The sequence below is a fragment of the Spirulina subsalsa CS-330 genome (genome assembly GCF_028330765.1).
In the GTDB taxonomy this organism is placed as follows: domain Bacteria; phylum Cyanobacteriota; class Cyanobacteriia; order Cyanobacteriales; family Spirulinaceae; genus Spirulina; species Spirulina subsalsa_A.
This window is the reverse complement of record NZ_JAQMTY010000074.1, coordinates 1-57,671: the sequence shown is the minus strand read 5'-3', so window position 1 is coordinate 57,671 and position 57,671 is coordinate 1. Positions and strand designations below refer to the sequence as shown.

The 57,671-nt window shown below is 53.4% G+C and carries 46 protein-coding genes and 1 tRNA gene (1 of these 47 running past the window's edge); 19 read left to right on the top strand and 28 right to left on the bottom strand.

All coding sequences use genetic code 11. The features are described 5' to 3' along the window. Nucleotides 1-1,773: the 3' portion of an FAD-dependent oxidoreductase gene (locus tag PN477_RS05040; RefSeq protein WP_272119484.1), read on the top strand. It extends 153 nt beyond the left edge of the window; only the last 1,773 of its 1,926 coding nucleotides appear in the window; its start codon lies beyond the left edge, outside the window; it ends in the stop codon at nucleotides 1,771-1,773. A 5-nt stretch (nucleotides 1,774-1,778) separates the two neighbouring features. Here PN477_RS05040 and PN477_RS05035 read toward each other — a convergent pair whose 3' ends face one another. The 9 genes from PN477_RS05035 to PN477_RS04995 all read right to left on the bottom strand — a co-directional run bounded on the left by PN477_RS05035 (nucleotide 1,779) and on the right by PN477_RS04995 (nucleotide 11,179). Continuing rightward, nucleotides 1,779-2,384, bottom strand: a complete 606-nt coding sequence (locus PN477_RS05035; protein WP_272119482.1) for a Uma2 family endonuclease — start codon at nucleotides 2,382-2,384, stop codon at nucleotides 1,779-1,781. A 189-nt stretch (nucleotides 2,385-2,573) separates the two neighbouring features. Continuing rightward, nucleotides 2,574-3,152 carry a Uma2 family endonuclease gene (locus PN477_RS05030; RefSeq protein WP_272119481.1) on the bottom strand — a complete coding sequence of 193 codons (579 nt, stop codon included), beginning with the start codon at nucleotides 3,150-3,152 and terminating at the stop codon, nucleotides 2,574-2,576. A gap of 212 nt (nucleotides 3,153-3,364) precedes the next feature. After that, complete coding sequence (locus tag PN477_RS05025) at nucleotides 3,365-5,269, bottom strand: bifunctional serine/threonine-protein kinase/formylglycine-generating enzyme family protein (protein ID WP_417158753.1); 1,905 nt, start codon at nucleotides 5,267-5,269, stop codon at nucleotides 3,365-3,367. Between the two features lie 204 nt (nucleotides 5,270-5,473). Then, the gene (gene cysK, locus PN477_RS05020; protein WP_272119477.1) at nucleotides 5,474-6,415 is read right to left on the bottom strand and encodes a cysteine synthase A; all 942 of its coding nucleotides are present in this window, start codon (nucleotides 6,413-6,415) and stop codon (nucleotides 5,474-5,476) included. Between the two features lie 31 nt (nucleotides 6,416-6,446). Continuing rightward, the gene (locus PN477_RS05015; RefSeq protein ID WP_272119474.1) at nucleotides 6,447-9,152 is read right to left on the bottom strand and encodes a cyclic nucleotide-binding domain-containing protein; all 2,706 of its coding nucleotides are present in this window, start codon (nucleotides 9,150-9,152) and stop codon (nucleotides 6,447-6,449) included. 95 nt (nucleotides 9,153-9,247) lie between these two features. Then, nucleotides 9,248-9,637 carry a rhodanese-like domain-containing protein gene (locus PN477_RS05010; RefSeq protein ID WP_272119472.1) on the bottom strand — a complete coding sequence of 130 codons (390 nt, stop codon included), beginning with the start codon at nucleotides 9,635-9,637 and terminating at the stop codon, nucleotides 9,248-9,250. Nucleotides 9,638-9,771: 134 nt separating this feature from the next. Continuing rightward, nucleotides 9,772-10,311, bottom strand: coding sequence for a cytochrome b6-f complex iron-sulfur subunit (gene petC / locus PN477_RS05005; protein ID WP_272119470.1), 540 nt, complete (start codon nucleotides 10,309-10,311; stop codon nucleotides 9,772-9,774). Nucleotides 10,312-10,483: 172 nt separating this feature from the next. Continuing rightward, a complete protein-coding gene (locus tag PN477_RS05000) occupies nucleotides 10,484-10,693 on the bottom strand; it encodes a YgaP family membrane protein (RefSeq protein ID WP_272119468.1) in 210 nt (69 codons plus the stop codon). A gap of 225 nt (nucleotides 10,694-10,918) precedes the next feature. Continuing rightward, complete coding sequence (locus tag PN477_RS04995; protein WP_272119466.1) at nucleotides 10,919-11,179, bottom strand: hypothetical protein; 261 nt, start codon at nucleotides 11,177-11,179, stop codon at nucleotides 10,919-10,921. Nucleotides 11,180-11,195: 16 nt separating this feature from the next. Between PN477_RS04995 and PN477_RS04990 the strand changes: the two genes are divergently transcribed. Continuing rightward, complete coding sequence (locus PN477_RS04990) at nucleotides 11,196-12,638, top strand: cytochrome ubiquinol oxidase subunit I (RefSeq protein ID WP_272119464.1); 1,443 nt, start codon at nucleotides 11,196-11,198, stop codon at nucleotides 12,636-12,638. Nucleotides 12,639-12,724: 86 nt separating this feature from the next. After that, nucleotides 12,725-13,741: a cytochrome d ubiquinol oxidase subunit II gene (gene cydB, locus PN477_RS04985; protein ID WP_272119462.1), complete on the top strand. Its 1,017-nt coding sequence runs from the start codon at nucleotides 12,725-12,727 to the stop codon at nucleotides 13,739-13,741. A gap of 451 nt (nucleotides 13,742-14,192) precedes the next feature. On the opposite strand, the gene PN477_RS04980 is transcribed toward cydB, so the two are convergent. Continuing rightward, nucleotides 14,193-16,316, bottom strand: a complete 2,124-nt coding sequence (locus PN477_RS04980; RefSeq protein WP_272119460.1) for an NACHT domain-containing protein — start codon at nucleotides 16,314-16,316, stop codon at nucleotides 14,193-14,195. Nucleotides 16,317-16,405: 89 nt separating this feature from the next. After that, the gene (locus tag PN477_RS04975) at nucleotides 16,406-17,113 is read right to left on the bottom strand and encodes a Crp/Fnr family transcriptional regulator (protein WP_272119459.1); all 708 of its coding nucleotides are present in this window, start codon (nucleotides 17,111-17,113) and stop codon (nucleotides 16,406-16,408) included. Between the two features lie 197 nt (nucleotides 17,114-17,310). Here PN477_RS04975 and PN477_RS04970 point away from each other — a divergent pair, with 197 nt between their 5' ends. Continuing rightward, nucleotides 17,311-19,680: an AAA family ATPase gene (locus tag PN477_RS04970; protein WP_272119457.1), complete on the top strand. Its 2,370-nt coding sequence runs from the start codon at nucleotides 17,311-17,313 to the stop codon at nucleotides 19,678-19,680. Then, on the top strand, nucleotides 19,677-21,398 hold the full coding sequence (locus PN477_RS04965) for an acetate and sugar kinases/Hsc70/actin family protein (protein ID WP_272119454.1): 1,722 nt from the start codon (nucleotides 19,677-19,679) through the stop codon (nucleotides 21,396-21,398). Before PN477_RS04970 ends, PN477_RS04965 begins: the two co-directional genes overlap by 4 nt. Before the next feature lie 105 nt (nucleotides 21,399-21,503). On the opposite strand, the gene PN477_RS04960 is transcribed toward PN477_RS04965, so the two are convergent. Genes PN477_RS04960 through PN477_RS04950 form a run of 3 tightly spaced genes read right to left on the bottom strand, consistent with a single transcriptional unit; the run spans nucleotide 21,504 to nucleotide 22,934 of the window. Next, complete coding sequence (locus PN477_RS04960) at nucleotides 21,504-21,995, bottom strand: YajQ family cyclic di-GMP-binding protein (protein ID WP_072620175.1); 492 nt, start codon at nucleotides 21,993-21,995, stop codon at nucleotides 21,504-21,506. 14 nt (nucleotides 21,996-22,009) lie between these two features. Beyond that, nucleotides 22,010-22,426, bottom strand: coding sequence for an MAPEG family protein (locus PN477_RS04955; protein ID WP_272119451.1), 417 nt, complete (start codon nucleotides 22,424-22,426; stop codon nucleotides 22,010-22,012). Nucleotides 22,427-22,430: 4 nt separating this feature from the next. Continuing rightward, on the bottom strand, nucleotides 22,431-22,934 hold the full coding sequence (locus PN477_RS04950) for a DNA recombination-mediator protein A (RefSeq protein WP_272119449.1): 504 nt from the start codon (nucleotides 22,932-22,934) through the stop codon (nucleotides 22,431-22,433). Nucleotides 22,935-23,280: 346 nt separating this feature from the next. Between PN477_RS04950 and PN477_RS04945 the strand changes: the two genes are divergently transcribed. Next, complete coding sequence (locus PN477_RS04945; protein ID WP_272119447.1) at nucleotides 23,281-23,529, top strand: MoaD/ThiS family protein; 249 nt, start codon at nucleotides 23,281-23,283, stop codon at nucleotides 23,527-23,529. 55 nt (nucleotides 23,530-23,584) lie between these two features. On the opposite strand, the gene PN477_RS04940 is transcribed toward PN477_RS04945, so the two are convergent. Together PN477_RS04940 and smc are read right to left on the bottom strand one after the other, a co-directional pair. Next, complete coding sequence (locus PN477_RS04940) at nucleotides 23,585-24,517, bottom strand: PRC-barrel domain-containing protein (RefSeq protein ID WP_272119445.1); 933 nt, start codon at nucleotides 24,515-24,517, stop codon at nucleotides 23,585-23,587. Nucleotides 24,518-24,672: 155 nt separating this feature from the next. Beyond that, nucleotides 24,673-28,320: a chromosome segregation protein SMC gene (smc, locus tag PN477_RS04935; RefSeq protein ID WP_272119443.1), complete on the bottom strand. Its 3,648-nt coding sequence runs from the start codon at nucleotides 28,318-28,320 to the stop codon at nucleotides 24,673-24,675. 70 nt (nucleotides 28,321-28,390) lie between these two features. Between smc and PN477_RS04930 the strand changes: the two genes are divergently transcribed. Then, entirely contained in the window at nucleotides 28,391-29,029 is a 639-nt protein-coding gene (locus PN477_RS04930) for an alpha/beta hydrolase (RefSeq protein WP_272119441.1), read from the top strand. A gap of 249 nt (nucleotides 29,030-29,278) precedes the next feature. On the opposite strand, the gene PN477_RS04925 is transcribed toward PN477_RS04930, so the two are convergent. Beyond that, nucleotides 29,279-29,785 carry a DUF2752 domain-containing protein gene (locus PN477_RS04925; protein ID WP_272119439.1) on the bottom strand — a complete coding sequence of 169 codons (507 nt, stop codon included), beginning with the start codon at nucleotides 29,783-29,785 and terminating at the stop codon, nucleotides 29,279-29,281. Nucleotides 29,786-29,988: 203 nt separating this feature from the next. Next, nucleotides 29,989-30,075 (bottom strand) — tRNA-Ser (locus tag PN477_RS04920). Nucleotides 30,076-30,249: 174 nt separating this feature from the next. Between PN477_RS04920 and PN477_RS04915 the strand changes: the two genes are divergently transcribed. The 4 genes from PN477_RS04915 to PN477_RS04900 all read left to right on the top strand — a co-directional run bounded on the left by PN477_RS04915 (nucleotide 30,250) and on the right by PN477_RS04900 (nucleotide 38,837). Then, nucleotides 30,250-33,948: a PAS domain S-box protein gene (locus PN477_RS04915; RefSeq protein WP_272119437.1), complete on the top strand. Its 3,699-nt coding sequence runs from the start codon at nucleotides 30,250-30,252 to the stop codon at nucleotides 33,946-33,948. Between the two features lie 237 nt (nucleotides 33,949-34,185). After that, a complete protein-coding gene (locus PN477_RS04910) occupies nucleotides 34,186-35,607 on the top strand; it encodes a DUF2079 domain-containing protein (protein WP_272119435.1) in 1,422 nt (473 codons plus the stop codon). 24 nt (nucleotides 35,608-35,631) lie between these two features. After that, the gene (locus PN477_RS04905; RefSeq protein ID WP_272119433.1) at nucleotides 35,632-37,179 is read left to right on the top strand and encodes a glycosyltransferase; all 1,548 of its coding nucleotides are present in this window, start codon (nucleotides 35,632-35,634) and stop codon (nucleotides 37,177-37,179) included. A 71-nt stretch (nucleotides 37,180-37,250) separates the two neighbouring features. After that, nucleotides 37,251-38,837, top strand: coding sequence for a hypothetical protein (locus PN477_RS04900; protein WP_272119431.1), 1,587 nt, complete (start codon nucleotides 37,251-37,253; stop codon nucleotides 38,835-38,837). Nucleotides 38,838-39,078: 241 nt separating this feature from the next. Here PN477_RS04900 and rfbD read toward each other — a convergent pair whose 3' ends face one another. The 3 genes from rfbD to rfbA are packed head-to-tail and all read right to left on the bottom strand — an operon-like array spanning nucleotide 39,079 to nucleotide 41,407. Next, nucleotides 39,079-39,963 (bottom strand): dTDP-4-dehydrorhamnose reductase, encoded by an 885-nt coding sequence (gene rfbD, locus PN477_RS04895; protein WP_272119430.1) that lies wholly within the window; start codon nucleotides 39,961-39,963, stop codon nucleotides 39,079-39,081. Further along, the gene (rfbC, locus tag PN477_RS04890) at nucleotides 39,960-40,526 is read right to left on the bottom strand and encodes a dTDP-4-dehydrorhamnose 3,5-epimerase (protein ID WP_272119428.1); all 567 of its coding nucleotides are present in this window, start codon (nucleotides 40,524-40,526) and stop codon (nucleotides 39,960-39,962) included. Before rfbC ends, rfbD begins: the two co-directional genes overlap by 4 nt. Continuing rightward, on the bottom strand, nucleotides 40,517-41,407 hold the full coding sequence (gene rfbA, locus PN477_RS04885) for a glucose-1-phosphate thymidylyltransferase RfbA (protein ID WP_272119488.1): 891 nt from the start codon (nucleotides 41,405-41,407) through the stop codon (nucleotides 40,517-40,519). The genes rfbC and rfbA overlap by 10 nt, the downstream gene beginning before the upstream one ends. A gap of 177 nt (nucleotides 41,408-41,584) precedes the next feature. On the opposite strand from rfbA, the gene PN477_RS04880 reads away from it, so the two are divergent. The 4 genes from PN477_RS04880 to PN477_RS04865 all read left to right on the top strand — a co-directional run bounded on the left by PN477_RS04880 (nucleotide 41,585) and on the right by PN477_RS04865 (nucleotide 44,529). Next, the gene (locus tag PN477_RS04880; protein ID WP_272119426.1) at nucleotides 41,585-42,502 is read left to right on the top strand and encodes a hypothetical protein; all 918 of its coding nucleotides are present in this window, start codon (nucleotides 41,585-41,587) and stop codon (nucleotides 42,500-42,502) included. 319 nt (nucleotides 42,503-42,821) lie between these two features. Then, on the top strand, nucleotides 42,822-43,829 hold the full coding sequence (locus tag PN477_RS04875) for a pentapeptide repeat-containing protein (RefSeq protein ID WP_272119424.1): 1,008 nt from the start codon (nucleotides 42,822-42,824) through the stop codon (nucleotides 43,827-43,829). A 63-nt stretch (nucleotides 43,830-43,892) separates the two neighbouring features. After that, nucleotides 43,893-44,138, top strand: coding sequence for a hypothetical protein (locus PN477_RS04870; RefSeq protein ID WP_272119422.1), 246 nt, complete (start codon nucleotides 43,893-43,895; stop codon nucleotides 44,136-44,138). Nucleotides 44,139-44,193: 55 nt separating this feature from the next. Next, a complete protein-coding gene (locus PN477_RS04865) occupies nucleotides 44,194-44,529 on the top strand; it encodes a tRNA-binding protein (protein ID WP_272119420.1) in 336 nt (111 codons plus the stop codon). Between the two features lie 263 nt (nucleotides 44,530-44,792). Here the strand turns inward: PN477_RS04865 and PN477_RS04860 are convergent, their stop codons facing one another. From PN477_RS04860 to PN477_RS04840, 5 genes are all read right to left on the bottom strand, one after another. After that, nucleotides 44,793-45,314, bottom strand: a complete 522-nt coding sequence (locus PN477_RS04860) for an FHA domain-containing protein (RefSeq protein WP_272119418.1) — start codon at nucleotides 45,312-45,314, stop codon at nucleotides 44,793-44,795. 167 nt (nucleotides 45,315-45,481) lie between these two features. Continuing rightward, nucleotides 45,482-47,830 carry a heavy metal translocating P-type ATPase gene (locus PN477_RS04855; protein ID WP_272119416.1) on the bottom strand — a complete coding sequence of 783 codons (2,349 nt, stop codon included), beginning with the start codon at nucleotides 47,828-47,830 and terminating at the stop codon, nucleotides 45,482-45,484. Nucleotides 47,831-47,919: 89 nt separating this feature from the next. Continuing rightward, nucleotides 47,920-49,263: a TldD/PmbA family protein gene (locus tag PN477_RS04850; protein ID WP_272119414.1), complete on the bottom strand. Its 1,344-nt coding sequence runs from the start codon at nucleotides 49,261-49,263 to the stop codon at nucleotides 47,920-47,922. A 33-nt stretch (nucleotides 49,264-49,296) separates the two neighbouring features. Then, complete coding sequence (locus PN477_RS04845; protein ID WP_272119412.1) at nucleotides 49,297-49,686, bottom strand: Uma2 family endonuclease; 390 nt, start codon at nucleotides 49,684-49,686, stop codon at nucleotides 49,297-49,299. A 5-nt stretch (nucleotides 49,687-49,691) separates the two neighbouring features. Next, nucleotides 49,692-51,164, bottom strand: coding sequence for a TldD/PmbA family protein (locus PN477_RS04840; RefSeq protein WP_272119411.1), 1,473 nt, complete (start codon nucleotides 51,162-51,164; stop codon nucleotides 49,692-49,694). A 218-nt stretch (nucleotides 51,165-51,382) separates the two neighbouring features. Here PN477_RS04840 and psbU point away from each other — a divergent pair, with 218 nt between their 5' ends. Further along, complete coding sequence (gene psbU / locus PN477_RS04835) at nucleotides 51,383-51,766, top strand: photosystem II complex extrinsic protein PsbU (RefSeq protein ID WP_417158752.1); 384 nt, start codon at nucleotides 51,383-51,385, stop codon at nucleotides 51,764-51,766. Between the two features lie 210 nt (nucleotides 51,767-51,976). Next, nucleotides 51,977-53,662 (top strand): L-aspartate oxidase, encoded by a 1,686-nt coding sequence (gene nadB, locus PN477_RS04830; protein WP_272119407.1) that lies wholly within the window; start codon nucleotides 51,977-51,979, stop codon nucleotides 53,660-53,662. Between the two features lie 45 nt (nucleotides 53,663-53,707). Here the strand turns inward: nadB and PN477_RS04825 are convergent, their stop codons facing one another. Beyond that, nucleotides 53,708-54,172, bottom strand: coding sequence for a hypothetical protein (locus tag PN477_RS04825; protein WP_272147039.1), 465 nt, complete (start codon nucleotides 54,170-54,172; stop codon nucleotides 53,708-53,710). A gap of 147 nt (nucleotides 54,173-54,319) precedes the next feature. Between PN477_RS04825 and PN477_RS04820 the strand changes: the two genes are divergently transcribed. Both PN477_RS04820 and PN477_RS04815 read left to right on the top strand, forming a co-directional pair. Then, nucleotides 54,320-56,227 (top strand): caspase family protein, encoded by a 1,908-nt coding sequence (locus PN477_RS04820; RefSeq protein ID WP_272119403.1) that lies wholly within the window; start codon nucleotides 54,320-54,322, stop codon nucleotides 56,225-56,227. A 54-nt stretch (nucleotides 56,228-56,281) separates the two neighbouring features. Further along, on the top strand, nucleotides 56,282-56,977 hold the full coding sequence (locus PN477_RS04815; RefSeq protein ID WP_272119401.1) for a M48 family metallopeptidase: 696 nt from the start codon (nucleotides 56,282-56,284) through the stop codon (nucleotides 56,975-56,977). A 26-nt stretch (nucleotides 56,978-57,003) separates the two neighbouring features. Here PN477_RS04815 and PN477_RS04810 read toward each other — a convergent pair whose 3' ends face one another. Then, nucleotides 57,004-57,519 carry a hypothetical protein gene (locus tag PN477_RS04810; protein ID WP_272147037.1) on the bottom strand — a complete coding sequence of 172 codons (516 nt, stop codon included), beginning with the start codon at nucleotides 57,517-57,519 and terminating at the stop codon, nucleotides 57,004-57,006. Between the last annotated feature and the right edge of the window lie 152 nt (nucleotides 57,520-57,671).

Sequence of the window (57,671 nt, the reverse complement as noted above, 5' to 3'; positions counted from 1 at the left end):
CGAGTGAGCGATCGCAAATCGGTCTGCGTCATTGGGGCAGGGTTGGCGGGCTTGGCCTGTGCCTACGAACTGAGCCAGCGCGGTTTTGCCGTCACCCTGCTGGAAAAATCCCCCAACCTCGGCGGCAAAATCGCCAGTTGGGAGATCCAAGTGGGTGACGACACCTTCCGCATGGAGCACGGCTTTCACGGCTTTTTCCCTCAGTATTACAACCTCAAAAGCATCGTTGCAGAACTCAGCATCGAGGATCATTTCAAATCCCTCGATTACTATTCCCTCGTCTTTCGCGACGGCCACTATCAGCCCGAAGTCTTCCGCCCCAGCCATTCGGCCTTTCCCTGGAATATTGTTGACCTGGCGATCGCATCCCCGAACCGCCTCCGCTGGGGGATTAACCTCACCCATTGGAAACATTTACAGGTCTTTCACGCCATTACCGGCTTTCGGATTCCGCGCACCTTTCAAAATTTCGACGCGATCCCGGTGTCGGAATGGGCGGCGGCAGATTTTCCCCGTGGCCTGTATGATCTCTACTTTTTGCCCTTTGCTAAATCCAGTTTGAACGCCCCGGATCAACTGAGCACGGGGGAATTGTTGCAGTTTTTCCACTTCTACTTTTTCGGCAATCCGGAGGGGTTGGCGTTCAATGGCACGGTGGATGATATGGGGACGAGTTTGGTGCAGCCGATGGTGGCGGCGATCAAGGCCAATGGCGGCCAAGTGATCCCAGAAGCAACGGTGCAGAGTTGGGACTGTGCCAATGATCGCATCCAAACCCTCACCTATCAAACGGGCCAGAGTGAGCCGAATGTGCCGTTTTGGGTGGAACGGAATCCGCGTTTAACCGAGGGGGAATTTTACGGGGCGGGCGATCGCGTCTATCTCGCCACCAGTGCGAAAACAGCCCTCTCCCTCACCTGCACCCACCAAGGCTGCACCGTCCAACCCCAAGCCGATGGCTCCTTCCTCTGTCCCTGCCACGGCGCGAAATACGATGCCCAGGGGAAAGTGATGCGCGGCCCCGCCCAGCAGGATTTAACCCCGTTGCAGATTGCAGCAAAAGAGGGCGATCGCGCCCAACTAATCGCCACAAATCCCACCCCCAGCCCCACCACCACCCTCACCGCCGACTACTACGTCCTCGCCACCGATGTCCCCGGTGCGCGGCATCTCTTCGATGTGATGGCGGGAGATGTTGATCCGACATTGCGCGATCAGGTGCAAACTCTCGCCGTAGCTGACCCTTTCGCCGTCGGTCGCTTCTGGCTCGATCGGGATTTCGATTGGGAACACAGCAACTTCACCTCCCTATCCGGCTACGACCTCACCGACAGCATCACCCTCTACCACCGCATCCAAACCCAGTTCATCGACTGGTCAGAGCGCACCGGCAACAGCGTGATCGAACTCCACGCCTACTGTTACAAAGAAGACCAATTCCCCACCCAACAAGACCTCCTCGACACCTTCGAGCGCGAACTGTATGAAATCGTCCCCGCCCTCCAAGGCGCAACGGTGTTACACCGCGAACTCGTCAACCAAAAGAACTTTTCCGGCTATCCCCCCAACAGCTACGACTCCCGCCCCAGCACCGAAACCCCGATCCAAAACCTAATGCTCGCCGGGGATTGGGTCAAAATGCCGTTCCCCTGCGGCCTGATGGAACGGGCGATCACCAGTGGCCTCTTAGCCGCCAATGGGGTACTGCACCGCGAAGGAGTACAACAGCGATCGCTCCTCTCCGTCAACCCCGAAGGCCTCTTTCGGATTTAGTGTCCTCATCCAGCGGAACTCACGCCGCTCAATTCCACTTCTTCATAAATCAACCCCAACGCACAGGAAAACCCTAGGCTACTGAATTCGACTTGGCAATGTTCGACATCTTCCCCATCGTCAGGATATGAGGTTAACTCCCACTTGTTCGCCGTGTTTTTGGTGTAGCGATCGCATCTAATTTGGGTGGCATCCATTAAGACATATTCTTCAAGGGTGGGAATCTGGCGATAATACTGAAATTTGCGCCCATAGTCGAAGGTTCCGGTACTGGGGGAGAGCACTTCGATAATTAATTGAGGGTAAAGAATTGCGTCGATTGCGGTGCGATCGCGCTGATCACAACTCACCACCACATCCGGATAAAAATACGGCCCCTGTTCAGACAGGCGTACCTTCACGTCGGACACATTCACGCGGCAACCCTTGCCCCGCAGATGCGATCGTAAGACACTATACACATTTAATGCAATGTCATTATGGGGCAACGTTGATCCGGCCATGGCGTAAACTTCCCCATCCATATACTCATGCTTAATCGGTTGCTCGGCCTCCCACGCGAGATATTCCGCCACCGTCATCCGAGACGCTTGAATCTGTGCAACCATCATCAACCTCCATACCTCACCAGTTTTGCTCTCTCCCCTATGGTATCGCGAGGAATTGAGGGGGTTAAGCGCCGTAGACTTGGAAATATTAAAGAAGCCAGAAACCCGGTTTCTGGCATTACCTCGTTTTCCCGCTGCAACCTCACAGAAACCCGGTTTCTTCTCCCGGCGTGGTGTGAGCGTTGTTGGCGATTATGGGAACGGATGCCCCAAAACTTCAGCAGCGGTTAAATTGAATTCTGGAAAGTTGGGAGATGGGAGGCGGTCATTTTGGCTAAATGTGCCGACTTCTTGATAGAAACTATTCTGCAATTCTAGAATCAAAATCCTTTGGGTTTGAGGATCAACAATCCAATATTCAGGAATGCCACAATCCTGATATTGTTGTCTTTTGGCAATATAATCGCGATGGCGTTGAATGTCTCCGGGGCTAACAACTTCAACGACCAAAACAGGGGGGAGCATATCGAGGCGGAGGGTATTGCGGCGGGTGAGTTGTTGAATATGTTCTTCGCGAATAATGGTCAAATCAGGATAGCGGTTTCTTGGTTCGCCACGTACTTCTAATTCAAGTCCCTGGCCTCGGACGCGATCTGTACCCAGAAGGGAGGCGAAGATAAAGAGGAGGCGGGTTGCAATTTGGACATTGAAGCCAGATTCTGGCGGCATTGCAATCAGTTCTCCATTGAACAGTTCATAAAGTTGCTCAGAATCATCCTCATATTCTAGGTATTCTTCAAAGGTATTAAACCGAGGTTTGGTGATTAACATAGGGAAGATTTTACCGGGTGGCAGAGTGGCGATCGCGACTCATCAATTCAGCGATAGTATAACCCGATTTTCCCCAGCCCACCAAAAACCGGGTTGTTGATTGCCTCTTGTTTTTGGCGGACATTTTGAGAAAAACCCGGTTTCTGAATCCTCAAAAATAAAAAAAGGCGCTTCGCGCCAGGAAGAGGGAAAGAGGGAAAAAGGGTAGAGGGTCAAAGAGTTCTGGGGGCGACAACACGAAAACCGATGCAGTCGTACTTGCTGTCGCGGGCGTTGCTGACGCGATTGGCAGAACGGCAGCTCTTCGGGGAGTCGTACCAGCAACCACCACGCAGCAGCTTGTTTGATGTTGATTTATTGTTCAATAACCCTTTTAACCACTCTCTATCATTTTGAGAATGATTATCATTGTCTATCCATGCCCTTCCATCTGTTGGCGCATCCTGATAACTTCCGTGCCAATCATCTAAACACCACTCGTACACATTCCCGTGCATATCATGGAGTCCCCAAGCATTGGGGGCGTTTAAACTCCCCACCGGAATCGTTTTCCTGCGATATTCCCCTTTCTTCCCCTGGCCATAGGTGTAGTTGCCGTCATAGTTGGCGACTTGGGGGGAGAGGGTGGGGCCGAAGTGAAACGGGGTCGTTGTTCCCGCTCGACAGGCATATTCCCATTCCGCCTCACTGGGGAGACGGTAGAGCTTGCCACTGGCTTGGCTTAACCTTAGACAGAACTCGATACCGTCTTCCCAACTTACCGTTTCCACAGGATTGTTTATGCCTTTGAACTTAGCGGGATCAGGGGTTAGCGAGCGCACCACTTGGGGCAGTTGGGCGACAATTTGCCATTGTGCCTGGGTAATCGCGGTGCGACCCATGGCAAATTCCGGCACAATCACCCGATGTTGGGGGCCTTCCGTATCTAATCGCTCTGCTTCATTTTGCGGTGCGCCCATTATAAATTCCCCCGCCGGAATCACCACCATTTCTAGGTTTAACCCCTTGGTATTTTCCACATAACCCTGATTTTGTCCCTTTTGCCGTTGGGCAATTCCCCCCTGCTCATTCACCGTGATGATCTCGTACTGGTAGATTTGAATATTTTTTGTTGAGATAGGTGCAGGAGAGTAAGAGATAGAAGGTACTTGTTTAGAAGGTTGAAATACGGGAGATTGAGCAGTAAACAAGGATTGTGTCAAAGAGAATAGTCCAGGGGTAGATGATGGTTGTGTAGAAGAGGACGGTTTAGGCTGAAGATCTGCTAAAACCTCCGCTGTCGATTGATAACGCTTTTTTGAAGCGGTCTCAACCAGTCGATCTAAAATTTTGCCCAAATCATCACTAACCCGATTGCCATTCAAATAATCTCGCCAAACCCATTCCCCATCATGGACGGCATATAAATCAAACGGACTCACCTGCGTTAATAAATGTAAACAAGTCACCCCTAAACTGTAGAGATCACTATTAAATCGCGCTTTTCCCATCCCTTGCTCTGGGGCGCAATATTCCGCCGAACCGATTTGTGTCCCTGTCACGGTGCGCTGTACCTGCTGCAATACCTTCGCCGCCCCAAAATCCACCAAGACTAATTTTTGATCAGCCTGACGACGAATAATATTATCCGGTTTGATATCCCGGTGAATCACATTTTTACCATGAACAAATTCCAGAATATTCAGCAAGTCTGCCAATAACGCCCGAATCTGTTGCTCTGAAAATACCCCATCATCTGCCAGTTCTTTCGTGAGCGTGATCCCATTGATAAACTCCTGAATCAAATAGGACTGATTATTTTCAATGAAATACGCAAATAACTCCGGAATTTGGGGATGCTTACCCAGAATTTCCAATTGCTGCGCCTCTTGCTCAAACAGTTCCATCCCCTTGGTCAGGGACTTAGGATCTTCGGGTAAAAATTGCTTAATCACACAAAAGGGTTTCGAGGGCTTATCCTCATCCACTGCCAAAAACGTCCGCCCAAACCCCCCTTTACCAATCACCTCCTTGGCCCAATACCGCCCCCGCAATAGCAACGGATTTCCGCATTTCTGGCAAAACTGGGAACCGTCGGGGTTCGGCTGACAACAGGCGGGATTCAGACAGTGGCGCATGGTGACGAGGAAACGCAATATTTCCATTGTAGTGAAGAGGGATACTCAGGATCGCCCCCCGTCTCAACCTTCCGTTAGTGTTGCGGCGCGAGGGGGGACAACAGCGATCGCTCCTCTCCGTCAACCCCGAAGGCCTCTTTCGGATTTAATCCGGTAGGCGGTGCTGCGATCGCATAAGCACCGTAATATCCATGGCGAACCCGTTTATGCTTCCAAATTTGCCCACAATGGCGTGCTGAGGTAGCGTTCCCCGGCACTGGGTTGAATAATCACCATCCGTTGGCCCTGGGTTTCGGGGCGTTGACCCCACTGCAACCCCGCCGCCACCGCTGCTCCCGTGGAAATGCCGCTCATAATCCCCTCCTCACGGGCCAAGCGTCGCCCCCAGTCATAGGCTTCCGCCTCAGTCACCGTCACAACCTGATCAATCAAATCCGTGCGGAGCACGTCGGGGATAAAGCCCGCGCCGATGCCTTGGAGGTTGTGCAGTCCGGCGGGTTTGTGGCTGAGGACGGCACTGTTAGCGGGTTCCACGGCGATGATGGTCAAGTGAGGATTCTGGCGTTTGAGATACCGACCCGCCCCGGTCAGTGTGCCCCCGGTTCCCACACCCACGACGAGGATATCAATCTGGCCCTCGGTGTCGCGCCAAATTTCGGGGCCGGTGGTGGTGTAGTGGATTTGGGGATTGGCGGGGTTGCTGAATTGTTGGGGGGAAAAGCTGTGGGGGATCGTGGCGAGGAGTTCGTTGGCGTGGGCGATCGCGCCTTCCATATCCGCCTGAGCCGGGGTGAGTTGCACCTCTGCCCCGTAGGCCCGCACGATTTGCTGTCGTTCGTGGCTCATGTTTTCCGGCATTGTCAAGATCAGGCGATAGCCTTTCGCGGCGCAGACCATGGCCAAGCCAATCCCCGTATTCCCAGAGGTGGCCTCGATGATCGTCGATTGACCCGGTTGAATCAGTCCCGCTGTTTCCGCCGCCTGGATCATACTCACCGCGATCCGGTCTTTAACGGATTTGGCCGGGTTCATGCCTTCGAGCTTAAGGATCACATCGGCGTGACAGCCGCAGGCGTGGGGCAGCCGTTGGAGACGGACTAAGGGCGTATTGCGGATCGTGGTGGTGATGTTGGGGTGAATGGGCATCGGAGCAACTCCAAACGAGGATCAGGACGGCTTAAACAATCAGGAGCCAAAAATATGCAGCGGTAAAACTAACGATCAGCAGGATATGGGGCAGGGTGCTGAGGTGCGATCGCCCACTGATCCGATAGAGCGGATAAAGGCTAAACACGACCCCTAAGATCAGCGTCACCCCCTGGAGGAAAGCCGCCACATCACTGCTCCAGGTCACGCTCGGCCAACCCGCGCCACTGTAGCCCAAGGTGCGGGCCAAGACGGGCAAAATCTGGCCCGCTTCCATCAGGCCAGCGGGGATGTAGTGGGCGAGATTGGCCGCGAGGGTGAGGGGTAAGTAGGCGTAGAGGATGGTTTGGGTGTTGGGGAGGACGGGGTCGAGGCGACGGGCGATCGCATGGGTGAGGGCGATCGCCACCGTGGGGATCGCAAGAATAGCCAGGGTGATCGGTAACGATAGGGCCAGATGTTCTGAGGAAAGATGCAGACCGGGAAAACCGAGGGTGGTGAGGATGCGATCGCTATGGTGCATTCCCACCCCGCCCAACAACAGCAACAACAGCGCCCCCTCTGCCCAAAAGCCCCGATGGGACTCTAACAAATCCGTCGCCGGAAACCGCACATTTAACTGCACTGACCGATGGGGACAGGCTTTTAAACAGGTCATACAAAGCACACAATCGCGATTATCCTGCAACTGGGCCGGATGGGAATAGAGCGGACAGCCCCCCGTCGCCTGGCCTTCCGTCGGCAGGGCATCGGCGAAGTCCACCGGGGTCACATCGCCGCCCTTATAACAGCCAAAGGTGTCGCACTCACTGCCGCACACCGGCTGCGACGATCGCAATTCCGTAATCGCCAACTTCGCAAACATCCCATTCATTCCCCCAATCGGGCAAAGATAGCGACACCACAAGCGCCGCTCATAGATCACGCTACAGATCACCGCCCCCGCCGTAATGATGATCAACAGCCACGCCGACAACGCAGCCTGGTGGGGCAAATCCCAGAGTTTTTCCCAGAGATAAATCGCCACGAACCCCAGCCACAGGAACCACGCCCCCCAGCGGTTGAGCCATTTCGTCGGCCAGGTGAGTTGCTGCCGAGGGAATAACCACAGGGAGAAGCGCCGCACCCATTCCCCGACAATCATAAACGGACAGACCGCACACCAAAGCCGCCCAACGATCGCAAAGAAAAATAAATACCCCGGCCACCACCAGGCCCAAAACAGATTTAGGGTGATGCTATCGCCGCGCCCTTGGGGGCCAATCAAGCCCGCCACCGTGACCGGCACAAACACCGCCATCATCACCGCCCAGATCGCGCCGGGATACCACCGACTGAGGAGAAACCGCCGCAGCCAGGGGTATTGATTGAGCAGGTCAATCCGGAAGCGATTGCGATCGGACTGCACCGACCAGAGCACCTCTTCGGGGATGAGGGTTTGTTCCGGGGGGGTCATGGCGATCGCCCGCTGCAAAATGGCCGCCAGTTCCGCCACATTGCCCGGATAGTGGTAACTGATTAAACGACGTAGATCGGCCTGGTTGAGGGTGAGGCGGGGACGGTTTTGGGCTTGGCAGAATTTGGCGAGGAAATGCTCGGCCAACACGGGAATATCGGCTTTGCGTTGGGGGAGGGTGAAGAGTTTGATTCGGTGGCCGGTGAAGCGGGGAAAATCGAGGGCGACGGGACTAGAGAGGATCACCCGTACCCAGGTTTGGATCGGGGCGGGCGGGGTCTTGGCTTGGGGGTCGGGGTTGGGGAGGACAGAACCGCTGTTGAAATACTGTTGAAGTTGATCGCGATCGCCCCGACTCAATAACTGGGCATTACTAATCAGCAGCGTCCCCCGTTCGAGCAGCGTCAACACCCCCGCCTCGGCAGTCCCCCGCCCAAACAGCCCATCGGTATCCCGATCCCCCCCCGATCGCACCGGCAGATCCACACAATCGACTTCGGCAAAGGGCCGACTCCCTAACCCCGATTGGGCATGAATCCGCCCCGCTAAAAAGGTTTTGCCGGTTCCCGGTGCGCCCTGAAAGATCACGGGCTTGAGGTCTTGGGCTGCGGCGGCACATTGCTCGCGGAGTTTTTGGGTGGCCTTGCTGGTGCCGAGGAGGGGCTGATCGTGGGGGATGGGGTGAAGGTAGGGTTGGAGGGCGGCGAATCGGGCTTGATCTTGAGCGGCATGGTGGGCCAGTTCCGCCAAATCTCGCGCCAGGATCGTATTGAGCAGCCGTTGCAGGTCGGGACATTGGGCGCAGAGGTGGGCAAAGTCGGCGCGGGGGATGAACCAGAGTTCGCTTTTACTGAGGGCGATCGCACTCGTGGCATACCGATCATCCCCCTCACTCAACAGCGGCACGTACCCAAACAAATCCCCCGCCCCATGATACCGAATCGGCGATCGCCCCGTCGGCATCGGTTGATAGAGTTCCACCGATCCCCATTTGAGGAGGTATAACCCAACCGGGGTTTGGTGGACATGGTAAATGGGCTGATGGGGTTCTGCGATCACCGTGACGCAGCGCTGGGCGATCGCGCCCAAGGTCGCCTCGCTCAATTGCCCCCAAAGGCGGTGAAAACTGAGCCAATCCAGATGTTCTGCCACCGTAGCCGCATCGGGGGGAGAGGTGGCCCCGTCGGGCTGGAGGGGATGCGATCGCACCGGTTCAACACCACTGTTTAGGGTGGTGGGTGGATCGCTTGTGGTGGGGATAGATTGGGATTGATTCGGCATCAGGGTTGAATGTCTCCTGGAAAATTACAGTGCATGACCCGCCCGTTTTCACCCTAGACCACTGGATGCCTCCTTGCGGCCAACGCTTCATAAGATTAAGGATTTGCCGCCCCCTTCACCGTTGGCAACCCTGCTTTTTGCCAGGACATCATCCCCCCGGCAATGTTGATCACCTGTTGAAACCCAGCCCGCTGTAACTGTTGAGCCGCGATCGGACTACGGTGGGCGGTGAGGCAAATGAGGGCGATCGCCTCCTCTCGTTTCTGCACCTTAAACCAATCCGGCAACAGCCACCGCCACCCAAACCCTACCCCCATCACAATCCGAAGGAGGCTCAAATTCCGCGCCCCTGGTGCATGGCCGGAGCGAAATTCCACGGCACTGCGCACATCCACCAACAGCGGAGCCGGATCGCACTCGCTCAATTCACGGGGGGTCAAGGATGCGATCGCTTCGTTGGGCATTGTTTCGGTCACAGTCATCATGAAAACCTCTAATCTGTTCAACGTTAGTCTAGAGAACAAGGCAAGGGGCTGAAGCCCCTTGCTGCAAATCACAAAACTCGTGCCATAGCTCTGCCATGGCACGAAGCTCCAGCGGCTCTGCCGCATCGAACAAACTAAACCCACCAGGGAGCCTCACCCGTGCGCGGGTCAAGTTCCGTCCAAGGTGAAATCCAAATCTGATCATCCCGTACCGCCACCTGCACCAACTTCAGAGGCAAGGGAGCCGGGCCGCGCACCACAGAACCATCCGGGGCATAGCGTGACCCATGGCAGGGACATTGAAACTCTTGATCCCGTCCATTCCAGGGGAACGTACAACCGAGATGGGTACAATTGTCCACAATTCCCATCCGGTCAAGACTGTGATCCTCATTCACAATTAAATAGGTCGGTTCGCCGGCCAAGCCCGCCACCAAGGCGCGGGAACCGGGAGCCTCGGCCAAAATTTGCGAGGCCGGAATCGGTTGCCCCAGCACATCTTTCGCTAACATCGCCCCCCCGTCACCCGTTTCCGACGGGGGCACAAAAAAGCGAGCTACAGGATAGAGGGATGCGCCAGCGGTGACGGCAATCACGGAACCAGTCAAAAAGTTGAGCAGTTGTCGTCGCGAAACAGACGGGCTGTCGCCCGGTAATGCATTAATATTGTCCATGGTTAAAAATCCTGAGTGTGAAGCGAATTAAAAATGGGAGCGGCGATCGCCGCATGAGGTGCGATCGCATCATCAGCGGTTGTTCAAGGGCGGTGCATCAGAAGAGTAAAGATGAATGCACCGCGTATCTAGGTCGTTGAGAACCGCCTGTCGATTTGTCAGACGGTGAGGCTTATTCGTGAGATTTTTGGGTATTGATGCCCAACAGACGATAGAGACCACAGAAGCCAAACAGGGCAGTAGCCAGCATCACTGCACTGCCAAGCAGCAACAGAGTACCGACCCATGAGCCGCTATAGATCATTAAGCCCAAGGACAATAGCGTTGCCGCAATCATGAAGCGGATCAAGCGATCCAGAGAACCAACATTAGCATTCATCATTCAAATTCTCCGCGAGTAACGGTGAGCCGATCGATTCAGAGGGTATCTCCTGAATTGCACGGCTGGGGAAGAAAACCGACAAACAAGGGTAAACCTATCCTTGTTTGCGGGGTGAAGAGTCAAGACGATGCTCTTACCCGTGGAATCGGTATAGTGCTTTATGTTTCTTAACCTATCATATAACTAATTGGTTGTAAAGTGAGTTAGTGAACCACGCCGTCGGATTCAGTCGTTAAACATCAAGATTGCGATCGCACGATCCCGGCTCTCTATCGCCAAAACCAGCATTGTGCTGTGGGACGCAAATCTTAAAATTTTTAGAGCTGACCCTGCGATCGCACGTTTCACCGCGCTACCGTAGGCATAGATACTTACCCCCTTGGGGTTTAGCTGGATACGAATGCCGATCCGAATGTTTCCACAGAGTCCAGTCGGGTTGCCGTTCACATCCGGCCCGTATCCCAATGCTTCGGCAGACTCTGTCATCCTGCTCCCAACTACTATGGACTTTTTTCACAATACCGTTGCATTATCCCGTAGCCAATTTGCGCTCACGGCGATCTTTCATATGCTCTGGCCCGTACTCACCACGGGCATGGGCGTTTATCTGGTGGTGATTGAAGGGTTATGGCTGCGCACCCGCAAGCTGGACTACTACCATCACGCCCGTTTCTGGTCAAAACTCTACGTCCTCAACTTTGGTATTGGCGTAGCCTCCGGGCTGCCGATGGAATTTCAATTTGGTACGAACTGGGCTCCCTTTTCTGAAGCGGTGGGGGACTTTTTCGGCAGTATTCTCGGCTTTGAAGGGGCGATGGCGTTCATGCTCGAAGCCGGGTTTTTGGGGATCATGCTCTTTGGCTGGGGGCGTGTCCATCCGGTGATTCACTATTTCGCCACGATTATGGTGGCGTTTGGGGCGAACCTTTCCACCTTTTGGATTTTGGTGGCCAATTCATGGCTGCAATCCCCGGCCGGGGGCGAAATGGTGGCGGGTAAGTTTATCGTCAGTGACTATTTTCAGGCCATTCTCAATCCGTTTATGGTGCGATCGGTGGCCCATATGTTTTTAGCGACCCTGGAAACGTCGCTGTTTGTGATTGGCGGGATTAGTGCTTGGTATATGCTGCGCGATCGCCACACCGCTTTTTTTAGCCTCTCGTTAAAAATCGTCCTTACGATCGCGATCGCCGTCACCCCCCTGCAAATCTACGTTGGCCACCTCAGCGCCGAACAAGTAGCCGAACGCCAACCCACCAAACTGGCCGCGATCGAAGCGAAATGGGACACCACCCCCGCCGGGGACACCGCCCCCTGGAGCGTCCTCGCCATCCCCGACCCTGACCACGGCCGCAACCGCTGGGAACTCAACATTCCCCAAGGCCTCGGCTATATTCTCGAATTCAAACCCGAACTCAGCCACACGATCCAAGGCTTAAACGAGTGGGATGCTGGCGATCGCCCCAAAATGATCAGCCTCATCTTCTACTCCTTCCGAATCATGAGCGGCATCGGCTTTTTCCTGGCGGGTTTGATGCTCATCAGTGTGGTGCAATGGCTGCGGGGTAAACTCAGCCCCGGCACCATTACCGCCCAAAAATGGCTGCTCCGGGCCTGGCTTTTTTCCGCCCCCCTGGGCTATCTTGCGGTCGAAACCGGTTGGATCGTGCGCTGTGTCGGGCGGCAACCCTGGACAATGTACGGCGAAATTCGCACCGCCGACGCGGCCACCAACCTCCCCCCCAGCACCGTCCTAGGCTCCCTGATCGCCTTTAGCGTTGTCTATACCCTGCTACTGTTGGCGACCCTCTACTTCGGGCGGCGAATCATTCGCACCGGGCCCAACCTCACCCTACCCGCCCCCGATTTCGACACCCATCCCGCCGTTGATCCCACCCCCACGGAATTCATCCCCGATCAGCGGGCGGTGGAACTGCGACGCTAAGCGATCGCACCGGATCAACCCATTGATTTCACCTGCTCCTCCTCCTAGGAGCAGGACTTATCCCCATACTGGAACTGCAAGACCCAATGGATGCCCTTTTACATTTTTTACCCCAAGTTTGGTTTGTCATTCTGGCCCTCTTTCTCTTCCTCTACATCATGCTCGACGGCTTTGATCTCGGCGTGGGCATTCTCTCCCTCACCAGTTCCGACGAAGAACGGCGGGGCATTTTAATGACCAGCTTAGGCAATGTCTGGGATGCCAACGAAACTTGGCTCGTCTTAATGGGCGGGGCCCTGTTTGGCGCGTTTCCCCTCGCCTACGGCACGATTTTAAATGCCCTCTATATCCCCATTTTCATCATGATTTTTGGGTTGATTTTTCGAGCGGTGGCCTTTGAATTTCGGGAGCATTCGAGCCGGAAAGTGTTTTGGAATTTAGCCTTTGGGATCGGGAGTTTTCTCGCCGCTTTGGGCCAAGGTTTCGCCCTCGGTGCCGTGATTGAAGGGATTCCGGTGGATGCGGCGGGGCATTTTGTCGGCTCGATGTGGGGCTGGTTGGATTGGCGATCGCTCCTCGTCGCCCTCACCCTGATTCAAGGCTATGTCCTGATTGGCTCAACCTATCTCATCCTCAAAACCGAAGGCGAACTCCAAAAAACCCACTTCCGCACCGCCAAACTCGCCACCTACACCACCTTAATCGGGGCATTAACGATCACCATCGCCACCCCGATCGTCTACGACACCATCCGCGATCGCCTCTTCTCCCCTCCCTTAAGCTACATTTTCGCCGCCATTCCATTAGTAGGAATTATCTTAGTGTGGCAACTCTTAAAAGGGCTGAGCGCCAAAAACGATCGCACCCCCTTCATCTGGACGGTGTTAATCTTTTTGCTCACCTTCATCGGTCTAGGGCTGATTATTTTCCCCTACATCATCCCCAACCAAATCACCATCTATCAAGCCGCCGCCGCACCCAGCGCCCTCGTATTTATGATTATTTTCATCGGCTTCCTCATCCCGGTAATGTTGTTCTACAACACCTATCAATACATCGTCTTTCGCGGCAAAGTAGTCGAATCTGCCTACGGCGAAGACTAAACCCCTTATCTATAGCGATCCTAAATCAATCGGAGATCTCATCTCCTCATCAACAAGGGGCTTAAGCCCCTTGCCTGTTCATGAATCAAATAGGATTGCTATTCCCGCAATGGTGCGTTAAAAGCCCTCTCCTGAGGGCTATCATCACATAATCATCAAAGATGCAATCTAAGCCACCGCAACCCCCACTACACATAACATAGCTAAAATAGCCTTTATTGTGGCTTGATCGTAGGGTGGGTTAGGCGGATTAAACTCCCGCTATCACTGCAATTCAGCAATCCGCCGTAACCCACCGATTCAAGTGTGCCGTGACACTAGTGCAGCGTCAAGACTTAATATTCGGATTGTCTTGAATGTCCAACACTCAACGTGACGGTGCGTTACGCTTCGCTAACAGCACCCTACAAACATCCTAATTCTTGGCATTGACGCTGCACTAGTATGATGCTCAATCTGCATCAGGACGAAGCGCCGCCGGAACCCGCAACATCCGCTCTTCAATGGCTGCCCAGGCTGCCGGGGAGACCCGCACAGCCGTTTCTTTGCATTGAATCAGCAGATAGGTTGCGTAGTAATAATCAATGATTATCTTCACCTCTTCTTTAGTTAGTTCAATGAATTCTCTGGGAAGATGGTGAGCATTCAAGATTGTTTGAATAAGTGTACGAGCAAGAGATTGTGAGGGTTTTGAATCTATGAATTCCTTATTAGAAACCCTTTGTTTTAAAATATTTAATTTTTCGAGCAAAGTGAAAATATCGAGGCTCATAAAAACAGGCTCTTTTTCTATTAGATCTTGATAATACTGAATAAATTTTCTGATAATTTCAGAATAGAATTCAGTCTCAGTTATATTGTCAGGCTCGGCAATAAATTCAGTTTCGATAATAGCATTTGCATAAGTGTAAGTATAGACGTAGGCGTTAGCAATAGAGCGTCGTTCAAATAATGATAATGTTCCTTCTGTAATTTGAGTTTCTGTATCTGACCACAACAAAATTGGAATTAGCCGCTCATGATAGATGGTTTTTTCTAAAAGCTTTTCAATTGTCTCAATGATTTTTCTTAAAAATCGATCTGCACCCTTTCCTCCCATCGAGCTGGCAATCAGAAGAAATACCTCTCTCCATTTTTTATCAAGCAAATATTGCTCGACAGTTAAATTGATACAACTATCATCTACAACATATTGAGCCGTCAGATATTCTTGTAAAGTTAAGTGTGAAAATGAATAAATATTCTCTGCTCGTTCAACAAGAATTCCTTGCTGAATAGAGATGGCATCTAAAATCTGCTCTCCATTGAGATGCCTTGATGCATTTAAATTGCCTGCCAGAAATACACGAATTTGATTTACCAAGTCATCTTTTTCAAAAAAAAGACGATCTTCAATAAAATTTTTGTAGGCAATTTCCGACAATAATAATTCTTCTAGATCTGTATGTAGTCCGTCATAAATTGATCCATGATTAATTCGTTTTTCTGCTGCCCATTCTTCCAGCAAAATTCGCATAGCTTTGCCATACAATGCACTACGATTACTCGAAAAACTTTGAGAGCGGTCATACACCAAACACAAAAATGTTAAGAGCAGTGGAGTTTGAGCAAGTTCTTGTGCTCCTTCTTGACCTTTGCTTCGCAATAGCTCCCAACAGTATTCCGCAGTGTTTGCAGTTTGATCGACTTCGCCTCGAAACCAGTTCTGGATAAATTTTTTAATCTGCGCATCGTCAAAATCTGCCATGATGACATCTTTAAACCGCCGGAACCCAGAACGATAGGCCGCCGTTCGACAACTGGCAATGAAGCGATTTTGATCGTGGCGGTCTACAAAATCTTGAATTTTATCAATGATTCCGTTGACATATTGCCCCGGCACTTCATCCAACCCATCAAACAGAATTAATAATTTTCCCTGCTCCAGAGCTTTCGTGACAAATTGCTCAGACTTCGGAAAACCACAGGTATCAAACTCCGCCGTGATCTGCTCCTGAATATCAATCTCTGCACTGTCAAAGCGTTTCAATTCCAAAAAGACCGGAATACACGCCTGCTTGAGTTCTCCTTTCTGACCCTTAAACGCTTCTAACCCCATCCGTCGTAGAAACGTCGATTTCCCGGCTCCGGGTTGCCCCAACACCATCAAATATTGCGTTTCACTGGCAACCTCAACCCCTACCCTCGTTTCACAATCTTCATTCTGAAACCGTCGCGATCCCCTTGCCCGAAATGCCGATTCCAGCGCATCCGTTGAAGCAAAAGTCCGGATTGTAGACTCATTCAAAAACCGTACATTGGTATACACATCATCCAAGCGCATCGGCTCGCGCATACCCAAAACCTTGAGCAGACAATGCCGTTTTTCATATTTTGCGGTGTATTGCTCAATTGCCCGCGTCAGGTGCAGCGATAGCGAATCAACTTGATCTGAAACTGAACGTTTAACCTGCTCTAAGCGACCCGTCGCCGCTTGCCCTAATTCGCTTTTTGCAACCTCTTCTAAAACAGCTTGCGCAATGGGCAAAAGCGTTTCCTTTGCCAACGTGGTCAGAGCCAATCCCGTCAAACTCATGGACAAATCCTCAGGGCGTGAAATATATCCCCTAGGATAGCCAATCTCAAAACGTTCCCTCAGCAGCGCGATGTACTGCTCAGCACGAGCTAATTGATCGTCCGTTCTAATGCCGACAGGTTAGGGATAATTAGCAAATCATGTTCCCGGCGGATTAGGTTTTTCTTCTCTAGTTTTGTTAATACACGGGTGACGGTTTCCCGCGCTAAACCGCTGAGGCTGCTCAGTTCACGGTGGGGTAGGTTGGGAATCGCGAGGCCTTCTTTATTCTCTTGGCCTTGACCTTCGGCTAAAAACAGGATCGTGTCCGCCACCCGTGACACACTATCCGCTTCCCGGAGACGGAGGCGGCGGTTGACTTGGCGGAGGCGGGTGGCCATTAATTGGGCGAGTCTTACCCCGGCCATGGGTTCTGATTGGATGAGGTCAACAAAATCTTGAGCGGGAACGCTGCTGATCGTGGTGGAGGTGAGGGTGATCACATCGGTGGAACGGGGTACTTCTTCGAGGGCGGCCATTTCTCCGAAGAGTTCTCCTTTGCCGATGATGTTGAGGGTGACTTCTTTGCCGTCGAGGTTGTAGGTTCTGATTTTGACCCAGCCATCAACGATGAAATAGACCGAACCGCCCCAGTCATTTTCGAGCAGGATGACTTGGTTGGAGGGGTGAGTGCGTGTGACTACATGACAGGTGGCTTTACTTAAGGCATCCTCTGGGAGACCCGCAAAAAACGGCACTGTTTTGATCAGCGTTGTAATGTCGGCATCTTGTTCGCGGGGATTGAATCGATCATCCATGAGGCAAGGGGAAGGTCTAAATGTCGGTTCGGCAGGGCAATGATACTCGATTCTAGCCAAAGACCACACAAGTTCAGTGTCTTGTGTGGGAAACGGGGATGATTCTGGCTATTTTTGTGGCAATGTAGCTGTATTAGTATGAGGAAAGGGTAGCATGGAAGGCGACCCGTTGCACTGACGGAATTGAGGGGCTGACCGTGACCATTTCCCAACGCGAAATCCAAGCTCTGATTGCTGAGATTGACGATGTGCTGACTGTAACGGAGGCGGCATCGACGGGGGCAGGGGCGGCAGCCGTGACCCAGCGGGATCTTTTGGAAAAAATTCGCTGGATTTTGGGGGATTGGGGGCGAACGGTGGAGGTGACACCGTTGGCAAATCCGCCGCTCCCGCCGCAGGATCAGACGACGGCGGATGCGATCGCTCAATCGGTGATCGCTCAGATGAATATTCAGCGATCGCAATGGTTCCAACCGCTGCAATTGGAATTGGAAACCTTGCGCCAGCAGCGGGAATCCTTGGTGCAAGAGATTCGCCACCTGGAGACTCACCAACGCCAACTCACCACGGATTTTCTCAATGCGCTCCTGAACCGTTGTAGTGATGGGCTGCGCCAGGAGTTGGCCCAGGCGTTGGATCGGTGGCAGGGTCAGGTTGTTCAGGCGTTGCCGGGGTCAGGGGAGGCGGCGGCTCCGATGCAGCAGTTGGAATGGTTGGAGCAGTTGCGATCGCTCCAGGGTCAATCGGATCAACTGTTCCGCAGCCTGGACAGCACCTTTCAACAGGTGTTTAGCAGCCTGGAACAAGATCTTAAAGGCTATCAAAAATCGCTTCTCCAAGGCATCGAAAACATCCACGCCCTGGGGCAATATAGTGAAGCCCTGTTCCACCAACACCACAACCCAGAACTGACCTACAGTTTGCCCCAGCCCCTCCAACTTGACCCGGCTCCCACTCCCGCCCCCGGTCAACCGCCGCTCCAACTCACCCATGGCGCAACCCTCCCGCCGTTCCCTGGGGTGGACGGGCCGGAACGGAATGCGATCGCGCTGTTGTTTGAGGATTGTTCTGATCCTGCCTTGCCCTCCCCCGCGCCCAATGTGCAGGCGATTCCCCTCCCCACTGACCCGACCCCGGTGCGATCGCCCCAGGCAGCCACGCCCCCGGATACCGATTGGGAAGATTGGGACGAGCACCTCTTTAACTCCGATCAGTTCGCCACCTCGCCCACGGCCGCCACGGCCCCGCCCGTGGTGCTGACGGTGTCAGAACAGGAACTGATCACCCCTTCGGCAACCGAGCCGGATGCGGATCTGCTCCCTGTGCCGCTGGCGGATGCGGAACTGTTTGGCGGCTTGCATGATCCGGCCACAGAGACCCCGGAAGCGTCGCTCTGGCTGCCGGTTGATCCAGAGGCGATCGCGGCTACGGTGGAAACTATTCTTTTTGAAGACTACGCCCCCGTTGAAACTGACCCCCTTCATCTCGAAGCCCCCTTAGCAGAAACCGCTGCGATTCCCACCCTCGAAGATACGATCGCCTCCCTCAATGACCTCCTCGCGCAAGTCTCCGATCAGATTGCCCATACCCCCCCCGACGAGAACGAACCAGAAATCGGCCATCACATCACCCCAGGGGAAACCCTCTTAGAAACCGCCGAAATCAGCACCCAAAACCGTAAGGATATTGAAGAGGCACTTTCGCCGGAAACCTTGCAGCAGTTGAGCGATGATCTGATGCGGTTTGAAGCGGGTGACCAGCCTGAGGCGACGACGGTAACGCCTACCGCTGCGGCTGTGACCGTAGAACCGCCATCGCCAGCACTGGAACCGCCCTCCACCCCAACCGAGGCGATACCAGCACCGGAACCGCCTGAAACCGTTGGGGCAGTGGATGACCCAGCCCCCCTCCCTGGAGCGGCAGAAATCCCCGTTACCCCTGAAGCACCGGACGAGCCAGAAGCCGCCGCCCCGATCTTGGATGATTTGGGGATTGACGCGATCGCTTCTCTCACGGATTTAATGATCGACGATTCCCCCGAACTCGACCCGTTTGTGGTGCGCGAGACCCCCGCCCCAGCAGCATCACCGGCCAGTGGTGCTAATTCTGAAGCAGAATCCGAACCCAGTGCCGATCCTGTGAGTGAAGCGGAATCCGTCACAGGATATCCTGATCCTGAAGCAGAACCCGAACCCAGTTCTACACCCGTTAATGAAGCGGAATCCGTCACAGATGCTCCCGATCCTGAAGCAGAAGCAACAGAACCGCCAACCGCATCAACTGCACCCGATGCCGAACCGGGTACATCTCCCGTCGTGCGGCTGCAACCCATTGCCCGCCCTGCGCCCCCTACCCAGGATGCGCTAGAACCAAACCGGCAACCCGTCACGAGTCTAGACGACTCCACCGCCGAACTCGCCACCATTCCCCAACAGGATGTGCTCAAATCCTTAGAAGATATTATTTGGGTGGAGGACTTAGAGTTAGACAGTGGGGATGATTTTGTTGATCCGTGGAAACCGGCTAATGGCCAGCCTGCATCAAATTCCAAGACATCGTCGGGATGAACAACAGTGAACGCCCTCCCTTAGCGGGCATAGGAACCTGGTATTTGGGGCTTGCGATCGATGCGCAGGGCTTAACTGCCGCATTGTGGCAGCCGGGACAGACCTCCCATCCGTTCCGGTGGCAGGAGGAGGGCGAAACTCAAACCCATTTGCCGTTGTGTGCGCAGTTTTTCACGAAGACCACGGCTGAAGAGGGTGCGCAATTGATTTTGCGGGTGGGGCGAGAGGTAACTGCGACAACTCCCCCAACGCAACACCTCTACCTGGAACAGTTTCACACCTATCTCCAACGGGCGATGCCGTTTTATAGCCGCAAACAGCGGCAATGGTTGCCGAAGGTGTATGTGACGGGGGGGAAACAGATGCCGCTCCATTGGTTGCAGCGGGCGTTGCAGCAGGTGTTACGGCAATTGCTGCCGCAGACGGTGCGATCGCCCCTTGCCGCCGCCGGACTCCCCCCCAACCAATTTTTACAAGCGATGCACAACCTCGCCGGGGTGGTGATTACCCAGCCCCTCGCCTGGGGGGATGCGGCTCGGTTTAATTGGCGCGAGGCCGTGGTGGGGGCGGGGTTGGTGCAACATCCTGAACAAATCTTTTTCACCTCAGCCCCGACGGCGGTGGCCCTGCGGTCGGAACTGCCCCCCGCCACGCCCACCCTGATCATCACTAGCCAGGGCACGAGCACCGATGTGGCGATCGCCCTCCCCCAAGGCCCCCTGATCCAAGACACCTGCCCCTACGGTTACCAAGACATTTACGCTGATATTTTCTACCAACTTCTCTATCCCCAATGGCTCCCCGCCCATGACTTTCTCGCCACCATGACCTGGGATATGCCCTGGCCGGGATATCCTGACCGACAACGGCGCGATCGCGCTGCGGCCGCCCTCCAACGCCACGCCATGGGTGCAATGGTCATGACCGTAGCCACCCGCGTCGCGCAACTCCTCTGCCATCAACCCACCTTCACCACCCACCTCGGCGATCAACCCTGGACGGTCAGCCGCGCCGATCTCCAGGCCAAAATCCTCACCCCCTGGTTTGATACCCTCAACACCACCCTCAACGATGTCCTCAGCACAGCGGGTGTGACAACGACACAAATCACCCGCCTCCTCTGGCACGGCCCCCTCTGTCACTACGGTATGCCCGAACTCCAAGCCCAATTAGCCTGGAAATTTCCCAACGCTCAACTCCAAGCTGTGACGGGGGAACTGGCGAGCGGTGCGGCCCAGTTAGCGCGTCATCCGGTTTGGTGCGATCGCTTTCGCCACCAATACGATGATCTGTTTCTCCTCGCGGAACTCCTCCGCCTCAACCCCCGCCAACCCATGACCCTCAAAGCCCTCAGCCAAGCTCTCCAACGGCGCGGCGTTAACCTCACCGCCGATCGCAGTTCCTCCGCCCACCCGGAACAACGGCTACAAGCCCTCCTAGAAAATCAATTTCCCCCCGGTTTCATGCCCACCCCCGCTGACCCCTGGATTGTCGAAACCAGTCACGCCAGCCTCGAATATCAAGCGATCGCCGCTGCCCCCCTGTTCGATCTCGCTCCCGATGGCAATGGCTACTGCCTCAACCCCATCCAAGCCAAACGACTGCGCCAATACTTCACCCTCCTCCTCACCCAAACCACCCAAAAACTCACCGATCCCCTCAGTTTCCCCTTACGTTCCCTCCTCCCCCTGGGGTCAGCAAATCGGCAAGGCCGCTGATATGGCGAATTGCGAAAAAGTGCGAGCTTCTGGCTCATTTCTGCTAGATCTCACAACTTGGGTTATGGATAAGCAGTCGCAGCAAACAACGAAAGGTGAATCAGATTAGCGGTAGTTATTGAATTGGAGTGCCACGGGGAAGTCTTCTTCCTTGAGGAACTGCATCACAGCTTGGAGATCATCTTTAGATTTGGCGGAAATCCGCACCGAATCCCCTTGAATTGAGGCTTGCACCTTTTTAAAGGAATCCCGGATCATTTTGGTGATGGTCTTGGCCAGTTCTTTTTCAATGCCTTTTTTGAGGGTGATTTCTTGACGAATGCGGCTGCCTTTCGCGGCTTCAGCCGTGCCGTAGTCAAAGATTTTTTGGGAGAGATTGCGCTTGGCGGCTTTTTGGCGCAAGATGTCTTGGATCGTGTCCAAGGTCATTTCGCTATTGGTGGTAATGGTGATGCTGGTGTCGCCGAGTTCAACGGTGCTGTTGGTGTTTTTTAAGTCGTAGCGATTTTTCAATTCTCGCAGAACTTGATCCACTGTGTTTACCATCTCTTGACGGTCAAAATCACTGACGACATCAAAGGAAAAGGTAGAAGCCATAAATTACCCTAAAATCAACCAAAAGAACGCAACGTGACTAAGCTCAGGATGAAGAGCGTGATGCTACAGGCTGAGCCGATGCCAAACATGAGCGATCGCGCCAACGGCACATCCAAAATATAAAACAGAATATAGAAAAATCGGGCAATGGGAAAGGCGATCGCCCCATACCCCGCCCACACCCCATCCACACCGGTAACGTAGGCCATAAAGGCCGCCGGGACATACACCATCAAGGCTTCAAAGGAATTCTGATGGGCCCAAGTCGCTCGCTGGGCATAGGCCGGTAAGCGATCGAACATGCTGCGGGGTGCACTCAAGTCTACCCCGACTTTAAAGCGACCGTAGGCAACGACTCCAAAGGGAACATACACCAGCACCACAGCCCCCACGATGGAATATAACAGCAGCGGAGCAACAGGGAGCGCCATGGGATTAATCGAAATAAAACAATGTGACGACTTTACGCTGTTCTTCAGCTTCAGCACAGGTTTGCAACAGGGTGTGACTGTCGTGGAAGGCGAAGCAGATCAATTGTTGACAGCGTGAAATAATCTCACGGTTACAGAGCGAACTAGCTTCCGCGAGGGACAGTTGATCATTGTCGGAATGCTCCACCAGATGCACGACGCTTTCGAGGGCATCGCGGGACTCTCGCGGTTGGCGCGACAGACTTTGGGGAAGAATCACGGTTAAAAGATTGGGATCAGCCCGCATCGCCCCTCGAATCGCCGCGAGGTTAGTGCCTGTTGCTCCGGATGTCATTAAGCGATTCCCACTTAAGACCAGAGCGTAGCTCATGACCTCAATGAGATTCTGATGCGTGATCGGGACATGACGCGACCCTAAGAGGGCGATTCGCTTAGAACTGGTTTGCTGAATCGTGGCTAGTTCTTGCGCGAGGGTATCAATTTCTTGAACTTCGATCGGCTGACTCAAGTTGGGTGTTTAGTCTGAAAACTACGATGGGAATTGTAACGCGCTCCTCTGCGGAAAGGCAGGGAATTTCGGGACAAAACAGGGAATTTCAGGATGGTCTCTGAAGATTGCTCGACCCAATGGACAGCGTTTTGCCCATGCGTTGTTTAACGAAATACTGTCACGACGAATTTTGGGGAATTCGCGGCTAAGTACCCGCATTATACAGGATGAAGACCGAATCCAGTGTTTTGAGCGGCGATCGCAAGGACGGGACAACGGGCAATAGGATAGAATTTGTGTCGCGCTTCATTCCGGAGCCAGGCCGCTGATGATTAATCGATAATTTTTCCATTTTCCCATTTTTATGATTGAGGTCAAGATTAAACTGTTTGCCGCTTATCAGGAAGCCTATCAACAGTCAGAAATTCGCCGCACGGTTCCCAGTGATACGCCTGTTCTAACTATTCTGGAGCAGGTGATTCAGGAGCATCCTGAGCTTGAGCCGTGGCGATCGCTGACTCGCTTCGGGGTGAATTATCAATTTGTCCCCCCCGAAACGCGGCTGCGCGACGGGGATGAGGTGGTGTTAATTCCCCCCGTTAGCGGCGGTTAAGGTGCGAAAAAAAAGCCCCTCGCCCAGCGGGAGAGGGGTTTGGGGTGAGGGCAAATTAATAATCCTCGTATTCGGGTTCGCGGCGTTTTTCAGGAATATTCACCGGCGGCGGGGTATAGGGTTCCGGGTCATCGTCCCACACATCTTCATCGATGCTGTTGTAGGTGGGTTCCGGGTCGATGGCGGCCCGTTGGGGTGGGCGGCGGGGTTCGTCCCAGTTGGATTCTTCGGCGTAGTCGTCTTCGTAGCGGATCGCTCTGGCTTGGCGTTTGGGGAGCGATCGCGGTTGGGACTCCTCATATTCATCCTCATCCCACACCGGTTCGTAGGGTCGCTCCAACGGCTTCGCCACCGGCCGCGCATCCACGGGAATCCCAGTTCCCAGTTGATTTTCCGGGCGAGCCGTCGGGGTGTAGTAGGGGTCTTCCTCGTCCCGTTCCCAGGGAGCGCGGCCAATCCCCACCCGTTCGAGCCAGCCCACACTCAACTGCCGCAGCCGTTCTTCAGACCCTTCAAACACAATGATCCGATTCGGCCCAGTGCTGACAATTTCCTCCACGGGCAATTCATAGGTACTGACCACCTGCTCCGGAATCAGCGGTAAACCAATGGAGGCGATAATCAACGACACCAACTGTCCATCGACAATATTGAACTGAAAATCCCGGACGCGCCCCAGGAGTTCGCCCACTTCCGTAATCACCTCACAATTGACCAAATTGCTGTAGGCTTCGGCATCAATATCGTCAATCACATCCTCGTGGGGAACCAAGAGGACATCCCCCGCCTTTTCGATGCTGTTGAGGTACATATATTTCGGCATCCCGGTCATGGCTAAGACATTATCCCGGAGTCCCAATGCCACCACTTCACGGCGATCGATGTCTACCAAAAGGTTTTTCACAACGCCAAGCTGACGGGCTGAATCGTTGGTGATGACTTTGGTATTGATAATTTCTGAGCGAATCCGAATAGTATCTGTGGTCATTGTGTTTTATTGTTCGAGCCTTGGACGTTGCGAAAACGGGCGGTGGGGGCTGAGTCTTCAATTTAAAGGTGCGCAGAACAAACACCCTTTAACTTTTATACCCACGATGGTGATTCACAAAATAGTACCCAATTCCCAAAATAGTACCAGTATCTTCACAACTTAATGCCGAGAACTTGAGTGTATGCGCCTCTGGCTTGGGTCACACCAATGGTGCGTTGGGAGGCTTCAATCATCGGACGGCGCAAACTGACGACAATAAATTGAGCCTCTTCGGCCTGCTTTTTGATCATTTTAGCCAATCGCTCCACATTTGCCCCGTCTAGGAACATATCCACTTCATCGAAAGCATAGAACGGTGAGGGGCGATAGCGTTGTAGGGCAAAGATGAAACTCAGGGCGGTGAGGGACTTTTCGCCCCCGGACATGGAACTGAGGCGTTGAACGGGTTTGCCTTTGGGGTGGGCGACGAGGGTGAGTCCCCCGGCAAAGGGATCGCTGTCATTTTCGAGTTTTAGATGGCCGTCGCCTTCGGAGAGGGTGGCGAAGATGGTTTGGAAGTTGGTATTGACTGCGTCGAAGGATTCCCGGAAGGCGCGGAGGCGGAGGGTGGTGAAGGTTTCGATCCGCAACAGGAGTTCGGTGCGTTCGGCGGCGAGGGTGGTGAGTTTTTCGGAGAGTTCTGTGAGGCGGGTTTGGGTGCGTTCATGTTCGTCGAGGGCGAGCATGTTGACGGGTTCCATGGCTTCGAGGCGGCGTTGGGCGGTTTGGATTTGTCCTTGGAGGTGGGTGAGTTGCTCGGTGTAGGTGGCGAAGCTGAGGGGGCGATCGCGCTTCGGTTTGGCCTCGTCTACCTCGACGCTGATTAGGTCGGGGACGACGGGCAGGGGATTGGGGAGGCGGTCTTCGTGGTCGGTGACTTGGTGATAGAGTTGCGCGATCGCATTTTTCCGTTCCTGTTGGCTGCTGTGGAGTTTGTCCCGTTCCCAAACGTGGCTTTGGTGCTGTTGTTGGAGGCGATTGAGGTGGGCAGCGGCGCGATCGCGCTCCTCTTTGGCCGTGCCGAGACGGGCGGTGAGTTGGGCGAGGGTGGCTTCGGTGGTCTGGAGGGTTTGGGCGAGGTCGTGGTGGCGGTCTTGGAGGGTGGCGAGGGTGTGGCGATCGTTTTGGTGCTGCTGTTGTGCGGTGATTCGTTGGGTTTCAGCGGTTTCGAGCCGTTCTTGGAGGCGGAGAATCTGGGTTTCAATTTGGGTGCGTTCGGCTTCGGCATCCCGTAACACGGTCTGCTGTTCTGTGAGGTGCTGTTCTTGGGTTTGAATCACCTGCTGGATCGCCTGCCACTCGCTGGAGGCTTGGCCAGTTTCGAGGGCGGCCAGTTGAGTTTCGAGGGTGTGGAGTTCGGCTTCCGTGGGGGGGATGCTTTGGGCGAGGTGATCAAGGCGGGTTTGGACTTCAGCTTGGGCGGCGGTGGTTTGGGTGATCTGGGTGCGGAGGTGATCAAGGCTGGTTTGGAGGCGATCGCGCTCTTTTTGATCCTGTTGGGCGCGGAGGCTTTCGGTGGCGAAGGTTTGGCGGCAATCGCTGAGGGTTTGACCCAACTGGGCAAGGCGATCGCGCTTTTGGGCCAAGGTCTGCTCACAGGTGGCGAGCACGGTGTCAATTTCCGCGAGGCGATCGCGCAACTGCTGCAACTCTGCTGACTCCCCCGCCGCCGCCGTGCCAAAATGCAGCGTCGAACGCCCGGAACGACTCCCCCCGGACAGAGCGCCGCTGGTTTCGAGCAATTCCCCATCAAGAGTGACGATCCGACTTTTGCCGAGGAGCGATCGCGCCGTCGCCAAATCTTCAAACACCGCCGTTGAACCGAATACATAGGCAAAAATCGGCCGATAGCGCGGCTCACAGTCCACCAACTTCACCGCATAATCCACAAACCCCCGCACCTGCCGCAAGCTGCCCACCGCCTGCATCCCCGGTGCGCGAATCTTATTCAACGGTAAAAACGTCGCCCGCCCCGCCCGCTCCCGTTTCAGCAGTTCAATCCCCTGCGCCGCCACCCGGTCATCTTCAACGACAATTTGCCCCAACCGCCCCCCCGCTGCCGTCTCCAACGCCACCTGATAGGGTTTCTCCACTTGCCCCAACTGCGCCACCAACCCACAGACCCCCGGCAATTTCGCATTCAAAATCACCTGGGTGGCATGGGTTCCCTGGGCTTCCTGTTGGGCGTGGGTGCGGGCTTCGAGGCGATCGAGTTGGCGTTGGCGATCGCGCTGCTCCGTCACAAGCCGCTGTTGTGTGTCTTGGGTCAGTTTTAATTCCGCATCCGTTTGGGCGTAGGTTGCCGCCACGTCTTGAATCCGCCTTTCCAGTTGCCCTAAGTCCTCCGCCGTTGCCGGGGCTTGGTTGGCCAATTCGGTGGTGAATTGCTCAATCTGGGCCGTCTGCTCTTGGTGGGTTTGGTGCAAGCGGGCAAGGCGTTCTTGGAGTTGTGCCTGTTCCGTCCGTTGGGGATTGAGGGTCTGTTGGAGACTGCTGATCTGTTTTGTTAATGCGGTTTGCTCCTGTACCCAGGCTTCCGACGCAGCGGCAACGGTTTGAGCCTGTTCGCGCAATTGATTGAGTTGATTTTGGGCTTGGATCACCGTTTGGCGGTGTTGAACGAGGGTAACGGTGTCGAGGTGCTGTTGGGTTTGGTTGAGGTCGGCGAGGCGTTGCTGGAGTTTGGCGATTTCGAGGCGGAGGCGTTCTTGGGTTTGCTGATGGGTGGCGATCGCGCTTGCCGTTGCCTGTTCTTGCTGCTGCAATTGTTCCAGTTGCAGCCGTTGCTTCGTGAGTTCGGAATTCACCGCGATTTGTTGATCTTCACCCAGATCCTTCACCACGGCATTGAGGCGATCGCACTCCCCTTGAACCGCGTCTAACTCTGCGGCCAAGCGAGTCAACTGCTCCGCCAATTGCGTTAACGTCGCTTCCCCGGCTTGGTATTGCCGTTCTGCCTGCTCAATTTGCTGCTGTAACGCCTTCCACTGCAAGACAATTTCCCACTGTTGCCAGAGGTGAATGCGCTCCCGCAGGGCTTGGTATTTCTCGGCCTTGATGCGATCGGCTGCCAAACGATCCAAACTGCGCCGCAACTCCTGTTCAATCAGCCGAAACCGATCCTCCTGTTCGCGCACTTCATCCAACGTCGATCGCACTTGCCCAATCTTGCGGTCAAATTCCGCCACCCCCGCCAACTCATCAATAATCTCGCGCCGTTCCCGGCCATTCATCGTAATAATCCGAGTCACATCCCCCTGCAACACGACGTTGTAACCCTCAGAATAAATCCGCAACCGCCGCAACTGTTCATGTAAATCCGTTGCCGTCGCCAGTTCACCATTAATAAAATAGGTCGAAGTATAGCCGCCGCTTTTCGTCACCCGCAGCCGCCGCGTTACTGTCCATTCCGCCGTTAATTCGCCCAGCGCCGCCGCATCTTCTGCTTTTTCCGCCGCCGAGGCCGCTTCCCCAAACCAGTCCGCATCGTGCCAATCGCTGAGGTCGAAGGTCACCGACACACTGACCTCGGACGTGCCTTTGGTGGTTTGCTGTTTATGGTTGACCAAATCCGGCAGCCGTTCGGCCCGCATCCCTTTAGAACTGGCCAAGCCCAAACAAAACAAGAGCGCATCTAAAATATTGGATTTTCCCGATCCATTGGGCCCCGACACCACCGTAAACCCATCTAAAAAGGGGATGGCGATCGTGCCCCCAAAGGATTTGAAGTGGGAAAGCTCAACGCGCTTGATGTGAACCATACCAGCAAGAGGGTTTCAGGCTATTCTTTATACCATACCGCCTTGTTAATAATACAGACGCTCTTACGCCATGGTCTTTGATGCGATCGCCATCCCTCCCCGTACCGGTCAACCCCCTGACCATCTCCTCGTCGCTCTCCACGGTTGGGGCGCAAACCGCCATGATTTAGCCGGGTTGGCCCCTTATCTAGACTTGCCTACCTATCAATTCATCTTTCCCAATGCCCCCTTTGACCATCCCCAAGTCCCCGGCGGGCGGGCCTGGTATGCCCTGGAATACAGCAATATTCCCGCCTTTGACCTGCGTCAACTCACCGGCCTAGAGGAAGCCCGTCAACAGCTTCGGGATTGGCTCCCAACATTAGAGGCCCAAACGGGCATTCCCCTTGGGAAAACGGTGCTGTTGGGGTTTTCCCAAGGGGGGGCGATGGCGTTAGATGTGGGGCTAGGGTTTCCCCTGGCAGGCATTTGCAGCATCAGCGGCTATCCCCACGGCCCGCTAACGGTGACGGCTGACCCTGTGCCGCCGGTTTTGGTGGTGCATGGTCAGGTTGATCCAGTCGTGCCGTTGGTGGCGGCGCGGCAGGTACAACAGGAACTCACCGCCGCTCAAGTGTCGCTAACCTATCGAGAATTGCCCGCGATGGGCCACGACATCCCGCCCCAAGCCCTCGCCCTCGTTCAACAATTCATTACGGCGTTGGGGTAGCACGGCGGCGTTCGTTTTGACCCCTCAGCGGCGCGATCGCTGCATAGCATACATCACGGCAAATCCTCCTTGTCCTGTTACGACACAGGTTAATCGGTGGGTTACGGCGAATTGCTGGATTGCAATGATAGTCTATGTTTTAGCCGCCTAACCCACCCTACAATAGAGCATTTAGTTAGTCCGAAACAGCCCATCGCCAAGAGGGTAAGCCAGAGAAAGGCGCTGCGCTGGTTAGACATCGTTCAATCCTTATAATCCTGAAAACAATCGGTGCAGTGGCGCGGCGGCGATGCTGGCGGCCAATTCGCCGGACTGGGCTAACCCCCACAATCGCAGGCCGTGATAGGTCAGCAACGCTATTAACACCAGCAATGTCACCTGTCGCCGCTGGAGCCAGTTCGCCAAGGCAGGATAGCGGATTTTTTGGCCGGTGTAGAGTTCAAGGCTGAGGTGGATTGCGATGCCGAAGCAGGCGGTAAAGACCAGCGGGCCAAAGAGATGAAACGCGATCGCGCCGTCAAAATCTCCCCGCGCTAGGGCCACAAAGGAGCGTGTCATTCCACAGCCTGGACAGGGAACCCCCGTCACCTTCAACACCGGACAAAAGAAGGGGGAGAAGCCACCCCCATGGCCGAGAAAGTAGGCCCCTAAAATCGGAGAGGTCACCAGGGATAACCCAGCCAGCCGGAGACGACGACTGACCCGATCGAGGGGGTGACGCTGTAGGATCGGGGGGGGCGTGAGGGGGTTAATCATGACGCTGCAATGACGGGTGTGCTCAGAATTTTGCAGATCGTAACGCAGATCGTGGCAATGGTTGGCTGCGGACTAACGTTGGGGATAACCACGAAACTGAAGCGGATCGGGGATATTCGGTAGAAAATTAACGTTTGATGGTATGGCGTGGGATGGGAGGCGATCGCAAGAGCGTTTCCCACCGATTGAGGGGAATTAGGGAACGGAGAGGGGGGGATTCGAACCCCCGAGACCGTTGCCGGCCTAACGGTTTTCGAGACCGTCGCATTCAACCACTCTGCCACCTCTCCAAGGGGCGTGATTTCCAGTCTCCTATGATAGCGCATTGCTGGCCTCTGGGGGGAATCGGGGGGATAGCCCTAGATTCCCTGAATCTCCTACACTGAGAAAGTAGATAGAGAGTGACTCAGGGTCTCTGTGATCGTGATTTTGTCAGCGTTTTTAACTCTTTAAAAAGAATTTTCATGTCTGCCGATCTTCCTCCGATTCTCGGTTTAGCCGATATTTTGGCGCAGTCTCCCTGTGCGATCGCAGTGTTAGATCAAACCCTGCGCTATCACTGGATGAGTGACCGTTGGCAGGTAGACTATGGCCTCGATGCAGCCTCGGTGGGCCAGCCCTACGACCGGAGCAACCCTGTACCGAAGAGTTGGCCCGCTGCCCTACAGCAGGCCTTGACCGGCACGCCTCAACAGGGATGCGATCGCCACCCCCTCCCCACGGGCGAAACCGTAGCAATGCAATGGACAATCACCCCATGGCGCACCGCAGACACGATCAGCGGCGTAATCATCCACAGTCAACAACAACCCGACTTGACCCCGTCGCCGCTTTCCCACCCCCAAACCCCAGAGGATATCCCAGAGGATATCAATGATGTCGCTTGGGCTGAAATTTTCAATCTTTCCCCCAACTTAATTTGTCTGGTGGATGCAGACGGGCGTTTTCTCCATCTCAATCAGGCCTGGGAAATCACCCTCGGCTGGTCGGTGGAGCAGCTTCATTTAGCACCGGTGATCGATTGGATTCATCCCGATGATGTGCCATCGACTCTAGAAATTATGCAAAAGGTCAATCAGGGGGAGATCTGTGTGTCCTTTGAAAATCGCTACCGTCGTCAGGATGGTTCCTATTGTTGGTTGGCGTGGACGGCGGCGAGGATAGAGTCTCAGGGGTGTATTTATGGGCTGGCGCGGGATGTGAGCGATCGCAAAAAAACCCAAACCGCCATCAACGCCCAACAGGAATTACTCCAAAACATCATTGACACAACCCCTCAATGGCTGGTGGTGAAAGACAATCACGGCCGGTTCGTGGTGGTCAATCAGGCTATGGCCAAAGCCTGGGGAACCACGCCGGATCAACTGATTGGTCAATGTGATGCCGACTTAATCGCCAACCCGGCGGAAGTGGCCAAAATTCGAGCCGATGATCAATGGGTGCTCCAAACCCGTCACGATAAAATTATCCCGGAAGAATCCCTCACCGATGCGGCGGGGAATGTGCGTTGGGTGCGCACGAGTAAGCATCCGTTGAAGTTGTCGAACCAAACTGATCCCTATCTTTTGGTGTCGATCTATGACATTACCGATCGCAAACAGTCGGAAGAAGCCCTGCGCCAAAGTGAGCAACGCTATCAAGTGTTGGCGGAAACGGCCCCGGTGGGCATTTTCCATAGTGATGCGGCCGGGCGCTGTACCTATGTGAATCAGCAGATTTGTATTTTGATGGGGCTGAATTTTGCCGCCATCCAAGGACAACATTGGATGGCGGTGATTCACCCTCAGGATCGCGATCGCGTCGCAAACGAGTGGAGCCGGGCCCAAGTAGAAAACCAATGTTTTCAATCGGAATATCGGTTTTTGCGGCCCGATCAGTCTGTGCGCTGGGTCTATACCCAAGTGCAGACGATTGTTGATGCGGAACAGGATGATCAAATCACGGGCTATGTGGGCACTTGCACCGATGTGACCGAGCGCAAGCTCGCTGAGGCTGAGTTACAACGCTACAAGCAAGCGGTGGATAGTGCCAGTGATGCCATTAGCCTGACGGATTTGATCGGCCGGGTGATCTATGTGAATGATGCGTTTCAAGCCCTGTATGATTGCGATGATCTTGAGCAATTGCGGCAACAGGGGGGCTTGATGGGGTTGTTTGCCGATGCGGGGTTGATGGATGAGATCATCACCGCAGCCACGGCGGGACGGGGTTGGAGTTGCGAGATCGAACAGCGATCGCTCACCGGTCGCCCGCTACAGGTGGCCCTGCGGGCCAATCCGATTCGCAGTAACCAAGACCAGATTGTCGGGTTAGTGGTGATTGCCACGGATATTCACGATCGCAAAGAAGCCGAAGCCGCTCTCCAAGCCAGTGAGGCCACAAACCAAGCCATCCTCAAAGCCATCCCGGATCTGATGTTCCGTCTCAGTGACGATGGCGTTTTTCTGGACTATATCCCCCCCGATTCGTTTCGGGATATTCTCTTGGATGACTGTGAGCGGACGGGGCGAAACATTATTGATGTCGTGCCTGCGGACTTGGCGCAACGCAATCTCTACTATGCAAAACGTGCGATCGCGACACAAACCCTCCAGGTCTACGAACAGACGGTAAATATCGGCGGTGAGACTCAATTTGAGGAGGTGCGGGTCGTCCCCATTGAGGCGGATCAGACCTTGTTTATTGTGCGAGATATTAGCGATCGCAAACGGATCGAAGCCTCCCTCCTTGACTTTGCCCAACGCCTCCAATCCCAAGTTCAGCGCGAGCAATTTCTCAATCGCCTCTCGGCCCAAATCCGCAGCTCCCTCGAACAGCCCGCCGCAGCCATTATCCAACAGGCGATCGAAGCCATCCGCAACATCCTCGCCATTGATCGCGTTCATTTTGCCTGGTACATCACCAACGTTGAAACACCCTATTGGGACGTGATCGCCGAATCCCGCGAAGCAGAAATGCCCGACTTTACAGGCATCTATCCTGCCGATCAGGTCGGCCCCATGGCTGAAATTCTGCTCCGCCTTGAGATCATTTGTGAAGATGATGTCAGCGCGATTCCCGATCCCATTTATCGGCAGCTTGTGGAATCCCTCAACTATCGATCCGTGCTTGTGGTTCCCCTCGAAGTGCAATCGGGAATCATTGGCGTGCTCGTCTGTAGCCATAGCCAAGACATTCGCCATTGGCACGATACGGAAATTGACCTTGTTAAATCTGCGATTAATCAATTAGCGATCGCCACCAACCAAGCCCTCCTCTACGCCCAAAGCCGCGCCAGCAACGAAGAACTGCGCCAAACCCTCGAAGAACTCAACCGCACCCAATCCCAACTGATCCAAACCGAAAAAATGTCCAGCTTGGGGCAACTCGTGGCCGGAGTCGCCCACGAAATCAACAACCCCGTCAACTTCATCTACGGCAACATTGACCACGCCCGCGACTACATCAACGACCTCCTCCAACTGATCAACCTCTACCAACAGCATTACCCCGACCCCCAACTGATCATCGCCGATCATATCGACGACATCGATCTCCCCTTCCTCCTTGATGATCTCCCGAAAATGCTCCAATCCATGCGCGTCGGGGCAGAACGAATCAAAGAAATCGTCGCCTCCCTGCGCACCTTCTCCCGCATGGACGAATCCGAAATGAAAGCCGTTGATATTCACGACGGCATCGAAAGCACCCTGATGATCTTGCACAATCGGCTCAAATCAAAACCCCACTCGGCGGGGATTGAAGTGATTCGTGACTATGGCGATTTACCCAAAGTCGAATGCTATGCCGGTCAACTCAATCAGGTGTTTATGAATATCCTGAGTAATGCGATCGATGCCCTTCTCGATCAATCCGACGACAACCAAGCCCCAACAATCACCATCCAAACACGCCTCCACCCCGCCGTAAATCAAGTTGAAATCAGGATTCAAGACAATGGCACTGGCATCGATCCCAAGCACATCAGCCGTCTCTTTAATCCATTTTTTACCACCAAGGAAATAGGCAAAGGAACCGGGCTGGGGCTTTCAATTAGCTATCAAATTATTACCGAAAAACACGGCGGAACCTTACACTGTGAATCCGATTTAGGGTCTGGGACTTGTTTTATCATTGTGATTCCTCTCCAGCAAACCTTACAGCCAGTTCGACAATCTCGATAAAGCCTCACCCCTCGCCTTTAACTCGCCTGATACTTTTGTCCACCGCAACCCACCCATTGACCATCAACTTTTTTGGTATGCTATAGCAATCCTATTTGATTCATGAACAGGCAAGGGGCTTAAGCCCCTTGTTGATGAGGAGATAAGATCTTCGATTAATTTAGGATAGCTATATAGCAGCCTCAATCCGGTGGACATTGTGATTAGATTACTCTCAGTTTACAGTTTGGATAGGTAATGCAGCGACCAAAAATCATTTTGTATTGGGGTATAGTGCAGAGTTTGATTCTCTTTAGCTGCGCCTCAATTCGGCATCTTCTGTTTAATTCCCATGCCTTTGATCTAGGCTGGTTTGATCAAGCAACCTATCTGATTTCGATGGGCAAGCCTCCCATTGTGTCCTTTTCCGGCTTCCATATTCTTGGTGATCATGGGGCATGGATTTTTTATCCCCTCGCTGCCTTGTATTGGATCTATCCGTCGGTGTATTGGCTTTTTGCCGTGCAAGCGATCGCCCTCTCTTTGGGGGGCATCCTCGCAGCCAAACTAGCGCAACAAGCCGGACTATCCTCAGGTCACACCGTTGCGATCGCCCTGGCTTACAACCTCTATCCTGTGGTTTTCAACGCGAATCTTTTTGATTTTCACCCCGATACCCTCGCAGTTCCAGCCATTTTAGGGGCCGTGCTAGCGTTGCGATCGCATCGTTTCTTGACCTTTTTCGGCTGTATTTTGTTAATCCTCGGTTGCAAAGCTATTTTGTCCTTAACAGTTGTCGGTTTAGGACTCTGGATCATATTGGGTGAGCGGCCCAAATGGTATGGATTTTGGGCCATGCTCTTAGGAACCGCTTGGTTTATCTTTACCACTCAATGGATTTTTCCCCACTTCACCGGCATGGATGCGGCGGTGGAAATGTCCGATGGCCGCTATGACTATTTAGGCGAGTCCATTGGCGAAATGATTCAAACCCTCATTTTGCAGCCGCACCGCATTCTCGGCCCGGTGTTGAGCCTGGCTAATTTAGAATATTTAGTGCTACTATTTGCACCGATCTTTTGGATTTTACGACCTCGCTATAGTCTGCCGTTAATCGGTGCAGCCCCCGCCCTGATCTTAAATTTAATTACTACCTATCAACCCCAAAAAGACCTCGTTCATCAATACGCCCTGCCGATTTTACCCTTCTTCATTCTCACTGCGATCGCCATCCTCAACCATAACCCCAAATCCTTCATCTACCGTCCTAAATTTCTCATTGCTTGGGCAACAATTGGCTTTCTCGCCCTCGGAAAATACTATTATTTCGGCAGTCTCTATCTTGAGAAATTCGATACTTGGGTAACGATGCGGGATGCGATCGCCCAAGTCGAACCCAATGTTGGCATAATCACCCAGGGTGAATATGCCCCCCACCTCACCCATCGCCGCGACATTTACCTGATTGACCCCAGCCTGCCCCAGCGTGATCTCACCCAAATCGATGCTATTTTATTCAATCGTCGGCATCCCGGTGAATTTCCTGATACGATTGAAACCGCCCAACGCTACCTCGAAAGCCGCCCTGATTTCACCGTGACCTACAACCAAAACGATGTCCTTCTCTTTCAAAAAATCGCCCCTGATTCCCCTAAATCAAGCCCTAACGATTCTCCCTAACTCACCATTCATCTTTTGATCCCTATGAACACTAAAATTCATTCTAACAAAAAGAATTTACCCTCTTCAAAAATTGCTGTATCTGCCAACAACAATAATAAACGCATTGGCATACTAATCGTTGCTTACAATGCCGTTTCAACGCTTGTGAAAGTATTGAATCGAATTCCTGAAGATGTTTGGAATAATGTTGACGAAATTGTTGTCTTCGATGATGCCAGTCAAGATCACACGTATGAACTCGGATTAGGATACAAGCAAAGAGCAAAAGTTCATAACTTAAACATCTTTCAAAACCCTAAGAATTTAGGCTACGGTGGCAATCAAAAACTAGGCTATAAATATTTTATTGAGAAAGGATTTGATGTTGTCGTGTTATTACATGGTGATGGTCAGTATGCGCCAGAAATATTATCTCATTTATATCACCCACTAGTAACAGACCAGGCTGATGCCGTCTTTGGTTCGAGAATGATGACACAATATGGAGGAGCAATCAAAGGAGGAATGCCCCTTTATAAATATATTGGCAACAAAATCTTAACTCAGTTTGAAAACTGGTCACTCAATATGAATCTAACTGAATTTCATAGTGGCTACCGTGCCTATAGCATAGCTGCATTAAGTCAACTTGATTTTTCTGCAATGACTAATGATTTTCACTTTGATACAGAAATTATTATTAAACTAAATCATCATCATTTTAGAATTCACGAAGTTCCAATTCCAACCTATTATGGCACAGAAATCTGTCATGTGAATGGACTGAAATATGCGAAGGATGTGTTTCGCTCAGTCATTCGTTATAAACAAACAGTCCGCTCAATCAAAAAATATCCTGAATATCAAGAATTTTTTGTCAAATATCCTCTTAAAGAGAGTAAATATTCTAGCCACTATCTCTTCTCCCGTCTTGTGGGGTCTGGGCATCGAGTCTTAGATATTGGTTGTGGCCATGGATTTCTCGCTGCAACATTATCTCATCATAATCAAGTGTCAGGAATTGATATTTTAGATACTCCGAAAAACATTGATACTTTCCAATACTACATCCAAGCAGATTTACAAAAAGGGTTATCTGATGCTTGGTCTCAATTAGGCTATTTCACGAACACAGTTCAATCTGTGCGGCCAGAAGAAAAATTTGATACAGTGCTTTTGCCAGATATTTTAGAGCATCTCTATCATCCAGAAAAACTACTCAACGATTGTCAAAAAGTTTTAGATCACCATGGTCGTCTCATTGTTTCAGTGCCCAATGTTGCGAACATCACAATCCGTCTCAGTCTTCTCTTTGGAGCCTGGAATTACACTGAACGAGGTATTCTTGATCGTACTCATTATCGTTTTTATACCCGTAAAACCATCAGAACACTTCTAGAAGAAAATGGCTATCAAGTCATCAAAGAAATGATGACAGTAATGCCTATTGAATTAGTATTAGGTCTACATCCTCAAAATAAGCTAATGATTTTACTAAATCGCATCCTCGCTTTCTGTACTTATTGTTTCCCTAGACTATTAGGCTATCAATGTATTGTTGTCGCACGTCGTGATCTTAAACAGAAGTAGTGATCAAATAGCTTTCGTTTCATATTTTGGCATCCAATTTTTTTGATTCATGTTTTTTGAATACTGTCTCTATGAATTCTCAAATTAAGCATAAGCATCAAGTTCGATTTTCTCTCATTCTCAGTTTAGTTTTTTTTAGCCTAGCTTTTTTTGGTATTTTACATCATGAAATGTGGAGAGATGAAATTCATACTTGGCTTGTTGCTCAAAAAAGTGAATCACTTTGGAATCTGTTCTATCAAATGCGATATGATGGTCATCCGAGTATTTGGTATCTCTGTGTTTATGGACTAACCCGGATTACAAAAAATGCGATCGCCATGCAGATTTTCCACATCATGATCGCAACAGGATCTGTTTATTTATTTAGTTTATATAGTCGATTTAGTCGCTTTCAGATTATCTTATTCACGTTTAGCTACTTTTCTTTTTTTGAATATGCATTAGTGAGCCGCAGTTATTCTTTGGGAATACTATCAACTTTTTGGTGTTGCAAGCTAATAACTGATCGCCACCGCAACTATTTAGCTATTTCGATCATATTAGCTGTCATGGCGAATGTTTCATTTTATACTTTAGTTGTCGCATTTTCAATACTCTTGGGTTTGAGTATTGAAGTGATATTTTTACCTTGGTTGCAACAAGAAAATTCTCAAAATGAAACGTTAACTCATTCGATTTTGAGGCAACAAAACAATCCAAAACTTGCATCAATATATCTTGTAATTGCAATTCTAGGCATAACTATTGCATTAGCTCAGATGCAATTTTTTGCTCCTGCTGATCGCGCAAATGTTGAGGGTTGGTTTTTTCATTTTGACGCTAATCGATTTTTCTCTAGTCTATCAATCTTATACAAATCTTTCTTGCCAATTCCTGCATTAAAAGTAACATTTTGGAATCAATATATTATGGGTATTTGGGTGCAGGCTCCCCTATTTTTACCCTTACTCTGCTTTTCTATTTTATGTTTGATTCGTACCCCTATTCCACTTTTGATTTATCTGTCTGGCTTAGGCAGTATATTACTATTTAACTATACAAAGTATTTTGGAGCGGCACGCCACTATGGTCATATTTGGATTTTGTTCATAGCGTGTTTATGGATTGCAAAGTATTATAAAGTCTTTTTTTCGTGGAACTTTCTGGATCAGAAAATTGATCGATTACTAAGTTCTTTTAATTTCTCTATTTTTGAAAAACGAAAAGAAGTGATCATTACCAGTTTACTCGTTTGCCATTTTATTTCTGGTTTTTATGCATGGGGTATAGATCTAGTTCATCCTTTTTCTACCGCTCAAGCCGCGTCACACTTCATTCAAACAAAATATGCGAGAGAAGATTTTTTCCTGTCTGGCTTTCCGGATTGGTCAGCCGCATCTTTTCCGGCTTATCTAGATCGAGAGATCTATTATCCTAATCGGGATGGATTTGGAACATTTGTTTTATGGAATAACAAGCGTCAAGCGATTACGACGGAAGACGCTATAGCGAGAGTTCAAGAAGAAGTCTCGCGCCGTAGTCAAGATTCTATATTCATCCTCAATGCGCCTCTATCGATTGAAGAGTCTTCTGATCTTTCATTGATTGCAACGTTTAAAGGTAGTATTGTCGGTGATGAAGACAGCTATCTATATTGGATAAAATATAAAAAATAATTGCTGAGATATTGATACATTTCAGCCCTCATCTATTTAAAAATCAACGTTTAGATGTCCTCCTTTTTCTGGCTACTACTGGCACGAAATCCGTTAATCTGTGGGTTACGGCGGATTGCTGAATTGCACTTATGACCTATACTTTAGCCGCCTAACCCACCCTACAATAAAGTATCATTTTAGCTGTGTCATGCTACTGCTATAAATATTCTCTGAGTTAGAATTTTGCACTGATCTATTGTCAGTTCATCGGACTCAACGTCTGCAGTGTTTTATATAATACTGCTTGCCAATGGTGAGGTGTGATTGCTAGTTGCTGCCAAGTACGAGATTTATCCAAGACAGAATAACTAGGACGCTTTGCTAGGGTGGGAAATTCTAGGGTGGAAATTGGCTGCACAGGCACAACTCGATCTAGTAAATGTAACTGATAACTATGGTGTTGTATCGCCACGGCGAAATCATACCAACTCGCAACACCTGCATCTGTAACGTGATAAATGCCCTGTATATCTTGAGCGATACTTTGCCACAGAACCTGAGCTAAGGTGGTAGCTGCCGTAGGTGTGCCGACCTGATCCGCGACCACGCGCACTTCATCGCGTGTCTGCATGAGCCTCAACATAGTAGACACGAAGTTATGGTTGATGACGCTGTATAACCAGGCTGTCCGAATGATGAGGCTCTTCTCTCCGAGGATACGTAATATTTGCTGCTCTCCCGCTAGCTTACTTTCGCCATAAACACTGAGGGGGTTAGGCCTATCGTCTGGTTGATAGGGTCTTGATGCTTTACCATCAAAAACAAAATCTGTGGAAATATGCAACAATCGTCCTCCTATTGTCTCCACAGCCTGAGCTAAATAGCCGGGGCCATCTCCATTGATGGTGAAGGCTAAAGTGGGTTCTTTTTCTGCTTGATCAACAGCCGTATAAGCGGCTGCATTGATGACCCAAGTGGGTTTAGTTTCAGTAATTAGGTCAATCACTGCTGCGCGATCGCTAATATCTAATTGCTGACGGTTGAATGCTTTGATTTGTACTTGGGGAGGAGCCGTTGCGATTAAAGCCTGTCCTAGTTGTCCCCCAGCCCCCACGAGTAAAACGGAAATATAGGTTTGATTCATGAACACTTTGGGTGATATTGAGGGAGTCGAGTCGGTTCGATTTCAGTGAGATAGGGGGCGTGGGTATCTTTGTCCGAAAGTTCTGGGTTTTTAATGGGCCAAGCTATGTCTAGATCAGGATCATCCCAGCGTAAATTAATATCAGTTTCTCTGTGGTAAAAGTCTGTGCATTTGTAAACCAATAATGCGGCATCACTGGTGACACAAAAGCCGTGAGCAAATCCTTCTGGTATCCAGAGTTGATGCTTGTTTTCTGCTGAGATGATCTCTCCGACCCATTGTCCAAAATTAGGTGAGCCGACTCGCATATCGACTGCCACATCAAAGACTTCTCCTTGCAATACAGACACTAATTTTCCTTGAGCATGAGGATATTGAAAATGTAGACCCCGTAAGATGCCTTTCCGAGAATAGGATAAGTTGTCTTGGACAAACTGCGGACCAATCCCCTGGGCTGCATAGCGATCGCATTGAAAGGTTTCCACGAAAAACCCTCGATCATCATGATATACCTGGGGTGAAATGAGCTTCACTTCCGGTAATTTAGTGGATATCACCTGCATGGTATAACTTTTTCTAAGAGTTGAATTAAATAGTTACCGTAGCCATTTTTAGAGAGTTTATCTGCCATTACGGCAAGTTGCTCTGGAGTAATCCAGCCTTTGTGATAAGCAATTTCTTCTGGACAGGCTATTTTTAAGCCCTGACGATGCTCAATGGTTTGAACAAACTGGGAGGCTTCCAATAAACTATCATGAGTTCCGGTATCAAGCCAGGCAAAGCCGCGACCGAGTAACTCCACTCGTAACAGGCCCTGTTGAAGATAGGCTCGATGTACATCGGTGATTTCTAGTTCACCTCGGGGTGAGGGTTGAATCTGTTTGGCAATATCAATGACGTGATGGTCATAGAAATATAACCCGGTCACAGCATAGTTAGACTGTGGATTTTGAGGCTTTTCCACAATTGATAATACTTGTCCATGCTGATCAAATTCTACGACTCCGAAACGTTGGGGATCTTTGACAGCGTAGCCGAAAATGGTTGCTCCTCCCTGAGTTTTGGTCGTAGTAACGGCACGTTGTAATTGTGTGGTGAAGCTTTGTCCATAAAAAATGTTATCTCCCAAGACTAAGCAAATAGAATCTTCACCAATGAAAGACTCAGCGATCAAAAAGGCTTGAGCTAATCCGTCCGGTTGGGGTTGAACAGCATAACTGAGATTTAATCCCCACTGATTGCCGTGACCGAGGAGACGCTGGAAACTGGCTTGATCTTGAGGGGTGGTAATTACTAATATTTCTCGAATATCAGCCAGCATCAAGACTGATAGGGGGTAGTAAATGAGGGGTTTATCGTAAACGGGTAGGAGTTGTTTAGATGTCCCCAATGTGATGGGATATAGGCGACTGCCCGATCCTCCTGCCAATACAATGCCTTTCATGAGTTCAGTTTTAATCACTGTTATTAACAGTAATCGATACAAGCCCATGCATAGAACTTTTATGACAGGATAAAGAATGTTGAAAAGGGGGTAGAGAAGGGGTTTGATCCAAATCACCACACAATCGCAAAAAACGCATGGAACAGAGGAGCATCATCCTAAGGCTGTCTTGTGGCCATGATCCGAGAGCCTGACGCGATCGCTCATCTGGACGGATCTGAAGTGGCCCTCTGGTGGCGGCAGGTTCCGCCGTGGCGCGGGCGAAAAACGGGGTATTTGGGGCGGTTGTCGTTTCGGACGGTGGCTGAGGGGGTGGCCTTGCTCAGGGCAGCGGAGGAACGGTTACGGGCTGAATGGTGCGAGGCGGCGATCGCGCCCATTGACGGCAGTACCTGGCAACCCTATCGCGCCGTGATTGACCCCGGCACTGCGCCCTCCTTCGCCCTCGAACCGATTACGCCGCCCCACCATCCCGCCGCCCTCGCTCAAGGGGGGTTTATGCCCTGTTTGACCTATCGATCTGCCCTCTGTGACGTTGTGACGCGGCGCGATCCGCCGGCGGATGTGTGGCGCGATCGCTTCACCCAAAACGGGATCACCATCAACGCCCTCGACTGCGATCGCCTCTCTGACCGATTGCCCCCGATCCATCACCTCATCCATGCCGCGTTCGCTGAGACCCCCTTGTTTACCCCCCTGCCCTATCCGGATTTTGAGCAGCAGTACCACGCCCTTTTACCCTACCTGCGGCCGGATTTAATTCGCGTCGCTCTGGATCAGGGGCGTGTGGTGGGTTTGGTGTGGGCGTTTCCTGATTGGTGTGATCGGACGGGGAATACGGTCGTGCTGAAAACGGTGGCGCGTTGGCCGGGGTGGGCCTATGGAGGGTTGGGGCGGGTGTTGGTGGCGGATTGTCATCGGGTGGCGGCGCAGTTGGGGTATGGGCGGATCATTCATGGGTTAATGCGCGATCGCAACCCCTCCCAAGCGATCAGCCGCCGTTATGCTCAACCGCACCCCCTGCGACGCTATGCCCTCTTTGCTAAGGTTTTTGATCAAGTGCAGCGTCAAGATTTAAGCTTCGGATCGTCTTGAATGTCTAACGCTGAATGGAACGGTGCGTTACGCTTCGCTCACAGCACCCTACTGCAACGACACAGCTAAAATTAGGTTTTGCTGTAGGGTGGGCTAGGCGGATTAAACTCCCATTATTACTACAATTCAGCAATCCGCCGTAAACCCCTAATTAACGTGTGTCATGCTAGGAGGATGCGCTAGACAGGATTGGCGATCGCCCTCCGCAACGCCTCACGCCGCCTTGACCCTTTCATCCCTCTGGCTAGTGTTTGCCTTTGATGATAGCGTTAGATGCAGAACCCGTTGACTCACCCTTTCGACTCTGGGTAAATCTGTTATGACTGCTGCTTTGGTTTTCGTTAATTCTTTCCCTGATTTGGCGACGCTGCATCTGATCTTGAATCAGTCTGACGATCGCACGACGCTGCAATTACAACTTCAGGTTTGTCCGCAATGGTTACCCCTCGGCGCGGGACGGGTTCATTGGGCGTTGCGGGGCAGTGGGCTACATTTGACGTTGCCCCATTTACCGGCTTCGGAGTCGATGACCTCGGAGTTTGGCCCGGTGGAAATTAGCGGCGATCGCACCCTGCATTGGTCGCTCACCTTCCCCCCCCAAGCCCATCACTTGGATCAAACCCTCCTCACCCTGCCCCATCCGCCCCAGGATCTTCAACTGGATCTCGTGCCCCGGTTGGTGGACTGTGGGGTATTGGTGGCGGAAGGGTTGTGGACTCGTGATCTGAGTCCGAATCAACAAGCGATCGCCAAACGTGCGATCGTCAAAGCCCTCTGGTCTGCCCTACAGCCCTGCCTCTGCCGCGTCACCACCGACTCCCCCCCCGCCGCCCCTGCCCAATTTCCCACCACCATCCCCACCCTAGAGGCAATCCTCACCGCATCCACCGCCGGGATGCTCGACCTAGCCCAGTTGGCCCACCTTGATCCTGCCGTTGACTTTGCCGGGGGTGATTTTCTCGGCGTGGATTTGCAAGAAACCGATTTAAGCGGGGCAGACTTGCGCGGGGTGAATCTACGCGGGGCGGATCTCAGTGATGCGGATCTCAGCGGGGCGGATCTCAGCGGAGCCAACCTGAGCGGGGCGGACTTGAGCGGCGCATTTTTGGAAAATGCCAACCTGAGCGGGGCGAATCTTCAGCGGGCGAGCTTGGCTCTGGTGTCCTTGGCGGGGGTGAACCTCAGTCAGGCGAATCTATGCGGGGCGACGGTTAGCGAAACCGTCTGGACGGGGGCGACCCTGACTCAGATGACGCTGGGGGATAATTTGGGGTTAACGCCCACGGTGCAGCAGCAGTTGATCGAACGGGGGGCGATCGCACCATAGCAACGGATGGCACAGCATCAGTATGATTGGATCACGTTCATTATGATCGGGAGCCTTCAGTCCATGTCTCATGAACAGCAGCGATCGCCAGCATCCCTTAAGCCTGCGATCGGTCGTTTCTTCATCGGGTCTAGCGTCGGTGCCATGGTTGCCGCCCTGCCCATCCTCTACGGATCATCCCCCGCCCTGACACCGATTCACCTGGGGATTGTCGCAGGCCTAGTGCTGCTTTGCGGTGGTCTCGCTAGCCTCTGGGGTTCTGCCTTCCTCAACGCCCTGATCCGCACCTTCGACAGCACCGGCCTTTAAACCTAAAGAGATCTAGGGCGTTCAGCATCACCAGTGATCCAGGAGCATCAGACCCATGCACGAGGCAAGTTACGCCGATTTTTTGACGCTGGAAATCCACACCGGCACGATCATCCGGGCGGAACCCTTCCCCGCCGCCCGCAAACCCGCCTATCGCCTCTGGATCGACTTTGGCCCCTTGGGGGTGAAAAAATCCAGCGCCCAAATCACCGATCTATACACCCCCGACAGTCTGATCGGGCGCATGATCACCGCCATCACTAACATTCCTCCCCGCCAAATTGCCAATTTTATGTCCGAGGTGTTGGTGTTGGGGGTGGTGCAGGCGGATGGATCGGTGGTGCTGTTGGAGCCGGAGCGGCCCGTGGCGGCGGGGCAACGGATTGCCTAAACGCGGAGCAGATCCCAGATCCATTAGGGTTAAACCCAATCTGATCGGGCTTGAGGGCTTTTGCTTGTTGCCGATGCTCAACAGTTGACCTAGCCTGTGCTGAATCCCCCTCTCAGCCGGGACAGCGAGTGAGACGCTCGCACGACAGAGGATTCCAGGAAGGTACTGTGAGCCTCTGGCTCACTGAATACTCGCACGAGTAGCTTGGCATTGCCCTGGGGCTTGGTCTCATCTCTGCCCTGTTGTCGTGCAATCCAACTCCTCTAGACATCCTTTCGATTCGAGGCGGTGTCTTGTTCTGGGTCAAGGGGGATGTCGTCCTGATGTTTTGCCGTTTCCGTGTCTCCGGACATCATCGCGGGGTCAATTAGCGTAATGTCGAAGGGGTCTTCTGGGGACATGGCGGGTAAGTGATCGGCGTTGGTTTGGGCTGGAAAAATACGCGATTGATAGATTGCGGACACTTGGGGGCCAAAAACGACTTCGTCGCCATGCTGTAAGTTGTGCGTGGACAGTTTTTTGCCGTTGATCAGAAGCCCATTGACGCTGGGTCGTCCTTTTGTGTCTCCATCGACGATTTGATAGAGCACGGTGCCATCGCTGCGGGTTTTCCGGTTTAGAACTGCGTGATGGCGGGAAACAAATTGGGAACTGAGGTGAATATCACAGCTGCGATCGCGCCCAATCAGGTACGACTCAGTCAAAAGTGGGACAGAACGCCGTCCCCTAGCATCATCAACGATCAGTAAATGTTCTTGCTGCAATTTTGGTGTCGGTGCAGTCATAGACAACCCGTGTGCCTCATGTTGCTGATTGAGGAAAAATAGTGATGTGGCACGTTGGTGCCAGATGGACTAGATATCAGTGCTGTGATTACTTTTATTGTGTCACAGCCCAAGAATTCTCTAAACCAGAAAAAATAATCTAGGACGGCAGAGCATGGGCAGGATTTTTACAATGGTAGTCGGCGATCGCGCAGTAATAGCGAATTGGTCACTACAATAACGGAGCTTAACGCCATCAATGCCCCTGCCATGGGTGGACTTAACAAAAATCCAAACCGAGGCAAGAGAAGACCCGCCGCTGTGGGAATCAGAACGCTATTGTACCCCAAGGCCCAGGCTAAGTTTTGCCGAATTTTAGCAAAAGTGGCTCGACTCAAATGTAATACACTTTCGACGGCCTGTAAGCCCAGTTCTGCATTGGGGGGCTGCATCAAGACAATATCAGCGGTTTCGAGAGCCACATCAGTACCGCTATGGAGGGCGATCCCCACATCCGCCTGAGCGAGGGCGGGGGCATCGTTAATGCCGTCACCCACCATGGCCACGCGGTGATTTTGGGCTTGGAGGGCTTGGATGTGGTCGGCTTTGGCGGTGGGGAGGACTTGGGCGAGAACTTGGGTGATGTGGAGTTGGGCGGCGATCGCGGCCGCCGCATCGGGATGATCGCCCGTGAGTAACACCACATTCAAGCCCATCTGTTGTAAATTCTGCACCGTTTGCCGCGCATCGGCCCGCAAGGGATCGCTCAACGCCATCAAGCCAATACAGGTTTGATCTAAGGCGAGATAGATCACCGTTTGCCCCCCTTGGGCGAGGGATTGCTGAATCGGGTCGAGGGCGGCGGGGATCGGGATGTTGCCCTGCTGAAGCCAGGCGGCATTACCGACGCGACAGAGGGCGGGGGGGTGATCGGGGCGGTGGATGGTGGCGATCGCACCATACCCCGGCGCACTGACAAAATCCGCCGTCGGATAGAGGTCAAGATCGCGCTGGGCGGCGGCGGTGAGAATCGCCGTGGCTAGGGGGTGCTGGCTGCCCTGTTCAATGCTGGCGGCGAATCGCACCAAATGATCGGCGCTCCAATCGTTGAGGGGATGAATTTCGGTAACTTGGGGACGGCCTTGGGTGAGGGTTCCGGTTTTATCAAAGACGATGGTATCCACACGGTGCGCCGCTTCGAGACTGTCGCCGCCTTTGATCAGCAACCCTTGTTCTGCGCCGCGACTCGTTCCCACCAGGATCGCGGTGGGGGTGGCGAGGCCGAGGGCGCAGGGACAGGCGACGACGAGCACCGCGATCGCCAGTTTCAAACTGATTAAGCTGGGGACACTGGCGATCGCTTGACCCGCCAACCATTGATCACCCCAGACCTGCCAGAGGAGGAAGGTGAGGAGAGCGATCGCCATCACCCCATAGGCGAAATACCCCGAAAGCTGATCCGCCAAGCTCTGAATCGGAGCCTTGCGGGTTTGGGCCGTTTCCACGGCGGCGGTGATTTGGGAAAGGAGGGTATCCTCGCCAATGCGCTGGACTTTGACGGCGATCATGCCGCTTTGGTTCAGGGTTCCCGCCGTCACCGTATCCCCGATCTGTTTCGTGACCGGGAACGATTCCCCGGTCAACATCGATTCATCCACACTGGACGACCCCTGCATCACCTCGCCATCAACGGGAATTTTTTCCCCCGGCAAGACCCGCACCCATTCCCCAACCCGGAGCGATCGCACCGGAATCGTGATGCCGCTTTCCTGGGCTGTGTCGGCGGTGCTGATCAGGCGGGCGGTTTGGGGTTGGAGTTGAATTAAGGCCTCTAGGGCGGCGGTGGCGCGGCTGCGGGCTTGGCCTTCGAGGGTGCGCCCTAAAAAGACAAAGCCCAACAACATCACCGGCTCATCAAAAAAACAGTCCCAGCCCAACTGCGGCCACAGCAACGCCGCACAACTGGCTAAATAAGCGCTTCCCGTCCCCAACGCCACGAGGGTATTCATATTGGGGTTACCGTAGCGGAGACTCCGCGCCCCATCGGTGAAAATCTCCCGGCCGGGAATGGCGATCGCTAAGGTCGCCAAGGCCCAATGCACCGCGATATGTCCCAAGATGGGAATTTCCGGCCCGCCCCAATGATGCCAATGGCCCAACAGGGAAAAGAGCAACAGCCCCGCCGCGATCCAAAGGCGTTGACGGTGGGCTTGACGTTCGGCGGCGGCGCGATCGCGCCAGTTCGGGGTCGTCGGGGTCGCTGTATCCTCTGGGCGGGGGGTACTGGGAAAGCCCCGTTGGGTGAGGTAGTCGGCCATGGCCTGCGGGGTGATCGCGTCGGGGTTGTAGTCCACCACGGCGATCGCTGTAATCAAATTGACACAGGCCGAATGAACACCGGGCTGCTGCTTGAGTTGTCGCTCCACCGCCGCCACACAGCCCGCGCACTGCATCCCATCCACATCAAGGGTGAGGGTGGTGAGGGGGGACGGTGTCGAGGGGTTAGAGGTGGGTGGGGCGGGGGAAAGGGTAGTCATAGACAGGGCGTAAGGTCAGCAATAGGGTGATCTTAGCGGGGAAACGACAGCAATGGTGACAGGAGGCGATCGCCCCCCATGCCTCCCCGTTAAGATTCCCCCGTCACCGACACATCATCCACCCAAATCCGAGGACAGACCCCGCCCGGTGTCAGTTCCGGCTCCGATTCCACATAGATAATCGCCTTGAGGAGATCTCGAAAATCCCCGGCGATCGTGGCGGAATCGACGCTAATTTTCTCCCCCTTATTCACCAGCCAACCATCAAAGGGCAGAGAAAACGACCCTTGGAGCGCACTCACCCCCGCATGGAGGGCGCTGAGATCATCAATCAGCAGCACATTTTCCGCCTCATCAAGGCTGTAATGTGTCTCGCTGGGCTGACCGGGGAAGACATGGTAAAAATGGGGGCTAACACTCACCTTCGCGCCGATGTTGGCGTGGCCGGTGGGTTGGGCGTTCATCCGTTTGGCGGTTCCGGTGCTGTGGATAAAACTGGTGAGGATGCCGTTTTCGATCAGCGGGACGCGGCGGGTGGGTGTGCCTTCGCCGTCGAAGGTTTCGGCGCTGACATTGTCAGGATGGAGGGCATCATCCGCCAGGGACAGCAGGGGGGAGGCGATCGCGACACCGATCGATTCCGGTGTCGATAAACTCTGCTTATCTAACACACTTTGGGCATTAAATAGATTGGAAAACGCCCCCAACAGTCCTAAAAAGGCTTCCCCCGAAAAGACGACGCGATATTTACCCGATGGGATTTTTTGGTAATTGAGATGACTAATGGTTTTCTCGCGGGCTTCGGCGATGCAGTCCGCGATCGCTAAACTCCCCAACCCCGGACTCATCCGAAAACTCCCAGCACTGCGGGGCTTTTTCCCCTCCTCCTCGGTTTTGCTGTAGAGATACACCGACGCATAGGTACGGGCTTCGGAACGCAACGCCCCGGCACTATTGAGATAAAACCGCTCAATTTCCTGTTGCGACAAGCCATTATAGGGAACGCTATGAATCGCCGGATGAGCACCCAAAAGTTCCTGCTCCGCCTTGACTAGGGAGGTGATTAAATCAGTCACGGGGGTGGGTTCGGCTCGGTTAGCGGTCACCTCCGGTAGCGGGGCGGTGGATTCGGGGCTAAAGTCGGGGATATGCTCTTTCACGCCGAAAATACTCGCATCCTGGGCGGTTTTCAGCGCCAATTCAATCCCCACGGGGTCTACATCCGTCGTACTCGTCACCCCCATCGTGCCGTTGTCGTTCCACACCCGCACAATCACGCTGGAACGGTTGGAGGCTTTCACCTGTTTCGGTTCACCATGATCCACCTGTACGCTGGTGGAGTCGGTATTTGCACCATAGACATCATATTTATGTACCCCTAATTTTTGGGCAATGTCGGCGGTATATTGGGCGAGGTCTTGAATTTGAACCATAGCTAAAATGTCCTTGGGAAAATCACTAAACGGTTAAGCAGGCAAAAATACGATCAACGGTGGGCTGCCAGGGATCAAGCTGGGGCAGAATGGGCGGAATGGCTTGGCCCTCGTGGGTTTGGGGGGATTGGTGTGGAATAAAAGAGAGAATGAGGCGATCACACGGATTGAAGATTGAGCCGGGGACAGGATTTCAATGATCCAATCCGGGGCTAGAAAAAAATCATCGACAATATCGCCGGCTTGATCGCGAGGAATGCGATCGACTTGAAACAGGCTAATGTCGGGAACAAGGGAGCGATCGCCCAAGGTGCAGCGCAATTCGCTCAAGGCCCGCACGGGTTTTTGTTGATCATTAATGTCAGCGGTTAAGGCTGACTGAATCGCGCTGTGTTTGCCGAGGCGATCGCGCTGTCCCACCATGATGATTAACGACCGCCGACGGTGATCGAATCGACTTTAATGTGAGGCTGGCCCACGGTGACATAGATGCCGCCACTGATCGAGCCACAGAATCCCGGTGCAAGGCTGAGATCATTAGAGCACATGGAAATCTTGTGCATGATGTCCTTGGCTTCGCCGATCAGGATCGCGCCCTTGAGGGGTTTGGTCACTTTGCCGTTTTCAATTAAATACGCTTCATCCACACCGAAATTGAATTCCCCCGTCGGGCCCACACTACCGCCGCCCATTTTCTTGCAGTAAATGCCCTTATCAATCGAGGCGAAAATTTCCTCAACCGAGCAATCACCGGGGGCGATGTAGGTGTTGCGCATCCGGGAAGCGGCGGCGTAGGTGTAGTTTTGGCGGCGACCGCTACCGGTGCGAGGATGGCCCGTGCGCATTTGGCCGGCGCGATCGCTCAAAAAGTTCTTCAAAATGCCATTTTCAATTAACAGCGTCCGCTGGGTCGGCATCCCCTCATCATCCATATCCAGGGTTCCAAAGGCATCATCCGATCGCCCCTCATCCCACGCCGTCAGATTTTCATGGGCAATCTTCTGACCCTTCATCTCCATAAACGGCGTTGTAGCCCGCTCAATCTGCGTCGTTTCCAGCAAGTGACCGCAAGCCTCATGGAAAATCACCCCGCCGAAATGGTTCGCCATCACGATCGGATAGGTTCCCGACTCCACATAGTCCGCGTAGAGCATCTGCCCCGCACTTTCGGCCACTTCGGCAGTGGCTTTCTGATAGTTCCAATTGCGCAAGAAATCCGGATCACTGGTGTCGCCATCCCGTAGCCCATTGGAGGTGCGATGTTCCCCATCGGCACAGAGCACATTACAGGACACCGACTGCGTCAGGCGAATATCCCGCGCAAACGTGCCATCACTGGACGCGACAAGCACCTCTTGCCAATCCCGGAAAAAGGCCGCCCGGCGTGATTGCACATGGGATGCGGCTTGCGCCAAACTGGCGGTGGTGGCCAGGAGAATTTCGCCCATTTCTTCGATGGAACTGCATTCGGGGAGCCAGAGTGCTTTATCTTTGGCCTTGGCGTAGTCCCGCAACAGTTCGAGGCACACTTCCGGGATAAAGGCCGTGGGAGCCGGGAGGGTTAAGCCCAGAATGGAGAGGGCTTTTTCCAGGGCAGTTTTAAGACCCTGGAAGGTGAGGTCATTGGTGCTGACGTAGCAGTCAGCCTTGCCGCGAAAGACGCGAATCCCTGCCCCGGTGGTCAAGCTGGGGGAAATGCTGGTAATTAGATCATCTTCTGCCAAGCAACTAATATAGTTAACCCGTTCGAGAAAAAATTCAACGAAATCCGCACCGGCAGCTCGACCCAGGCCGAGGAGGGTGGAGAGGGGCGCTTCCCAAGTGCCGTCAAAGCGGGCTGGGGTGGCGAGATAGTCTAGGCTGGGGAGTTCTTGGGTGAGTAACAGAGTGCTTGGAGCCATAGGGATTTGAGTGGGGTGGGTTCGCTTCACTACATCATGGGCTTGGGGAGTTCCCCAGTTGATTAGTCTAACAAACTCCATGGGGTGGGCTCTGTGGCAAATGTAACGGATGATGGCCGTAGCGTGGCCCTTGGTAGGATAAGATGATTGGATATTAAATGACTATAAATAGAATGGCTGCGGTCATTCTATGCTTGCTTGCAGAGGAGGATTTTGAGTTGAAGAGATTAGTCAACTGGTTACTAATTGCCGTATTTTCCGTGGGTGTATTTTGCTGGGGTGCTCCACCGAGCCAAGCGGCGGATGCGCAATTGCGGAACAATGCGGACGCGATGCTTGAGACTGAGTTTGGGGCAAAACTTGACCTCAATAATACAAATGTTCGTGCGTTCCGCAAGTTACGGGGCTTTTACCCCACCTTGGCTCAAAAAATTGTCCGCAACGCTCCCTATGAGGCTGTTGAGGACGTTTTGAAAATTAAAGGACTGAGCGAAACGCAGAAACAACGCTTAAAGGATAATTTGGACAAGTTCACGGTTGTTCCTGTGACGGATGTGTTCACGGAAGGGGACACTCGTTTGAATAATGGGATCTACGACTAGGACGAAGAGGGGGCATGAGGTGGCGGCTTAACCGTTGGGTTGATGCCGATCGCGATCGCACCTCTTGACGTTCATGATGATCCAAAACCCACTCCTGAGGGGGTGGGCTTTTTTGTGGGGGATTGGGGCGCGATCGCCCCGAACTTGCACCGAAACCGTAGAGAATCCCCCTGAGCCTGCTATAGTCTCAAAAAATTGTTGAATCGTGCCATGACTGTTTCGCGCTCATCGGGGGCTATGCCGGCTGCTGTGGATGTGGTGGTAGTGGGAGCAGGGGCCGCGGGGCTGTATGCCGCCCTCTGTTTGCCGAGCCAGTATTCCGTCTGTTTGATTACCAAGGAAACGCTCGACACGGGGGCGAGCCAGTGGGCCCAGGGCGGCATTGCGGCGGCGATCGCTCCCACCGATGCGCCGGTGTTTCATCGCGATGATACCCTCAAAGCCGGGGCGGGATTGTGTGACAAAACGGCGGTGGAATTCCTCGTCGATCATGCGGCGGATGCGATCGCGCAACTGGTAGATTACGGGGTCGCCTTCGATCGCTACGATGGGCAATTAGCCATGACCCTCGAAGCGGCCCATTCTCAGCCCCGCGTCCTCCATGCTGCCGATACCACCGGGCGGGCGATCGTCTCGATCCTGATTGAACAGGTGATGCAGCGCCCGAATATTCAAGTGTTTTCCCAAACCCTCGCCCTCAAACTCTGGCAAACCCCCGACGGGAGCCGCTGTCAGGGTTTGGGGTTGTGGTATCAGGATCAAATCCATTGGTTGCGGGCGGGGGCGGTGGTGTTGGCCACGGGGGGCGGCGGTCAAGTGTTCGCCCAGACGACGAATCCCACGGTGAGCACGGGGGATGGGGTGGCGTTGGCCGGGCGGGCGGGGGCACAGTTGCGGGATTTAGAGTTTTTCCAGTTTCACCCGACGGCGTTGGCGCAACCCGGTGCGCCGCGCTTTTTAATTAGTGAGGCCGTGCGGGGCGAAGGGGCGCATTTGGTGGATCGCAAGGGCGATCGCTTTGCCTTTCGATATCACCCCAAGGGAGAACTCGCGCCCCGCGATCGCGTCAGTCGGGCCATTTTTGACTATCTCGAAGCCACCGAACCCGATCCGACTCAGGGCCGGGTCTTCCTCGACCTCAGCCCCATTGACCGCGATCGCATCCGTTACCGCTTCCCCAACATCATCCGCGTCTGTCAACAGTGGGGCATCGATCCATACCAAGAACCGATTCCGGTCACGCCCGCCGCCCATTATTGGATGGGGGGCATTGTGGTGAATGTGGACAATGAAACCTCTCTGCCGGGTCTGTATGCCGTGGGGGAAGTGGCGAGTACGGGGGTGCATGGGGCGAACCGCTTGGCGAGTAATTCTCTTTTAGAATGTGTGGTCTATGCGTCGCGCCTCAGTCAGTTAACCGTCACCTCGCCCCCAGAGGAACCCACGCTGCAACCGGAACCCCACGCCCTCGCGGACTGTGATCTCGCGGCGATGACCCAGCAGCGGCAGGCGTTGCAGCGGTTGATGTGGCACAGTGCGGGGATTTGCCGATCCCAGGCGGTGTTAGATGAAGCGATCGCCCAGGTGGAGCAATGGCAAGGGGACTTTGAACAGGTGGCGATCGTGCAGCAACTCCGCGCCCTCACCCCCACGATGGAATTCATCAAAACAGAAACCGCGCTGCCGGTGATTCGCCAGGTGCTGGAAACCGATAATCTCCTGGAGGTGGCGCGATTAATCCTCAAAAGTGCCGCTTTTCGCACCGAGAGCCGGGGCGGCCATTTTCGCCAAGACTACCCCGAATCTGATCCCACCTGGGCAAGCCATACGGTGATTGAGGGCGATCGCTGGTCAAAAGTCCCCTGTCAATCGCCCCTGTCTGAAGCTGATCGGTGATTGCCCCCTCGCAGTTCCCCTCGTTGCGCCATCCATCGCTGGAGTTTAGGGCGATGGGGGTGCGTCTGCTTCGGGGTCAAAGCCGAGGAGTTGTTTGGTCATGGGGAAATAGGTGGCCCATTGTTGGGGGTCGGGGAGGTTGACCCAATCGCGGCGGGTGACATGGAGGCGGAGGAGGGGAGCGATGAAACCGTTATTTTTGCCGTAGATGGTGGTGGTGGCGGTGGTGCTGAGGGGGTTGCTGTCGAATTGGCGTTGTACAGCGGCGCGGGCGACGGCTTCGGCGCGGCGGAGAAAGGTGTCGTAGGTGTCGTCGGTGCGGCGTTGGAGTTCGATGGAGCGGGGTTGGATTTGGGCGAGGCTGGGGGGTGGTGCGATCGCATTCCCCACGTTCATGGCAAACATGATCCCCAAACCGATGACCACCAGACCCAGCCCGCTCCTGGGCCGAAACCGGAGGAAGTTGCAGGGGTAAATGGTCTTGTTGCTGGTGGTGTTTTTCGCTCTCATGCCAAACCTCTAGGATCGCCCAAATCCGTTATAACACCCTGCGATCGCTTCGCTTTGTGATTGTTTACGATTCCAGCCCCCCCAGAACGAGAGAGAATCGAGGAATTCCGTTAAAATTAGCTTGCAACCTGTTCAAGTACTGGGGATATGGCAGACTACACCGCGTTGGCAATTGGCATCAATCGCTATCAATATATTCAACCCCTCAACTACGCCCAAGATGATGCTCAAGCCATCTATCAATTGTTGGTGGAAGAGACAGAACTCCCCCCGGAGCAGGCGTTGCTATTAACCGATGCCTCCCCCTGGGTGGGAAACCAGACCACAGAACCCACGAAAGAGACGATCGGCCATTGGATTGACACCTGGCTGGCGACGCAATCAGGCACATTGCTCTGGTTTTTCTTTAGTGGTTATGGGGTGAGTTGGCAAGGGGTGGATTATTTGATGCCCATTGACGGCAACCCGGCGGATATTCCGGGGACAGGGATTCCGGTAGAAGACTTGTTAAAGCGGTTACAGGGACAGGGCGATCGCCGCGTCTTAGCCCTGCTGGATATTAACCGTTCGCCGGGGGTGATTGCCGGTGAACCCGTCGGGGCCCAATTGGCCCAACTCGCGCCGGAAATGGGCGTTTCGCTGCTGCTGTCGAGTCAGATTGAAGAGTCCTCCCATGAGGCGGTGGCCTTGGGCCATGGCATGTTTACGGCGGCGCTCCTCGAAGCCCTGCGCTATTTTGGCTCCCAAACCACCCTAGATAACATCAGCAGTTATCTCTACGAACGGTTGCCGGAATTGAGTGAACACCATTGGCGGCCGGTGCAACATCCGCTGATTATTATTCCGTCGATTGAGTTTGCCCAAGCGCCGCTGTTGCCCCAAGGTCGGGGCGAAGCGGTGGCTACTGCGCCCCCGTTGGCGGCGGTGGCGGCCCCGATGGTGCCAGAGAATGGGACGGCCACGGCGGAGGCGGAAGAGTTTCCGCCGGAATTGGCGGCTGAACCCTTGGGCGCACCCCCAGAAGAGGATGAAGTTGAGGTGACGGAACCGACGCGATCGCTAGATCTCCCCCCCTTCTCGCCGCCCCCCCCGGCTTCGATGCTGAACCCCCCCACCACGTCCCCCAACGTCCCCCCGGCCGCCCCGTCATCCCCGGCCCGGCCCTCAAAATCTCAACAATCTTGGCTGATCTGGGGCGGTGGGTTACTTTTGATCCTGGGCTTGTTAGGGTTGCTGAATTGGATGTTTGGCGATCGCACCCCGGCCCCGGACACCGCCACCGATCCGGCCACGGAAGCCCCGATCACCCCCGTGCCAGCGGGTGATCCGGCATCCCCCGCTGCCCCAGACCCGAACGCGGCAACTCCCCCGGCTGAGGTTCCCCCGACCGATGCCCCGGCCCAAGCTCCCACCGCTGCCCCAACGACGGATGCGGCGGCTGTGCCCACCACCCTAGAAGAGAGTCAAGCCATTTTGGCGCGGGCCCGCACCTATATCCAGTCCAACCAAGCCTCTGGGTTTAGTCGGGCGATCGCCGAAGCGAACCGCATTCCCCCCGGTGCGCCCCTCTACACCGAAGCCCAGGCGGATATCAACCGCTGGAGTCAGGTGATTTTAGACATTGCCAAGGGTCGGGCGAATCAGGGCCAGTTTGATGCGGCGATCGCAGCGGCCCAACTGATTCCCGCCAGCCAAACCCAGAGCCACGCCGCCGCCCAGCAAAACATCAGCCAATGGACGCAAAACGCCGCCCTCCAAACCCAAAACTCCGAAAAAATCCGCGCCGCCCGTCGGATGATTCGCTACACCCAAGCCTCGTCCTATATTCAAGGCATCAATGAGTTGAAAACCATTCCCGCCGGTCAACCGGGCTATCAACAGGCCCAAGACTTAATCAAACGCTGGGGTGAGCAAATTTATCTGATTGCCAATTCACGGGCGGCGCGGGGTGAGTTTGAGCAGGCGATCGCCACCGCGCAACTCGTCCCAGCCGATGCCCCCAACTATCAAGCCGCCCAAAGTGCGATCGCCCGCTGGCAAAAAGGACAACGCTAGGGATCGCGAGAGTCCCAGAATCCGTACAATAGGGATGGTTGCTGTGTCAGTGTCATGTCTTCGATTACTCTCTGCGGCTTGAGCATTCGCGTCACGCGCAAACCTATTAAGCACCTTTATCTCAAGGTGCATCCCTTGGATGGGCGGATCTCCCTCTCGGCTCCTGATACGATGCAGTGGGACGAACTTGAGCAGTTTGTGCGCTGTAAGTTGGCGTGGATTCAACGCCATCGCGATCGCATCCAAGCCCAATCCCCCCCCAGCCATCGACAATGGCAAAGTGGCGAAACCCACTATTTCCAAGGGCAAGCCTACGAACTCGCCCTCTGCCCCACCGTCGGTAAACCCAGTGTTACACCCACCGCCCACACCCTCGAACTCCACACCCCCCCCCACAGCACCGCCACCCAACGCCAACAGATCCTCCACGGTTGGTATCGGCATCAACTCAAACTGATGATTCCGCCTCTGTTGCACCACTGGCAAGCCCAGATCGGGGTCACGGTGAATGAATGGCGGATTAAACAAATGAAAACCCGCTGGGGCAGTTGCAATATTATCGCCAAGCGGATTTGGCTCAATTTAGAACTGGTGAAGTTTTCCCCCGCTTGCCTTGAATATGTCCTCGTCCATGAACTGATCCACCTCTTAGAGCCGAGCCACAATGCCCGCTTCTATCACCTCATGGATCAGTTTTTACCGGCATGGCGCGATCGTAAAGCGGAACTTGAAGCCCATTGGCACTGTTAAGCCGGTTTAAAACCGCGTGAGTTGTGCTAATCCTGAATCGCGCCAATCACGGCTTCTATGTCTTGATCGCGCTCTTTGGTGTTGGGGTTGAGGGTGATGGCTTCGGTGAGGAGGTCGGTGGCGGTTTTGGTGTCGCCATTTTTCGCTTCGGCTAGGCCCTCATCCCGTTTGCGGCGGGCGAGTTCGTTATCTATTGCAACTTGGATTTTTGTCTCTTGCTCTGAGGTAGTGGGGTCGAGGTCGGCGTTGGGGTCAATCTTGGCGAGGTGTTGGAGAATGTTGCGGGCTTGTTTCGGGTCGCTGGTTGCGAGTTCTAAAGCTCTAGAGGCGACGGAGGGATGGGCGGGGAGATTGGCACAGGTGCGGCGATAGGTGGTGAGATTGGGGTCTAGGTAGCGTTCCCACTCTTTCGCGGTGAGGTTGCGACTGAGGCGATCGGTGCATAATTGTTTTTGTAACTCAGCGGTTTGAACAACGCTAATTGTTGCTATTCCATCTACACTCACCGTCGTAAGTGTCGTTCCATTCTGACCCCATGACATAGCCAAAACTTCGGTAGTGGTAAATATGTAGTGAAATGCGATCTTTCGAGATCAAGATAATAAAAATAAACAATTTATACTAATTATGGCTTGATTGCTACCTCATTGGCTTTGATGATCAACTATAATATTCATCAATTCATGTCTTAATT

What these genes read in the sequence shown, in the direction of transcription:
- PN477_RS05035 (WP_272119482.1), bottom strand. Translation starts at nt 2,384, where the DNA reads ATGATGGTTGCACAGATTCAAGCGTCTCGGATGACGGTGGCGGAATAT.
- PN477_RS05030 (WP_272119481.1), bottom strand. Translation starts at nt 3,152, where the DNA reads ATGTTAATCACCAAACCTCGGTTTAATACCTTTGAAGAATACCTAGAA.
- PN477_RS05025 (WP_417158753.1), bottom strand. Translation starts at nt 5,269, where the DNA reads ATGCGCCACTGTCTGAATCCCGCCTGTTGTCAGCCGAACCCCGACGGT.
- cysK (WP_272119477.1), bottom strand. Translation starts at nt 6,415, where the DNA reads ATGCCCATTCACCCCAACATCACCACCACGATCCGCAATACGCCCTTA.
- PN477_RS05015 (WP_272119474.1), bottom strand. Translation starts at nt 9,152, where the DNA reads ATGCCGAATCAATCCCAATCTATCCCCACCACAAGCGATCCACCCACC.
- PN477_RS05010 (WP_272119472.1), bottom strand. Translation starts at nt 9,637, where the DNA reads ATGATGACTGTGACCGAAACAATGCCCAACGAAGCGATCGCATCCTTG.
- petC (WP_272119470.1), bottom strand. Translation starts at nt 10,311, where the DNA reads ATGGACAATATTAATGCATTACCGGGCGACAGCCCGTCTGTTTCGCGA.
- PN477_RS05000 (WP_272119468.1), bottom strand. Translation starts at nt 10,693, where the DNA reads ATGATGAATGCTAATGTTGGTTCTCTGGATCGCTTGATCCGCTTCATG.
- PN477_RS04995 (WP_272119466.1), bottom strand. Translation starts at nt 11,179, where the DNA reads ATGACAGAGTCTGCCGAAGCATTGGGATACGGGCCGGATGTGAACGGC.
- PN477_RS04990 (WP_272119464.1), top strand. Translation starts at nt 11,196, where the DNA reads ATGGACTTTTTTCACAATACCGTTGCATTATCCCGTAGCCAATTTGCG.
- cydB (WP_272119462.1), top strand. Translation starts at nt 12,725, where the DNA reads ATGGATGCCCTTTTACATTTTTTACCCCAAGTTTGGTTTGTCATTCTG.
- PN477_RS04980 (WP_272119460.1), bottom strand. Translation starts at nt 16,316, where the DNA reads ATGAGTTTGACGGGATTGGCTCTGACCACGTTGGCAAAGGAAACGCTT.
- PN477_RS04975 (WP_272119459.1), bottom strand. Translation starts at nt 17,113, where the DNA reads ATGGATGATCGATTCAATCCCCGCGAACAAGATGCCGACATTACAACG.
- PN477_RS04965 (WP_272119454.1), top strand. Translation starts at nt 19,677, where the DNA reads ATGAACAACAGTGAACGCCCTCCCTTAGCGGGCATAGGAACCTGGTAT.
- PN477_RS04960 (WP_072620175.1), bottom strand. Translation starts at nt 21,995, where the DNA reads ATGGCTTCTACCTTTTCCTTTGATGTCGTCAGTGATTTTGACCGTCAA.
- PN477_RS04955 (WP_272119451.1), bottom strand. Translation starts at nt 22,426, where the DNA reads ATGGCGCTCCCTGTTGCTCCGCTGCTGTTATATTCCATCGTGGGGGCT.
- PN477_RS04945 (WP_272119447.1), top strand. Translation starts at nt 23,281, where the DNA reads ATGATTGAGGTCAAGATTAAACTGTTTGCCGCTTATCAGGAAGCCTAT.
- PN477_RS04940 (WP_272119445.1), bottom strand. Translation starts at nt 24,517, where the DNA reads ATGACCACAGATACTATTCGGATTCGCTCAGAAATTATCAATACCAAA.
- smc (WP_272119443.1), bottom strand. Translation starts at nt 28,320, where the DNA reads ATGGTTCACATCAAGCGCGTTGAGCTTTCCCACTTCAAATCCTTTGGG.
- PN477_RS04930 (WP_272119441.1), top strand. Translation starts at nt 28,391, where the DNA reads ATGGTCTTTGATGCGATCGCCATCCCTCCCCGTACCGGTCAACCCCCT.
- PN477_RS04925 (WP_272119439.1), bottom strand. Translation starts at nt 29,785, where the DNA reads ATGATTAACCCCCTCACGCCCCCCCCGATCCTACAGCGTCACCCCCTC.
- PN477_RS04915 (WP_272119437.1), top strand. Translation starts at nt 30,250, where the DNA reads ATGTCTGCCGATCTTCCTCCGATTCTCGGTTTAGCCGATATTTTGGCG.
- PN477_RS04910 (WP_272119435.1), top strand. Translation starts at nt 34,186, where the DNA reads ATGCAGCGACCAAAAATCATTTTGTATTGGGGTATAGTGCAGAGTTTG.
- PN477_RS04905 (WP_272119433.1), top strand. Translation starts at nt 35,632, where the DNA reads ATGAACACTAAAATTCATTCTAACAAAAAGAATTTACCCTCTTCAAAA.
- PN477_RS04900 (WP_272119431.1), top strand. Translation starts at nt 37,251, where the DNA reads ATGAATTCTCAAATTAAGCATAAGCATCAAGTTCGATTTTCTCTCATT.
- rfbD (WP_272119430.1), bottom strand. Translation starts at nt 39,963, where the DNA reads ATGAATCAAACCTATATTTCCGTTTTACTCGTGGGGGCTGGGGGACAA.
- rfbC (WP_272119428.1), bottom strand. Translation starts at nt 40,526, where the DNA reads ATGCAGGTGATATCCACTAAATTACCGGAAGTGAAGCTCATTTCACCC.
- rfbA (WP_272119488.1), bottom strand. Translation starts at nt 41,407, where the DNA reads ATGAAAGGCATTGTATTGGCAGGAGGATCGGGCAGTCGCCTATATCCC.
- PN477_RS04880 (WP_272119426.1), top strand. Translation starts at nt 41,585, where the DNA reads ATGATCCGAGAGCCTGACGCGATCGCTCATCTGGACGGATCTGAAGTG.
- PN477_RS04875 (WP_272119424.1), top strand. Translation starts at nt 42,822, where the DNA reads ATGACTGCTGCTTTGGTTTTCGTTAATTCTTTCCCTGATTTGGCGACG.
- PN477_RS04870 (WP_272119422.1), top strand. Translation starts at nt 43,893, where the DNA reads ATGTCTCATGAACAGCAGCGATCGCCAGCATCCCTTAAGCCTGCGATC.
- PN477_RS04865 (WP_272119420.1), top strand. Translation starts at nt 44,194, where the DNA reads ATGCACGAGGCAAGTTACGCCGATTTTTTGACGCTGGAAATCCACACC.
- PN477_RS04860 (WP_272119418.1), bottom strand. Translation starts at nt 45,314, where the DNA reads ATGACTGCACCGACACCAAAATTGCAGCAAGAACATTTACTGATCGTT.
- PN477_RS04855 (WP_272119416.1), bottom strand. Translation starts at nt 47,830, where the DNA reads ATGACTACCCTTTCCCCCGCCCCACCCACCTCTAACCCCTCGACACCG.
- PN477_RS04850 (WP_272119414.1), bottom strand. Translation starts at nt 49,263, where the DNA reads ATGGTTCAAATTCAAGACCTCGCCCAATATACCGCCGACATTGCCCAA.
- PN477_RS04845 (WP_272119412.1), bottom strand. Translation starts at nt 49,686, where the DNA reads ATGGTGGGACAGCGCGATCGCCTCGGCAAACACAGCGCGATTCAGTCA.
- PN477_RS04840 (WP_272119411.1), bottom strand. Translation starts at nt 51,164, where the DNA reads ATGGCTCCAAGCACTCTGTTACTCACCCAAGAACTCCCCAGCCTAGAC.
- nadB (WP_272119407.1), top strand. Translation starts at nt 51,977, where the DNA reads ATGACTGTTTCGCGCTCATCGGGGGCTATGCCGGCTGCTGTGGATGTG.
- PN477_RS04825 (WP_272147039.1), bottom strand. Translation starts at nt 54,172, where the DNA reads ATGAGAGCGAAAAACACCACCAGCAACAAGACCATTTACCCCTGCAAC.
- PN477_RS04820 (WP_272119403.1), top strand. Translation starts at nt 54,320, where the DNA reads ATGGCAGACTACACCGCGTTGGCAATTGGCATCAATCGCTATCAATAT.
- PN477_RS04815 (WP_272119401.1), top strand. Translation starts at nt 56,282, where the DNA reads ATGTCTTCGATTACTCTCTGCGGCTTGAGCATTCGCGTCACGCGCAAA.
- PN477_RS04810 (WP_272147037.1), bottom strand. Translation starts at nt 57,519, where the DNA reads ATGTCATGGGGTCAGAATGGAACGACACTTACGACGGTGAGTGTAGAT.